The following is a 51,153-nucleotide window of genomic DNA, read 5'->3' on the forward strand; positions in this document are numbered from 1 at the left end:
CTTCAGCATGATCGATATACCAGTCCACCAAGACGTAGAGCAGTGCGATCGTCACAAGTTGAGTGACGGACACCAGCGCGGCTGTCATTGTTGAGAGGGCCGGTCTAGACACCTGTCGACCTCGCGAAACGATATCCTATACCTCGCACTGCGACGATGTAGCCCTCCTGGCCACCATTCGCCAGCTTTCGCCTCAGATTGCCAATATGCGTATCAACGGTTCGATCCAGGGCATCACTTTCGGGCATACAGGCGTCCAACAACGATGCTCTTTCGAACGTCTTGAAAGGAGATCGGACAAAACAGACCAGAAGGCGAAACTCTGTTGCCGTCAGCGGCAGTTCAAGCCGACCTGTCTCCGTTGATACAATCGCGATGTGGGAATCCAGCTGGACTTCGATCTGGTCGTGCCGGATAACCTCGCTGGCGGCAACGCCTCTGGTCCGCTTCAGGACGGCCCCCACACGCGCCACGACTTCCTGTGGGTTGAACGGTTTCGTGACGTAGTCGTCAGCCCCGAGCTTCAGCCCGAGCAATTTGTCGGTACTGTCATCCATCGCCGACAAGAATATCACCGGCACGGTGGAGCTCCCTCGAACCTTCGTCAGAAGATCGAAGCCGTCGATATCCGGCAGGCCGATGTCGAGCAGTATCAGGTCCGGCTGCAATCTCTGTACATGGGCGAGAGCCGCAAGGCCTGTCGATGCTTTGGTCGTCCTGTAGCCAGCTCGTGCGAGATATTTTTCCAAGAGGGAGGCTATCTCCTCGTCGTCCTCGACCACCAGCACGAGAGATGAAATCATAGTCAAACCCACTGACCTTGACATGCCCTTCTCCGGGTCTCGGTCAAATCTTGACAATCCGGCGAGAGAACGTGGTCCTCAACGAGGATCCACCGATGAACGTAACTGATCTCAACCACGCTCAAAAAGCAATTTCGAAAACCGTGGGGGACGAGGCGCGCCATTTGCTTGCACCGGCGCTTATACTTTTGGGCCTTGTGTCCCTGATCTTTGCAGCGGTGCCAGAACTTGACCTCATTGTAAGTCGTTTTTTCTGGGAGCCCGCCGCCGGCTTCGAATTCAAGGAAGACAGTTTCCTCATTGCATTTCGTGACACCAACAGGTTTCTGCCCTGGGTCGTGATAGGCACCGCGGTTGCGCTGTTAATTCCCAGTCCATTCCTCAGGCACCTGAAATATCCACCTGCACCGCACAAACTGCTATTTGCGATCACGTTCCTTGCAGCGGGTCCGGGGCTCGGCGTCCACCTGATCAAGATGCTGGTTGGCAGAGCGCGTCCAAGAGCACTTGAGGAATTTGGCGGCAGTGCGTTCTTTACGCCTCCGTGGCAGCTCACCGACCAATGCGTCAGGAATTGTTCCTTCATCTCGGGAGAGGCGGCAAGTGCCTTTGCACTGCTCACACTTGTTGTGTTTATCAGGCCCAAATACTCGACACTTTATCTCGGTGCGGTTGGCATTGTCGCGGCCGCCTTCTCGTTCAACAGAGTGGTGTTTGGAGCCCACTTCATGTCGGATGTGATGATCGCCTGGAATCTGATGTTCGTTTTGGCAGTGCTGCTCTGGCAATGGTTCTCTCGAAGCGCACCTCAGATCGACGCACTGTTCACCAGACATTCCCGCCGAACGTAAGTCCTGTCCGAGATCCCTTCGGAGAGTGCGGCTTGAAGCTTGCCGAAGCATGCTGCGTCCGCCGTCGATACCCGGGAGCCACGACCTGCTCGTCTCCATCCGCGAGAAGGACAACGAGCCGCTCTTCGTCTTCAACCTGACCCTCGAGCCACAGGATTTCGCCTTGCCGGCGAGGATGAGATCCTGCCTGCCGATTGCGATGCCGGGGTCGAAGTCACGGTGGAGGAGGGGGTGAGGGAGGACCCGGCACGGCGGAGGTGTCCGGTATCGGCCCAATGGGACCTTTTTTTGCCAAGCGCGCGATGAGAGAGGGCTCCAGGTCGGTATACTGGTCGATATCTAGGCTATCCAACGTGCGTAATTGATATCAGATATCCATCGTGTATCTAGTGTCTCATCATGATGAGCAATGTGATGAAGCTGTCGGGAAGAACGAGCGGCACCCGATGCGCACAGAGATAGTTGAAAGGTAATAGGATGACGATGATGAGACTTCTGGCCAGCGCCCTGTTCGTTCTGTCAGTTTCCGGACCTGCCAGTGCCGGTGGGCCTGCCAGTGCCGGTGCGAGCAATGTTGTGCTGGTGCATGGTGGGACAACGGACGGCTCGGGATGGAAGGATGTCTTTCATATTCTGCGGGCGAAAGGGTTGGCAGTCACTGTTGTGGCATTGCCCCATACCAGCCTCGAAGATGATATTGCGGCGACGAGACTGGCTGTCGACGTCCAAAGCGGCCCAACCGTTCTGGTTGGCCACAGTTACGGTGGCGCCGTTATCACCGAGGCTGGCGTCGCACCCAACGTCAAGGCATTGGTCTACGTCGCGGCCCTTCAACCCGATAAGGGCGAAAGTCTGGCTGAGATCAGCAGCCGGTTTCCCATGGGCATCGATTCGAAAATGCTCGATGATGAGAGGTTCGTTCCCAGTCCAGCGAGCTATCACGAGATGATCGGCGCGGACCTTCCGCGCGACGTCACCGATTTCATGGCTGCATCGGCCAAGCCGATGCGGGTGGATACATTCCAGATGCGGTTCCAGCATGCAGCATGGCATGACAAGCCTTCGTTCGGCATCGTGACGACCGAAGACAAGGTGCTCTCACCCGACTTTCTGCGGTGGATGTATCAGCGCACAGACACGAAGGTGACGGAAGTGAAGTCGAGTCACATGGTCTACATGTCTCACCCAGAGGAGACGGCGGATGTCATTCTTGAGGCAGTCCGCTCGGTAAAGTGACGATAGGCGAACGACGGTATGGAACGGCTTCGATTTAAAGTCGGCCTGCCATCGAGTGCGCGTTGCTGTACCCGACCGACTTGAGATCGGGTACAGCTTTTCGAGAGACCTTTAGACCTGCCGCAAGCCGCCGTCGACGCACAGTTCAGCACCGGCGATGTAGCTTGCGTCGTCGCTCAACAAGAACAAGGCGGCCGCAGCCACTTCTGAAGGCCGTGCCATCCGACCCATCGGAATCGGCGCGACCATCGCCGCGCGCGTGTCTTCCGCGACAGCAGCCATCATGTCCGTATCCGTGGGACCGGGTGCAACGACGTTGACCCGAATACCTTTGGGTGCAAGTTCTGCCGTCCAGGTTCTGGCATAGGATCGAACGGCCGCCTTGGTTGCGCAGTAGGTTCCGTAAGCCGGGTAGCCCGCGTTTCCGCCTATGGACCCGACGAGGACGACCGAACCGCCTTCCGTCATTGCAGGGAGAGCAGCCTGGAGGCCGAACACCATTCCTCGGACGTTGACGTCGAAGTGGCGGTCGAAATGCTCCGGCGTTATCTCGGCGATCTGCGAAGGTTCCGAAAGACCTGCATTCAGAACGAGCGCGTCGATACGACCGTATGCTCTGCGCACCGTCTCGACAGCCTCCACCATGTCTTCCGGAGAGCTTGCGTCAGCGGTGATGCCGACCGCGCCATTGCCGATGCCTTTGGCCGCCTGTTCAGCATCTTCACCGCGACGACTGGTGATGAAGACATTTGCCCCTTCGGCAGAAAGCCGCTCTGCAATCGCCAAGCCGATCCCCTTCGCGCCGCCCACGACCAAAGCCACTTTGTTATTCATGCGAGCCATCGTAAATCCTTTCACTGAATGGTCTCGCCATGATATAACCTGGATACCTGATATCAATTACGCACCTGGAATAGCCTAGATATGGACCAGTATACTGACCTGGAAGCCCTTTCTCATCGCGCGCTTTGCAACATGGCGCAGGTTCGACCGGTGCTCGACAAGATCGCTGACAAATGGACGATCCTGATACTGACCGTGATCTGTCCGAAACCTGCGCGGTTCAACGAACTGAAGCGGCGTCTCGACGGGATCACGCACAAGGCTCTGGCCGATGCCCTGAAGAGGCTTGAGCGGAACGGCCTTGTAACGAGAACCGTCCTCCCAACGCAGCCGATCGGCGTGGAATATGCGATCACTCCACTCGGTCATTCCCTGCGGGAGCCTTTTGAAGCATTGTGCTTGTGGGCAGCGGCCAACGGCGACAAGGTCGAGGCAGCGGCGCTGCGCTATGACAACACGGACAATCGTCGCTGACAGCGTCCCTGTGTCTCCTCCTGGCGCTTCTGCGCCATAACAGCAGTCGGCCCAAAGCCGCCATCGATCGCTTGATGACGCCTCATTTGGACTTGTAACTCCCGGGAGAAGGGAAGCTCAGGAGCTTGAAAAGTGCAGCCTTTGACAATTCGTGTGGCGCGGCCAACTGATGACCTGGAGGCTTTGCGCAAGTTCTACTGCGATGGCCTTGGCATGGATTTGCTTTACGCGTTCTCGGGACATGATGGCTTCGATGGCATCATGGTGGGGCAGCCCGGGGTGCCGTATCATTTCGAGTTCACGAAGAAGATTGGGCCCGCAGTCGGTCGCGCTCCGACCGAAGAGAACCTGATTGTCTTCTTCCTTCCTGATCAGGCTGAATGGAATACATCCGTCGCGCGCATGGTGGCTTCTGGTTTCTCACCCGTACCGTCCTTCAACCCCTATTGGGAGCGGAATGGAAAAACCTTCGAAGACCCGGACGGTTACAGGGTCGTGTTACAGAACGCCGCGTGGCAGGACTGATGGCCGCTCTTGGCGCTTCCGCGCCCTGACGGCAGTCGGACCGAGGCGGACAACCTAGTTTTAGGTCAACCTTCAGGATTGGAGACACTGTGGCTGGTCGTCATGGTCGCCAAATGTGTCGGGCTAGTTCCCGTCTGTCTTCTGAACATGGCAATAAACGCCGACGCGCTGCTGTAGCCCAGTTCGTTCGCGATCGATTGAACCGATTTACCATCTTCGATGAGCGAAAGTGAAGCGACCAGCTTCAGCCTCTGGCGCCATTCGTTGAACGATATTCCAAGCTGTCCCTGAAACCGCCTCGACAAGGTTTTTTCCGTAGTGCCGAGAGACCGCGCCCATTCTGCGAGGGACTTCCGATCGCTTGCATTTGCCTGGAGTGCATTGATGACGGGACGGAGCAGTTCATCGTCCGATATGGGTAGAAAGCTCTCCCGCCTTGGAGCCTTGAGCAACTGGTCGACCAGAACGAAGGCAAGCCGCCGGTCGGGATCAGTCTCGGGTACCGTAATCCCACGATCGGCGAAGTCGGCGAGGATAGCCTTGATCAAAGGGCTGAGCGCGAGCGTGCAGGGTCTTTCCGGCATATTGGTGCAAAGGGCGCGGTCGATGTAGATCGACACGAATTTAACGTTCTCGCGAGTATGGCATGCGTGCAAGGCATCGGCAGGAATCCACGTGGCATAGTGTGGCGGACAGAGAAATCGCCTGCCCTCCACTTTCGCTTCAACCACGCCCTTCACGGCGTAACCCACCTTGCACCAAGGCTGTCGTCTTTCTTTAAAGACAGATCCGGCCTTGTAGTTTTCCGTCCTGAATGAGAGGGGCGACGGCGTCTCTCCGGGCGGGATTTCAGTTTTCATGAACCGTCCTATCGCAATTGTTGAATGTCCTTTTATCGCTATATATCGATGTTCAGACATTTGGTAGCAAAAGCCTTCTCAGCAAAGGAGGCTTCTTGTGCCTATCAAATATCTCCTATTCGCTCTGCTCGCGGTGTTAATCTGGGTTGGAAACACGATCGTCAGCAAGCTCGCAGCAGGCGCGATTGCGCCAGGCGCCATCGCCTTCGAGCGCTGGTTTATTGCCCTGGTCATCTTGTCGCCGATCGTTGGGCGCGACTTTTGGCGTCACCGCAGAACAGTTGCGGCCTACTTCCGAAACTTATCGTTCTGGGCCTGCTCGGCATGGCCGCATGTCAGGGGCTCGGCTATTATGCGGCTGCGTTCACCTCGGCAACCAACATAGCGATCATGCTGTCGCTTGTTCCACTGCTGACCCTGATCCTGAGCATCGTCTTCCTGGGCGACAGACCATCCAGCCTTGCGATGCTTGGCGGCCTTGTTTCCCTTTTCGGAATCTTCGTTGTGCTGGGTCAGGGCGATCCATCGCGCCTCCTATCGCAAGGCGTGGGCCGTGGAGATGCGATCATGCTGATCGCGGTGCTCGCCTATGCCGGTTATGGGATTCTTCTCAAGCGCTGGGCTGTTCCGTTGGCAATCTGGACGTCCATCTACGTCCAGATCTGCGTGGCGGTGGTGCTACTCATCCCAGCCTACCTAATGTCAGCACCATCGACTTTTAACATGTCTAACACGGCCATGGTCCTTTATGCGGCGATTCCTGGCTCCATTCTTGCCCCATTCGTATGGATGTCAGCGGTCAAGCATCTGGGGGCAGCGCGGACGGCAATCTTCATGAACCTGATCCCGATCTTGACCGCCATCTTCGCCGCTGTCTTTCTCGGAGAGACCTTGCATGTCTACCATCTCGTTGGCGGTGGCATGACCATCGTGGGGATCATCTTCGTCCAACGGAAAGCGACGAGGACGCAGTTGGGCGTGAAGGCATTGGCTGAATAGAGGCCAACCAAGTCTTTCGATGGAGACACGCGGTATCTTTTCGGCACAAGCGCATGTCTCCTTTTGGCGCCAAGCCGCCGCAGGACGATGCGATCCTGCTGTTGCATTTATCTCAGGTTGGCAAAGGCATTGTTGACCTGGATGCCTGTCCATCCCATCTAACGCCGATGCCGAAAGCCGCGAAGACCGAGATCGAACTCTTGAGGACATGGACGCTGTCGGCTGCGGCCACGCTCGGCTCGTTCGTGCGGGCCAAGGGGATTTTGCAGGAAATCCAGGCAAGGCTTCCGGCAACCGTCAAGAAGTCGGTCGTTCTCGAAGGGAACGACCTGACGCTTGCGATGCCGGTCAGCGAGAAGGCTGCGTTCACCGCCTCGGTCGCCGTTATCAACAAGGTGATGGCGGAGGTCGAGACGCTGCCCGTCATCCCCCGCGAGATCCAGGATATCCTGACGATCAAGACGAGCGAGCGCCACCGATGGCTCGCGGACGGACGGCTGCCGAGCGCGGGGACCCGGACGGTCCGGTTGAACGGTCGCGCCCGCCGGATCACTTTCCATGTCTTCGATCCGAAAGTGGTGGAAGACCTTCTGGATCGGGGCGCCGTCGACGAATGGCGGGAGCAGGACGCCGAGGCGAAAGCGGAGAAACGGCGAGAGGCGGCCTACAAGGCGAAACTGACGCGGTCGCTGAAGAAGGCCCAGAAGGTTTCGAAAAAGCCCGCCCGTGACCCCGAGGATCCGGCTGTCACGCTACGCGGCTGGGAAGACTTCGATATGGACGGGCTTCTCCGGTAGGAGATGCGCCTTCGGCTCGCGATCCCGGTCTCGGGACGTGGCAACGATGGATACCAGGGCTCTTCCACGCGTTAAGCAGGCGTCGGGTCTGAGGTCGATGGTCAGTCGGGCGAGAAGCATTTGTCAGAACAGGGAAATTGGAAATGAGTGTCGCCTTCGTGAAGGAAGAGAGTGCGGAAACGGCTGCAGAAACCCTGCTGCCCGACCGTCCCGTCTCCCCCCATCCCAATCTGGTGACGGAGGCGGGGCTGGAGGCACTGAAGAGGCAGCTGGAGGAGGCTCGCGAGGCGCATCAGGCTTCCAACGCCATCGAGGACGTGAACGAACGACGGCGGCAGGCGGCAGGGCCTCTGCGCGATCTGCGCTATTTCACGGAACGGGTCCGCACGGCCCAGGTTGTGCCTGCCCCGGCGGGTGCGGAGATGGTTGCCTTTGGAAGCACCGTGACGTTTTCACGCGAGGACGGGAGGGTGCAGACCTACCGGATTGTCGGCGAGGATGAAGCCGATCCCAAGGCCGGCACCATTTCCTATGTGTCTCCCGTTGCAAGACAGCTTTCGGGAAAGCGCGTGGGAGACGTGGTGTCGGTCGGAGGTCAGGAACTGGAGCTGGTTTCCATCTCCTGTGACGCGCCACGCCGGTAATCTACCCCTTTTTGGCGAAGCGGAAGACGCCCGTCGGCCTGAGCGGACAGGCTTTCAAGGCGCCTCTTCAACCCGGCGAACCAGAAGCAGGGAGCCGATCGACACGGCGCCGAACAGGGCAAGCGTCGGACCGAGCCCCAGGGCGCTGCCGAGCTGGCCTGCCACCGGTGGGGCAATGACGCTGCCTGCGGCATAGAGCATGAGGACGGCCGTGAAGCTTTCGGCGGGAATGTTGGGAAAGAGGCGCTGGCTCCAGAAGGAGTAGATCGCGCTGAGGCACATCACGCAGATCCCCTGCAGGGCGGCGGAAGCAAGGGTGCCCGCCCAGCTGCCCGGCAGGAAAGCCAGAAGCAGCAAAGAGGCAGCCGACCCGGAGAACAGGACCAGGAGCACCATCCGCAGGCCACGCCTTTCGACGACATCGCCCGTGAAGAGACCGAGGCAGCCCGCCAGGCCGAAGGCGATGAACAGCACGGGACCGATCAGCTCGGAAGGGACGCCGGGGAGGCCGCCGGACTGGCTGATGTGTTCGATCCAGTAGGAGAGATAGGTGCCGTTCGTGGCGCCGAAGGAGAGAGCGAGGCCGTAGAGGGGAACGGCCTCACGGCGGCGAAGCCCCGAAAACTCCTTTCGGATGTCTATGCGGCGTCCATACTCGAAGCCATCCTGCTTCGACAGGAGCAGCATCGGAAGGACCACGGCGATGGGCGCGATGGCGGCGAACGCCGCCCAGGCGATCCGCCACGACAATCCCCCGGCAGCTATGCCCATCGCCAGGACCCGGCGGCGATGATCCCGAAGGTCGTTCCGGTGCTGACGATCGACAGGACGCGCCTGCGATACTGCTCCGGTACCGCCTGCTGCGTCATGCTGTTGAAAGGCGTCCAGGCAAAGCCGGCACTTGCAGAGGCGCAGGCGACCCCGAGGCTCAACACGGCCATTCCAGGAGCGAGCGCGGTGAGAGCAAAGCCGGCGACCGCAAAGCCCCCTCCGATCAAAAGTGGCAAGCGCGGGCCGAAGCGGGGCGTCAGCGAGCCGGTGACGAACAGGGCCAGAAGAAAGGCTGCGAAGCCCAGGCCCGCGATGGCGCCTGCCGTGCCGGCGCTGAAGGCGAATTCCTCCTTCAACTGAGGAAGAAACATGCCGTATGCCATGCGTCCAGGGCCGAAGGTGATGGCCGTGGCGACAAAGCCCACAATCGCAATCCGGTTTCGCTCGATCACACCATGCTCCATGAACGCGTCAGATACGAGCCTGAATGGCTGCGAAAGGATCGCGTTCCCTGCAGCAAGCGAGAAGGCACCCCCGGCCGTTTGCTTCGACAGCGGCGTCAGGTTACATTTCCCAGACCCGAGGAGACGGGTGTGGAGGAGACATCGATGAGACGTGCGTGGCCTGCGGAACTGCGATCGCTACTGGATGATGCCGAGGAGGTGATGCTGGATGTTCCGGTGTCGGAGCGGGCGGGCCGAGGCCACCCGGAAGAGACCCATCGGCCCGCCTTGCGGGTGCGCGTGACGCAGGAGGACTACCAGCGCATCTGGCCGCTGGCCGAGGCCCGCTACCGGCTGGACGGCAAATACGCAGGCAAGGCGGTGACCCTGATCACCAACAATCCCCATTACCACGCCTGGCATCCGGCCGATGGTGGCACGGTGGAAGCCACGTCCGACAGCGGTGCGCGCTATACGATCAAATATGTCGTGGTGCATCTTCTTCTCGACGACGTGCGCGAGGAAGCGACGGCCGGGTAAAGCCGGCTTCCAATTGCCGAGAGGAGCAGCCGGGCGGCCATGGCGGGAACACATAACAATGTCCTGCCGCGGACGGCCCGCCTGGAACGCTGGCGCGTGCGGTGCCGGTTGGCGCTCGCGGGCTTCTACGGCCTCGCGGGCGTCCTGCACCTGGCCGTGCCCGAACCGTTTCTCGGCATCACCCCATCCTGGGTGCCGGAGCCCGAGGCGGTTATTGCCCTGACAGGCGTCAGCGAGATCGCCGGCGCCATCGGTCTGCTGGTTCCCGCCGTTCGCAGCTACGCGGCTGTCGGCCTGGCGCTCTATGCCGTCGGCGTCTTTCCCGCCAACATCAAGCACGCCATCGACGCGCTAGGCGCTACCTCGGTCTCTCCGTGGCAGTGGCTCTACCATGGCCTGCGCCTGCCGCTGCAGCCGATCCTCGCCTGGCTGCCGCTGTTTGCCGCCGGACTGGTGTGGAAGGCGGAGAGGGGAAAGGCCCCTCCGCAAAAGTCGCCGTAATCCGTTGGGAGAAAGCCTGCGACGCGAGGCAGCGCCTCCGCTTCCCCCTCAGGCCTCGACATAGCGTCCCGGCTCCTGCTTGAGCCTTGTCACGTCCTGGATGGGCGGGGCGCCGAAGAGGCGGCGGTATTCGCGGCTGAACTGCGAGGGGCTGTCATAGCCGACGTGCTGGGCAGCGGTTGCGGCGTCATAGGCGTTGGCGAGGATCAGGCGGCGGGCCTCCTGCAGGCGCAGCTGCTTCTGGTACTGCAGCGGGCTCATCGCCGTCACGTCGCGAAAATGCTGGTGCAGCGAGGAGGGGCTCATGCGCGCCTCCGCCGCAAGCTGCTCGATCGAGAAGGGTGCGGCGTAGTGCTGGCGGATCCAGGCGATCGCGCGGTTGACCTGCTGCAGCCGGCTGTCGGGCATCAGCATGCGGCGCACCTTGTGGGCCTGCGGCCCGCGCAGCAGGCGGTACATCAGCTCGCGCTCGGCCAGCGGCGCCAGATAGGCGATGTCGTCGGGGCTGTCGAGGAGGCGCAGCAGGCGCAGCGCCGACTCGAGGAACTGCGGCGAGGTCTCGGCGAGGCAGATCGCCTTCGAGCAGATGCCGGCGGGCTCGGCTGCCGGCGGTGCGACTTCCATGATCATCGTGCCGAGCGCCGGCAGGTCGAGGTCGAGGCGGATGCAGAGATAGGGTTTGTCTGGGCTCGCCTCGATGATCTGGCTGCTCACCGGCAGGTCGACGGAGACCACCAGATGCCGGGCCGGGCCATAGACATAGATCTCGTCGGCCAGCATCACCTGCTTGGAGCCCTGCACGATGATGCAGAGGGCCGGGTGCTGCAAGGTCTGGAGCGGCTGCGTGGTCGTGGAGAAACGGATCAGCGACAGGCGCGGGATATCCGTGTCGAAGATCCCGTCGTCCCTGGTGTTTTGTGCAACGATGGCGGCGAGCTCATCGAGCTGCGGCAGAGCCGTTGGGGTGGCGAGCATCTGAATCTCCGAAATTTTCGGGGTATGTGACGTAGGTCTTGTACGCGCGTGCCGGCTTCAGGGAAAGCGTAATCTTGATGTTCTGGAGGATCGTGCAATCACTTCGGAGCTTCGGTCTACCGCCTGTTGCTGTTGATCGCCCATATACCGTCTCGTCCGAACGAGCCAACCCGGACAGAAATGGAGATGGTGATGGACAATTTCCAGCGTTTACTCGAAAGCCCCTTCCGCTGGCTCGCCAGCCTGCCTCTGCGGATGGCCAGGCGGTTTGCCGGTGACCTCTGCGGCGCCCTCGCCAAGCGGCGCCAGCAGGCGCTGCGCCGGAAGTACATGAATGGCTGAGCGGGCCGGTTCCAAGCACATCGCGCTGGTCGCCATCACGGCGGCCTTCGTTTTCATCGTCGCGGTCACGGCCTTTGCCGGCGAGCAACAGCAGGAGATCTCCATGAGCAACCACCCCTATGTCGGCCTCTGGATCACCAAGGACGAGCACATCCGCCACGAGCTTCTGGCCAACGGCCGCTATATCGAGGCGCGCGGCAACCGGGAGCGGGCCTATACGGGCGAGTACCGCGTGAACGGCAACCACATCGACTACAAGGACGACACAGGTTTCCTCGCCGATGGCGAGTTCCGCAAGGACGTGCTTTATCACGCGGGGATGGAGTTGGTGCGGGGGTGAGTTGGGGCGGATTGATACCCCCCCAGGGGATGTATTATCTTCAGCTTCAATGAAGCGCGTTGTGCTTGACACGAATGTTTTGGCGGCTGGCTTCCGGAGCCGTGAAGGTGCGTCCTTCGCGGTTCTTCAAATCGTGGCGAGCCGTCAGATCATGCCAATCGTCACCGTCGCTCTGTATCTCGAGTATGAGGCTGTGCTCAAGCGCGAGGAACAAGCTGCTGTTCATGGTATGACATCAACCGAAGTGGACAGAGCGTTGGCGGGTTTTCTGACCTTGGCGGAGATGATCGACGTTCGTTACCGTTGGCGGCCAAAGCTGTCCGATCCGAAGGACGAGCTTGTCTTTGAAGCGGCTGTAAACGGGCGAGCCGATGCTCTGGTGACGCATAACGTTCGAGACTTTGCGCAGGCGAAGGACGAGTTTGGACTTCGCGTGATGAGGCCGAAGGAGTTGTTGGAGGAACTGAGGACATGAGCAGCAATACCTATCCCTTGAAGCTTCCTGCTTCCATCAAGGCTGCCGCTACCCGACTGGCCAAGGAGGACGGCGTGTCGCTCAATCAGTGGATCGCCTCAGCCGTTGCCCAGAAAGTCGGTGCGGTCGAAACCGCTGCCGAATTTCTCGGCAAGCGGACAGCGAATGCCACGCCAGACGACTTCAGCAAGGCACTGGAGAGCGTCCCCGGCAATCCGCCCATGAACGGCGACGAATTGCCCGAAGGTTGGACCAAGCCCCAGGGCGACAAGGCGTAGCCATTCACCCGATCAACTCGAACCTGTCCACATCCACCATGCCCCTGTCCGAAATCTTCAGGTGGGGGATGACCGGCAACGGCAGGAACGCGACCTGGAGGAAGGGTTCTTCCAGCGTGGTGCCCAGCGCATAGGCGCATTGGCGCAGGTCGTGCAGCGTGTCGCGCACCACCTCGTAGGGTTCCAGGCTCATCAGGCCGGCGACCGGCAGGGCGATCTCGCCCGTCACCTTGCTATCCTCGACGACGACGAAGCCGCCCTTGATCTCGCCGAGGCGGTTGGCGGCGAGCGCCATGTCGTCCTCCGAGACGCCCACGACGCAGATGTTGTGGCTGTCGTGGCCGACGGTGGAGGCGATGGCGCCCTTCTTCAGCCCAAAACCCTGGACGAAGCCGTTGGCGTGGTTGCCGTTCTTGCCGTGGCGCTCGATGACGGCGACCTTGATGATGTCGCGGTCGAGATCGACGCCGGCTTGGTTGCCGGCGGCCGGCAGGCGAAAGCGGCGGTGCTCGGTGATGATCTTGCCGGGGATGACGCCCATCACCGGCGTTTCGTTCTCGCTGAAGGGCACGCCGAAGTGCATGGCCTGGACGGGACGCGCCTTGACGCTGTCGAGCCCGACCGGGGCGACCGGCCGGCGGGTGGCAAAGAGTTCGTCGGTGACGCGGCGGCCGGCGGAGAAGACGATCTCGGCCTTGCAGCTTTCGAGACTGTCGAGGACGACGAGGTCGGCGCGCCAGCCGGGGGCGACGAGGCCGCGATCGCGCAGGCCAAAGGCGCGGGCGGCGGAGATGGAGGCGGCCCGGTAGATCGCCAGCGGCTCGACGCCATGGGCGATCGCGGTGCGGATCATGTAGTCGAGGTGGCCCTGTTCGGCGATGTCGAGCGGGTTGCGGTCGTCGGTGCAGAGCGCCAGGAAGGGTGACAGGCGCTCGGTGATGATCGGCATCAGGGCGTGGAGATCCTTGGAGACGGAGCCTTCGCGCACCAGGATATGCATGCCCTTGCGGATCTTCTCCATGGCTTCGTCCGCCGTCGTGCATTCGTGCTCGGTGCGGATGCCCGCCGACAGGTAGCCGTTCAGGTCGTTGCCGCGCAGCAGCGGCGCGTGGCCATCGATGTGGTCACCCCAGAAGGCGTCGAGCTTGGCAAGGCAGCCCGGATCCTTGTGGATGACGCCCGGGAAATTCATGAATTCGGCCAGACCGATGACCTTCGGGTGGCTGCGGAAGGGCAGGAGCTTTTCGATCGGCAGATCGGCGCCGGCGGTTTCCAGATGGGTCGCCGGCACGCAGGAGGAGAGCTGGACGCGGATGTCCATGATCGTCTGCTCAGCCGAATCGAGGAAGAAGCGGATGCCCTCTTCGCCCAGCACATTGGCGATCTCGTGCGGATCGCAGATGGCGGTGGTGACGCCGTAGGGGAGGACGCAGCGGTCGAATTCATGCGGCGTGACCAGCGAGCTTTCGATGTGCAGGTGGGTATCGATGAAGCCGGGGACGATGATCCTGCCGGTCACATCGATCTCGGCGTCGCCCACATAGCTGCCGCCAGTGCCGACGATGCGGTCGCCGCAGATGGCGATGTCGGAGGCGACGAGCTCGCCGGTGACGAGGTCGAAGAAGCGTGCGCCCTTCAAGACGATGTCGGCCGGGATGCGGCCGGTGCCCTGGTCGATCAGCCGTTCAAGGCGGTTGCTCATCATCGATCTCCGAATCCATTGCTTCGGGAAACTCTATCCCGACGAGCAGAGAAGGGGAAACCCTTGTGCCTGCTGCCGTTTGGGGAAGGCGCTACGAGGGCGAGCGCTAGATGCCTTTTTCGATCAGGAAGCGGGCGACGGTTTCAAGCGCCGTTGACCAGGCCGGCTCCTTGTCGACGAGGATGTGATTGCGGCTGTCGATCGGCACGAAATGGGCATCGGGAATGCCCGAGGCCAGTGCGCGGCCGAGCTCCAGCGGGATGCGCTGGTCGTGCCTGCTGTGAAGAACAATCGTCGGTGCCCGGACTTCGGCCAGCCGATGGCGGACGTCGATGTAGCCGAAGGCATCCTGGAATCGGGCGGCGTTCCTAGGCGACGTCGTCTGGCGCTGGAATTCGTCGAACCAGTCGAGGTCTTCGGCGCTGGCATCGGGCATGAAGGTCTTGGAAAAGATGTGGCGATAGGCGGGATTGTCGGTGCCCCAGCCGAGCTCCGTCAGCGTCAGCACCGCTTCGCGCCGAGCCTGTTCCTCGGCACTGGCGGTATGACGCCAGCCGGCGGCATAGCCGCTGACCAGGATCAGGCCGCTCACCCTTTCGGGATGGCGCACAGCATATTCGATCGACACGGCGGCGCCCTGGGAAATGCCGAGCAGCGGGAAGCGTTCGAGCTTCAACTTGTCCGCCACCACCTCCAGATCCTCGACGAAGGCGTCGAAGCCCAGGTCGTTCACCTCCCAGTCGGAAAGGCCGCAGCCGCGCTCGTCATAGCGAATGAAGGTGCGCTGCTGGGCAATGGCGGCAAAGCTGCGGCCCCAGATCGGGCTCGACCAATCGAACTCGAGATGGTTGAGCCAGTTGGCGGCCTTCAGCAGCGGCGGCCCGGTGCCGATCGTCGCATAGGCGATCTTGGTGCCATCGGGAATGTCGCAAAAGCCGATGCGCTGGTTGCGAAGCGCCCGGCTTCTGGCGGTGATGCGCGGTGGCCTCTGCTGTCGCTCAGGTGAGGCTTGCGGACTGGCGACAACGGCTGCCGCGACCCGCGCGGCCTCGGCTGCGGATCGTTCGAAGGCTCCGGCGTTTTCCGGGTCGACCTCGCGCCAGAGCCGTAGCCATTTCTGTGCGGCGGCCGAGGTCGCATGGGGGAGTTTTGCCAGCCGCTTCAGCACCTCGGCGCGTGCGGCCTCGGCATCCTCGCGTTCGGCGACGAGCCAAGCGTCGAACCGGTCGTCGCCGGCGCCGTCGAGCCCGTCGAGCAGGACAAGCGAAAGTTCCTGCGCCATCGCTTCCAGCCGCATCGATTCAACCGGTTCGGCATCCGGTCGCAATGCGGCGTGGATGTCGCGAATATCCACCTGCGTCCCTTCGAGGTCGAAGTGAACCCGCTCGCGGTCGGCGACAATACGGGAGCGGTCCGGCGTATCGACGATCTTTCGAAGCTTGGTCAGTGCCCAGCGCAGGGCAGCCTTTGGATCATCCGGCACATCCCACAGCAGTTCGCACAGCCGCTCCCGGCGATGTGGTCGTCCGGTTGCAACAAGAAACGACAACAGCGCGCGCGCTTTCCTGGATGCCGGAAGTTCAACTTCGCGATCTCCAAGTGTGACGCGTAACTCGCCAAGCAGCGATATCCGGACTTCTTCCGGCATTAATTAGCCCACTCTGATGTATTGAAATGACGATTCAACGAACTCCGCTATCAATACCACCTGGGTGACAACGGTGACAACAACGGTAGCCGAAGACATGGGCGTCACTCGAAACAATGCATCGTGGCAATCGGGCAGCTCAGACTGAGCTCCGACTGAAATTCGCTGCGGTCTGCCGATGGAGCATGACCATGAACCTACACGCATCGACACCCGCGCAAACCCCGCTCGTGGTCGATCCATTCCAGCTGATGGACGATCCGCATGCGCGATTTGCAGCACTGCGCGAAGATCATCCGGTCATTAAGCTGGGCGAGGGCCATTTCATGGCGCTCAGGGCCTCGGATGTGCTCTCGTTGCTGAACGATCCACGCACCGTGCAGATTGAAGGTGCGGATTATGTGCACCTGACCCGTATTCCCGAGGGCTTCACGTCGAGGCTGATGAAAGACACGATGCTGTTCAGCAACGGCGAGGCGCATCGTGCCAAGCGTAGCCTGTTTGCGCGTTCGTTCGCATTCGCCAGCATGCGCTCGGCACAGCCCAAAATTCGTGCGGTTGCGGATGCCATGGTCGCACGACTGCCGCGCGGTGAAACCGTCGACATCTCGGAGCAGATGGCGGCGCGCCTGCCAGCCCTCATGATCGCCTCGATCCTCGGCCTTCCGGAATCGGAAGTCGATACCTTCGTTCTTCATGCCAACAATCTGGCCCGTGCCGTCTCGCCAATCTATCCGCTGGCGGATCATGAGCGTATCGAGGCTGCGGCTGAAGGGCTCTATCACTATATCGAGGAACACCTTCGTCGCCGCCTGGCACGCCCTCAGCAGGATCTCCTTTCCGCCTTGGCCTCGAGCTGGAAGGTCGATCCGATGATCCCCTTCGAGAACCTGGTGCATCAGGTGATGACGATCGTCATCGGCGGCACGGATACGGCAAGGGTGGCCTTTCCGACGCTGGTTGCGCTTCTGGCCCAGCATCCGCAGCAATGGGCCGCACTTCGTGCCAATCCGGATCTTGCAGCCGGCGCCGTCGCGGAAGCACTTCGCTACGAGCCGGCAGTGGCGTCGGTGCCGCGCTTCACCCTCGGGCCGGTCGGAGTGGGCGGCATTGCCGTGCCACCGGGGGTCATGCTGCGTGTCAGCATCATGTCGGCGATGCGCGATCCAGAGCTTTATGCCGATCCGGATGTCTTCAATATCGAGCGCACAGATCATCCCCGCCTGCACACCGCTTTCGGTCTCGGGCCGCATCGCTGCATCGGCGAAATGCTGGCCCGGCTCGAACTGCAGGAAGCGCTGAGTGCGCTCTCGGCCGCTTTCTCCAGCATCGCGCTGGAGGAAAAACCACGGATGACCGGCTTCGGCGGCATCCGGCAGATCACGCCGGTGCGCGTGACTCTGCATTAACGAGGAAACGAACGACACGAAGCACCGCCAAGACCGCCGCTCCGGTGGCGGATGGATGCGAAAAGCTTCGGCGATCAGGTGAAGGAAACACAACCATGCATGTCAATTTCAAGAGGCTCCGCGACACCCTCATCATCGAGATTGCCGGCGCCGTCGATCGCTTTGCCGCCGGTCGGCTCCATGATGCCGTCAATGCGGCGATCCGTTCCGACTGCACGCACCTGTTGGTTGATCTTTCGGGTGCAACGTCGTTGACGCGCGCGGGGATCCGCGGGCTGGTCGTCGGTGCGCGACTGATGCGAAACCGGCACAGCGAGTTTCTCGTCAACGTCCCGGATCCGGTGATGCGAAGCGTGCTCGAGGCAACCGGGTTTGCTGATCTTCAGCGCGCGGTTCAGAGGGGCACGGCAGGCTCTGCCGTGTCGCTGCAGCACAAGGCTGCGTAACGACGGGGTTCGTTCGAACCTGCGCTTCGAAGGGCTGGCGGTTCAGCAGGACGCCGTGCTCCAGCGCCGCTTCAGACTGCCGGAAGGTTCCTCCAGTCCTTCCGGCAGTCAAACACCTCCCGTCGCACGAGATCCGCCGCTGTCGCAGACGCCTCGAAGAGAGCGTCATCGACGCTGGCCGGTGAGGATCATCGTGCCGAAAAGTCGATTCAATGATCCACAAGGACCACACCGATGACGATGAGACCCATCACTGCGGAGGGCAGCTTCCGCGAGGCGCAGCATCTCCATCGCTTCGCCAGCCGCACGGCTTCCTTCCCTTACCGGGTACTCCTGGCGCTTGCCCGGTACATCCGAACCCGACGCGACTATGCGGCGCTGGGCGAAATGCCGGATTATCTCCTGGCGGATATCGGGCTGACACGCCTGGAGATCAGCCGTGTTCAGAAACGGCATCGTGGCCAGGCATGGCGGATCGCGCGCGATCTGGTCATGCCTCCGGCGCGATCTTGAACCACGAGGCCAAGTCGGCGGACCTGGCCAGTGCCTCCGGCGTCTCGTTGCCAGCTGTCTCGTGTCAGCGATGAGCCGCCGGAGGCCGGATCCACCGGAGGTCACCTGCGACGAAACAGGCTCGGCAGGCCGCGAATTGGGCATAGGATGATGACGACTGTTCGGCTAAAGTGGCGTCATGAGTCCATCCTGGAAAGATCCCGTCGTCATCTCCATCGGAGAGCCGCCTGCCGAAACCGCCATCGTCACGCTGCAGGCTGCCGCCTGGGCGCTGATCGACGACTGGCCGATCGAGGAGGGGCCTGCCCTCGACCTTGCCGTGACCGCCTGTACCGGCGTGATCGAGGGGAAGCGCAAGCCGGAGGAAGCGCGCCAGGCCTTCGTGGCCGCGGCGACCGAAGCAGGCATTCTCATCCGCGCTTAAGCCCGTGGACGGTGATGTGATCGAAAAGGATCGCATCATCGCTGGACAGATCGGGACACGCTCCTATTTCCGGCCGGATGAAACGCGCGATCATCACAGGCGGTGCCGGCCTCATCGGCACAGGGTTGTGCTCGGCTCTTGCGGAGCAGGGTTACGAGGTGGCGTCCTTCGACGTCGAGCAGGGACCGGAAGGTGTCCGCCAGATCCACTGCGACGTGGGCGACGAGACATCCGTGACCGGCGCCTTCGAGGAGCTCGGCTGGGACAGCCTCGACCTCCTCGTCAACAATGCCGGGATTGCCGGGCCGTCCAACGGGCCGATTTCCGAGCTTTCGCTGACCGACTGGCGGCGCGTCACCGACAGCCATCTGACCAGTGCCTTCCTGATGACCCGGTCGGCGGTGCCGCTGATGGGCGAGGGCGCCTCGATTGTCAACATGGCCTCGACGCGGGCCTTCATGTCGGAACCGGAAACGGAATCCTATGCCGCCTCCAAGGGCGGGCTGGTGGCGCTGACGCATGCGCTAGCGGTCAGCCTCGGGCCGAAGATCCGGGTGAATGCGATCGCGCCGGGCTGGATTTCCGGCGAGGAGGACCTGCGGCCCGTCGATCACGAGCAGCATCCGGCCGGGCGCGTCGGGCGGCCGCGCGACGTGGCCGAGGCCATGCTTTATCTCGCTTCCGCCGGCTTCATGACGGGCCAGGTGCTGACGCTTGACGGCGGCATGAGCCGCAAGATGATCTACGCGGAATAAACGGGCTTTCGGACTGCTCGTCAGGTTTCCGTGCGGACAGCCTCGGTGAAGGTGCGGATCTGGTGATTGAAGGCCGAGAATTCGGCCTTCGTCATGCCGGATCGCTCCATCAGCGAGTCACCGAGACATTTGCTCTCGCGGATCAGCGCCCGGCCCGCCTCTGTCAAAGACACATGGACCTGTCGTTCGTCGACCGTGCCGCGCATTCGCTGGACGAGGCCCGCCTGCTCCAGGCGCTTGACCGGCGGGGTGATGGTGCTCGATTCCAGCGACAGCCGTTCGGCGATGGCGCCAATGGTGATCCCGTCGTTCTCTCCCAGGGCGGATAGAACGAGATACTGCGGATAGGTGATGCCCATGCGGTCGAGCATCGGCTTGTAGAGCCGGTTGATGGCGATATGCGCCGTGTAGAGCGAGAAGCAGAGCTGGTCATCCAGTGGGTAGACGGCGTTATCGGGCATGCCTTGTTCTTTCAGTTTCAGCCTGGAAGCGGTGTCAGCGTCTCCATAGCACAAAAAAGATATCGCGATAAATAAAACTCTGGACAAAGTCTGCGCCACCCGCTAGTTTTTAGTTATCGCGATAAGGAATTTCGCGATAAACAACAGCCGGAACGTCATCAGGTCGACATCCCGGAGACAGACACTTCGCGATGCTCCGGGATGGGGCACCGCGCATCGCAGCGACATCTCACTCTTTCAAAGGGACACGCACATGAGCAGCAATTTCATCACCACCCAGGACGGCACGCAGATCTTCTACAAGGACTGGGGCTCGAAGGACGCCCAGCCGATCGTTTTCCATCACGGCTGGCCGCTGAGCGCCGACGACTGGGACGCGCAGATGATCTTCTTCCTCGGCCAGGGCTACCGCATCATCGCCCATGACCGCCGCGGCCATGGTCGCTCCAGCCAGACCGACACCGGCAACGAGATGGACACCTATGCCGCCGATGTCGCGGCCCTGGCTGCCCACCTCGACCTGAAGAACGCCATCCATGTGGGGCATTCGACCGGTGGCGGCGAAGTTGCGCGCTATGTGGCGCAGTACGGCCATGAGGGCCGTGTCGCCAAGGCCGTGCTGATCGGTGCCGTGCCGCCGATCATGGTCAAGACCGAGGCGAACCCGGGCGGTCTGCCGCTCGAGGTGTTCGACGGCTTCCGTTCGGCACTGGCGGCCAACCGGGCGCAGTTCTTCCTCGATATTCCGACCGGTCCGTTCTTCGGCTTCAACCGCGAGGGCGCTGAAGTCTCGGAAGGGGCAATCCGCAACTGGTGGCGGCAGGGCATGATGGGCGGCGCCAAGGCGCATTACGACTGCATCAAGGCCTTCTCGGAAACCGATTTCACCGAGGACCTGAAGGCGATCGAGGTGCCGGTGCTGGTCATGCATGGCGACGATGACCAGATCGTGCCGATTGCCGACTCCGCGCATCTGGCGATCAAGCTCCTGAAGAATGGTACGCTCAAGGTGTACGAAGGGCTGCCGCACGGCATGGCGACGACCCATGCGGAGATCATCAACGCCGATCTGCTGGCCTTCTTCCAGGCCTGAGCGCCTTGCATCATGATGAGGAGGAGGCGGCTACGGCCGCCTTTTCCGCGTCCAGGCGCCAAGGCGGGCGCCCTCAGGACCTGCCGACCGTGGCGGTTCAGCCCAGAAGCTCGCGCGCGGCGGCCTTCCCGAGTTCCGCCAGACGCCGGTAGTGCGCGTCCCTGACGCTGTGCCGGCGCCAGAAGAAGCCGATGGTGCGCACGCCGGGCCAGCCTTCTATGCGCAGGAGATGGACATCCTGATCGCCTCGAAATTCGGAGCGCACATAGAGTTCCGGAAAGAGCGACAGGCCCATGTCGATGGACACCATCTGGCGCAGCGCGTCGAGGCTGGTGCCTTCGTAATCATCAACGAGATGGGCTCCTGAGACCCGGGCGAGATCGCGCACGGTGTCCAGGAGGCGATGGCCGCGGCCGAGCGTCAGCAGTTGTTCACCCGCAAGAGAGGCAAGGTCAACCGTGTCGCGGCCGGCCAGCCGGTGCCTGCGCGACACGCCGAGAAAGATGCGCTCTTCGCAGATTGCCGAGAACTCGCAGGTGTCGCCAGCGGCGGGCGCCGGACCGAGGCCGCAGTGGATGCTGCCATCCGCCACCTGCTCCTCGAGCAAGAGGGGACGCTCCTCGCGGATATGCAGCCTGAGACCGGGATAGGCGGCGTGCAGCCGGGGCAGGAGGCGGGGCAGGAAATAGGGGCCGAAGGTTGGGACGGCTCCCAGGCGTATGAGGCCGCCAAGCGCGCCCTGGCTCACGGAGGCCACGGCAACCATGCCGTCCAACGTATCCAGCACCGTCCGGGCCGAAGCGATCATCTCCAGTCCGGCAGGCGTCGGCGCCACCAGACCGGGCGTGCGGTCGATCAGCGCGCAGCCGAGACGCTGTTCGAGGAGTGCGATCTGAACCGAGAGCGTGGGCTGCGAGACATGGCAGCGTTTTGCCGCTTCGCCGAAGTGGCCGGTCTCGCCAAGCATGACGAGGTATTCGAGCTGTCTCACGGTGGGTCTGTAAGGCATTTGATAGTTTTAAACTATGGCGTTGATGCAATCAATGAATTTGATCAATTGCGGAAGTTTTTGCATTCTGAGGTCGTCAAAGAGGAGAACCAAATGAACCGACTGTTGAAGGCCCTGAAGGCAAGGCATGCGATCGTGGAGGCACGGGTGGTGGAGGAACAGCGCCGTCCGAAGCCTGATCATGTCAGCGTCAGAGCACTGAAGACGATCAAGCTTCAGCTCCGTGACCAGATCGCTTCGCTCGAGCGCATGCTCGCCGAGAACACGGCGCCGGTGACCGACCGTCTGCGACACAAGCGCCGTAACGCCACGTCCTGACCTCAGTCCCACCCGTGTCCGACCGCCAGCCGGGATCTGCCCCGGCTGGCGGTCTCGCCGCGCAGTCATGTTCGCGACCGGCCCGAAGTCGGCTTCCGCCTATGGCGCCCGGTGCCTGTCGTCCTGATCACCCAGCCTCCTGAACAACTGATGCACGCGCTGCTGTCCCGGACGCGGCGCTGCGCGACCTCGTACGAGATCATCCATGGACTTCTATCTGTCGCTCGCATCACAGAACCTTCTGTCGGCGCCTGTCCTCTTCTTCGCGCTCGGCTTCCTCGCCACACTTGCGGGCGGCCAGATCGCGCTTCCCGGAGGCGTCGGCAAGATGATGGCGCTCTACCTGATGCTGTCCATCGGCTTCAAGGGCGGGGCGTCTGTCGGCGCCCACGGGCTGACGGCGGAAGTTGCCATGGCGCTTGCCATCGGCGTCCTCCTGTCTGCCGCCATGCCGCTGCTCGGCCACGCGCTGCTCGGCGCGATGACAAGGCTCGGACCGCGGGACCGGGCAGCCATCGCCGCCCACTACGGCTCGATCTCCATCGTTACCTTCGTTGCGGGCAGTGATGCGCTGATCCGGCTCGGGATCGGCTTCGACGGCGGCATGGTGGCGGTGGCGGCCGCGATGGAGGCCCCCGCCATCCTGGCTGCCCTGTGGCTCCTCCTGCGCCATCCGGCGCCCGACGCCGATCCGGCACTGGCGGAGCATCGCCAGAAAACGGCGCTTCGTGACGTCGTTCTCAACGTCACCATCGTGATCCTGCTGGGCGCGTTCGCCATCGGCGCCATGACCGGACAACAGGGGCTGCAGGAGCTTTCGGGCTTCGTCATCGATCCCTTCCGTGGCGTGCTCTGCCTCTTCCTGCTCGACCTCGGGGCAATAGCCGGCGGCGGTATCCGCAGGGACTGGCGGCTGCTTTCGCCGGGCCTTCTCGGCTTTGCGCTGGTCATGCCGCTGATCGGCGCCGCGCTTGCGCTCGTGCCGGCCCTTGCCGTGGGGCTGTCGGTCGGCAATACGGCGCTGCTTGTCACGCTCGCCGCCAGCGCCTCCTACATCGCGGTTCCCGCCGCGATGCGGATCGCCGTGCCCGACGCGCGGCCGGAACTCTATCTCGGCCTGTCGCTCGGACTGACCTTCCCGTTCAACCTGATCGCCGGCCTGCCGATCTACGTGTATCTCGCCGGTCTTGGTGGCTAGAACCGCAAAGAAAAGGGCGCTCCCGAGGGACCGCCCGCAATGCCTGCGCCGTGCAAGGCTCAGATGTTGCTCTTCAGGATCTCGCGCAGCTTGCCGAAGATCTCGTCGATGTGGTGCTTTTCGACGATCAGCGGTGGCGACATGGCGATGATGTCGCCGGTGGTGCGGATCAGCAGGCCGTCGTCATAGGCTTTCAGGAAGGCGGAGAAGGCACGCTTGGTCGGCTCGCCGGCGATCGGGTCGAGTTCGATGGCGCCGATCAGGCCGATGTTGCGGATGTCGATGACGTTCGGCAGGTCCTTCAGCGAGTGCAGGGCATCCTCCCAGTAGGAGGCCATCTCGCCGGCGCGGGTCAGCAGGCCCTCTTCCTTGTAGGTGTCGAGGGTGGCAAGCGCCGCGGCCGCGGCGATCGGGTTGCCGGAATAGGTATAGCCGTGGAAGAACTCGATCATGTGCTCCGGGCCGCTCATGAAGGCGTCGTGGATCTCGGAGGTCACGAAGACGGCACCCATGGGGATGACACCGTTGGTGAGGCCCTTGGCGGTGACCATGATGTCCGGCTTGACGTCGAAATACTGGGCGGCGAAGGGCGCACCGATGCGGCCGAAGCCGGTGATGACCTCGTCGAAGATCAGGAGGATGCCGTGCTTCGTGCAGATGTCGCGGAGCTTCTGCAGGTAGCCCTTCGGCGGGATCAGGACGCCGGTGGAGCCGGCGACGGGTTCGACGATGACGGCGGCGACCGTCGAGGCGTCGTGCAGGGTGACGATCCGCTCCAGTTCGGTGGCCAGATCGCCGCCATGCTCGGGCTCGCCGCGGGTAAACGCGTTCTGCGCGGGCAGGTGGGTATGCGGCATGTGGTCGACGCCGGTCAGCAGGGTGCCGAACATCTTGCGGTTGGAGACGATGCCGCCGACGGAAATGCCGCCGAAGTTGACGCCGTGGTAGCCGCGTTCGCGGCCGATCAGGCGGAAGCGGGAGCCGTTGCCCTTCACCCGGTGATAGGCGAGGGCCACCTTCAGGGCCGTCTCGACCGATTCGGAGCCCGAGTTGGTGTAGAGCACGTGGTTCATGCCGTCGGGCGCCAGATCCACCAGACGGTTGGCAAGTTCGAAGGCCTTTGGGTGGCCAAGCTGGAAGGCGGGGGCGTAATCCAGTTCGCCGGCCTGTTCGCGGATCGCCTCGGTGATCTTCGGACGGCAGTGGCCGGCATTGACGCACCACAGGCCGGCCGTGGCGTCGAGCACCTGGCGGCCGTCGTGGGTGGTGTAGTGCATGTCCTTGGCGCCGACGAAGAGGCGCGGTTCCTGCTTGAACTGGCGGTTGGCCGTGAACGGCATCCAGAAGGCGCGCAGATCGTTGGGCGTGCTGTTGAGGCGATTGGACATGAAATTCTCCCCGTCCGGTCATTGCCGGCATTTTGACTGTTCGGTCAAATTATCAGGGGCGGCCCGCGCGTCAACTGCACTGCAGAGCAGAGACCGCATCTGTCGCGGGACATGCCGGCGCGACCGTTCCCATGACGACACCCAGGGGTGCCAGGAACGGCGTCAGCCCGCGGATGTCAGCGCTAACATCAGGCAGCAGCGACGGAGGCGCGGACGGGCTCGCAGTAGATTTCCTCAAGCGAGTCGAGGACCTTCAGAACGGCAGGCGAGGCGCAGGAGTAATAGATCGTCTGCGCATCGCGCCGGGTCTTGACCAGCTTCTGCGCGCGCAGTTTCGACAAATGCTGCGACAAGGCCGACTGGCTGAGACCGACGCGTCCTGCCAGGACTCCTACCGCCATTTCCGTTTTCACGAGGCAGCAAAGGATCATGAGGCGCTTCGGATTTGCCATTGCAGACAGCAAGCCAGCAGCGGCAAGCGAGTGCTCGGAAAGCGGCATCGTATCCATGGTGGTTAGTATCCCCTTGAAGCGGCAGCGCTTCATTAAACCCAACTTTTAAAGTCAAAGATTAGCAAGCACCGGATATATTTGTATATCCCTAAATTTCGGGTGGCGGTATCCACTGAGCATTTCCGACGCAAGCGGCGGAAATGCTGCGAAAAGCATCACTTGCGAACATTGCGGCGGTCTTGAACTCGTGGCGGATTCGTCGCTTGCCGCAGATCAGATCATAGCTCCAGGGATCGACGTCTGCAAATCTCCAGCCGCTTTTCGTGGCATGGTAGAGCCTTTCTGCAACTGCCGATGTCGTTTCCGCCGCCAGACGCAACTCCTGCTGCAGGTCTCGTCATGCGGATGCGTCGACTGATTCGTCCGACAGGAGATCGTGGCAGGTGAGCGCATAGGCGCGGCCGAAGCCGGCATTCAGTGCGGCGGACTGCGGAACCAGGCGGAAAAAGCGGAAATCGGGAAAGTCGACGTAAAGCGCCGCCTTCGGATGGAAATCGAGGAAACGTGTGCGCAGACGGTCATGTGCTTCGCCCGGTCGCTCGACGACGTTTGCCAGGCACTGAACCGTGATGCGGGGGTGGGCGAGCGGATCGCCCTTGCCCGGCTCTCCGGCCAACAGCGAGCAGCGCGGATCGGCAAGCAATCCCTTGGTGTGGCCCGAGAGTGCCGAGGCGAGAATCACCGGGACGCCGTCCAGATCCGTTGCCGTCAGTGCCCGGCTGGCAGAGGGAAAGCCGGTCGCGGGATCGAGGACCGCCAGCGCCATATAGCGGGCGTCACGCATCAGGGTCCGGGCGAGGCGGCGAGCCTCCTCGTCCGTCTCCCGCAGGAGCTGCGGCTTGTCCTGCGCCTTCTCGGTCATGGCTTGCCGGCGTGCTGCCGGTGGCGCGTCAGGCCGGCAATGATGTCATCGGCGCTGATGGTGCCGATGACGGTGCCGTTGTCGACGATCCCGATCGTGCCCGGCTGGCGCGCCAGCGCATCGAGGATGTCGATGAGTGGCGTGTTCCTGTTGGCCGTCGCCGAGACGCCGGAGGCGGGCCCGCCGGTCGCCACGCCGTTGCGCATCACGTCCGCCGCCGTCAGCATGGCAATGGGGTTCATGTTCTGGACGAAGTCGGAGACGTACTGGTCTGCGGGATTGCGGACGATCTCCTGCGGCGTGCCGCACTGGATGATCCGGCCGCCCTCCATGATGGCGATGCGATTGCCGATGCGGAATGCCTCGTCGAGGTCGTGACTGACGAAGAGGATCGTCTTCTTCAGCCGGCTCTGGAATTCCATCAGCTCGTCCTGAAGACGCGTGCGGATCAGCGGATCGAGGGCGGAGAAGGGCTCGTCCATCAAGAGGATGGGGGCGCCTGTGGCAAAGGCACGGGCGAGGCCGACGCGCTGCTGCATGCCGCCGGAGAGCTCGCCGACCTTGCGGTCGGCCCACTGGTCGAGGCTGACCAGCTCGAGCTGTTCGGAAACCCGTGCCTTGCGCTCGGCCTCCGGCACGCCGGCGAGCTCGAGGCCGAAGCCGACGTTCTCGGCGACGGTGCGCCATGGCAGCAAGCCAAACTGCTGGAAGACCATCGACACGGTGTGCATGCGCAGATCGCGCAGCGTCTTGCGGCTGGCCTTGTAGGGATCGATCGGTCCGTCGGCGGTCATCACGGTGACATTGCCGCGGGCGACCGGCGCCAGGCCGTTCACCGCCCGCAGCAGCGTCGACTTGCCGGATCCGGAGAGGCCCATCAGGACGAGGATCTCGCCCTCGCGGACCTTCAGGGAGGCATCGGCAACGCCGACGACGATGCCCGTCTCGGCGCTGATCTCGTCGCGGCTCTTGCCCTGATCGACGAGGCCCAGCACTTCCGCATGTTTTTCGCCGAAGACGATATCGATATTTTCGAAGACGACTGCGTCCGTCATGTGCCGTCTCCCGAGGCTGGGCGGAACATCCGGTCAAGGATGATTGCGAGAATGACGATGCAGAGACCCGCTTCGAAACCGCGGGCGATGTTGACGGTGTTGAGCGCCCGCACCACCGGCACGCCGAGGCCATTGGCGCCGACCAGCGCGGCAATGACGACCATCGACAGGGACAGCATGATCGTCTGCGTCATGCCGGCCATGATCTGCGGCATCGCATAGGGAAGCTCCACCTTGCGCAGGATCTGCCCGGGGGTTGCCCCGAAGGCGACGGCGGCTTCCGTCAGCGCCTCGGGCGTCGAGACGATGCCGAGCCGGGTCAGGCGGATCGGCGAGGGGATGGCGAAGATGACCGTGGCGATCAGGCCGGGGACCATGCCGAGGCCGAAGAGGATCAGCGCCGGGATGAGATAGACGAACGTGGGGATCGTCTGCATCAGGTCGAGCGCCGGCCGCATAATCTCGTAGAGCCAGGGGCGGCGGGCAGCGGCAATGCCGAGCGGTATGCCGACCACCATGCTGACGGCCGTTGCCGCGAGCACGAGCGCCAGCGTTTCCGTCGTCTCCTCCCAATAGCCCTGGTTGATGATCAGCAGCAGCCCGAGTGCGGTGAAGGTGGCGATGCTGAACGAGCGCCGGAACCACCAGGACAGCGCTGTCATCACCGCGACGATGATGAGCGGATGGGGTGTCTGGAGAACATACAGAAGGGCGTCGATGACGGAGGAAAGAACGGTCGAAAGCCAGTCGAAAAACCAGGCGCCGTTGTCGGTGAGCCAGTCCACGAAAGACTTGGCCGAGGGTCCCATGGGGATCTTGTTATCTGTCAGCCAATCCACTTGCGGCATTCCCGGTTGGATGGTGAGGGAGGCCGGAGCCGTGAGGCTCCAGCCAAGGGCGGATTGGCCTTAGAGGCCGAGTTCGGACTTGACGGCTGCCATGGCATCGCCGCCGTCCCTGGTCGTGACGCCTTCGAGCCAGGGGCCGATGGCATCGGGGTTGGCTTTCAGCCATTTGGTCGCGGCGGCTTCCGCCTCCATGCTGTCGTTGAGGATGCTGCCCATGATCTCGTTTTCCATCGGCAGCGAGAACTCCAGGTTCTTCACAAAGGTTCCGACATTGGGGCATTCCTCGGTGTAGCCGGCGCGGACGTTGGTATAGACCTCGGCGCCGCCGTAGTTTGCGCCGAAGACCTCGTCGCCGCCGGACAGATAGGTGAGGTCGAAGCTGGCATTCATCGGATGCGGCGCCCAGCCGAGGAAGACGATCGGATCACCGGAGCGGTCGGCGCGGGCGACCTGCGCCAGCATGCCCTGCTCGGAGGATTCCACCACATCGAAATCCTTGAGGCCGAAGGTGTCGTTGGCGACCATGTCGAGGATCAGGCGGTTGCCGTCGTTGCCGGGCTCGATGCCGTAGATCTGGCCATCCAGTTCTTCGGCGTGCTCGGCAATATCCTTGAAATCGGTGATGCCGAGTTCGGCGCCCTTGGCGTTGGTGGCGAGCGTGTATTTGGCGCCGGTCAGGTTCGGACCGTAGGATTCGACCGACTTGTCCTCGCGGTAGGGCGCCAGATCGGCTTCCATGGTCGGCATCCAGTTGCCGAGGAAGACGTCGATGTCCTTGTTCTTGAGCGAGCTGTAGGTCACCGGAACGGAGAGGACCTTGACGTCGGTCTCGTAGCCCATGGCCTTCAAGAGGACGGAGGCGGTTGCAGTGGTCGCCGTGATGTCGGTCCAGCCGACATCGGAGAAGCGGACGGGGCTGCAGGATTCCGGATCGGCTGCCGAGGCGATCTGTCCGAGTGCCAGAAACGAGATGGTTCCGGCCAGCAGGATCTTGAACGGTTTGGTCATTGGCATCATGGCGCTCCCTGTTCTTATGTTCCCGGTCATTATCAATATATGCGGAGGAGAGGCAAGCTTGCCCGAGGGCGGCAGATCGTGTCGGCTTTGCAACGGGGGCCGCCCGATGCACCTTCTGCGGTGTTTTTCTGTGGTTTCAGGTTCCTGTGGACTTTTCCTCAGACGCCGTCGGCAGCAGAACGGCGGCATGGCCAAGCTTTACTTCAACTACGCGACCATGAACGCGGGAAAATCGACGCTGCTGCTGCAGGCGTCCTACAATTACCATGAGCGCGGCATGCGCACGGTGATCCTGACCGCCGCGCTCGACAGCCGCGCCGGCGTCGGGCGGGTGGCGTCCCGGATCGGTCTTGGCGCGGATGCCATCCCCTTCCGCGAGAGCGACGACCTGCATGCGCTCGTCACCGACCTGCACCGCGACGAGCCGGTGGCCTGCGTCTTCATCGACGAGGCGCAGTTCCTGGCGCCGGAGCAGGTGTGGCAGCTGGCGCGTCTCGCCGACCGCTGCGGCATCCCGGTGATGGCCTACGGGTTGCGTACCGACTTCCAGGGCAAGCTGTTTCCCGGCTCGCAGGAGCTGCTGGCGATTGCCGACGAGCTGCGGGAAGTGCGCACCATCTGCTTCTGCGGTCGCAAGGCGACGATGGTGGCGCGCCTCGACGAGGAGGGCAAGGTCGTGCTGGAGGGCGCGCAGGTGGATGTCGGCGGCAACGAGAAATACGTCTCCTTCTGCCGTCGCCACTGGGAGGACAAAATCCGCTGCATCTGAGCCGGACTTGATTTCGGTCAAAGATGGTGCGGCCGGATGCGCCTATTCCCTTGCCGCGACGCCTCCCAAGGCTCGCGTCAGGAGATATAGACATGTTCAAGACTGCAAAGACCGCTTTCATTCTCGCGACAGGCCTCGCATTGTTCTCATTGCCCGCCTTCGGCGCCGAGATCGAGGTGAAGATGCTGAACAAAGGCAGCGACGGCCAGGCCATGGTCTTCGAGCCGGCGGCGGTCAGGGCCGCGCCCGGCGACGTGATCCGGTTCATGCCCGTCGACAAGGGCCATAATGCCGCCGCCGTGAAGGGGTTGATCCCCGAAGGCACGGAAGAATTCACCGGCAAGATCAACCAGGAGCTCACCGTCACCGTCGAAGAAGAGGGTGCCTATGTGATCAAGTGCACGCCGCACTTCGGCATGGGGATGATTGCGCTGGTGGTCGTCGGCGAGGGGACGCCGGCCAATCTCGATGCGGTGAAGAACGCCAAGATGCCGAAGAAGCCCAAGGAACGGCTCGACGCTGCGGTGGCGCAACTCGGCCTCTAGAACCGACCGAACCGAGTTTCGAGGTCGCCGTGGTAAATTCCTGCGGCGGCCTTATGTTCATGGCGTTGGAATCGGCTTCGGGGATCGCGATGGGCAGGGGAAAAGGCATTGAAGGCGAGCTTGTGGCCCTCACCGGTGCGCTGGAGGCGCTCGACCAGCAGATCGAGCAGGCGGCTCAGGACGTTGCCAGCGCTGCACGCGACAAGACCGGCTTAAGTGCGCCGGCGAAATCCCGGTTCAATACGATCCCGCAGGCATGGACGGCCGCCCGGCAGACGCTGGTGAGCCTCGTTGTGGCGGTGGCGGACCGCAATGACGAAGCCGTGGCGCCGCTGGAGGACAAGCCGCAACCGACGAGATCCGAACGGCTTCGTGCTGCGTTCGCTCAGGTGCTCTCGATGCGCTGGTCGCAGAGGGCCGGGCCGAAGGCGCGATCGCTGGATGAAGCGCTGACCCTGGCCGACCGTCTCTATGGGCTGCTGCTGGCGCGGCGAGAGCGTATCGTGGGCGTGCGCCATGCGGCGGAGTCCGATCTCGTGGAGCTGACCGGCCACCGGGCACAACTGGCCGAAAACCTGATTGCCGCGGCGGAGCGGGAGGAGCGCGAAACGAGCGCCGTTTCGCTGCAGGTCGAGGACAGCCTGCAGGCGGTTCAGGACCTTGCGGCGGACTTCAACCGGCAGGTGCGCGATCTGAATGCGCTGGTCAACAAGCTGACGCTGGAGGCCGAGCGTGCCATCGTGCTTTCCTCCGTCCTCGCGGACGAAGGGGCGATGCCCGGCTCCTCGCCGGGCCTCGACAAGGTCCGCCTTGCGCATCTGCGACCGCTGATCGAACTCCAGGAGAACGACATGCTGTCGAGCATCGAGATCGAGCGGCGCAGGGGAGGGATCGACGCCCGCTTCCGTGCCGCTTTCGAAAGTGCCGGCGACGGAGCGGCAAGCGGCGAACAGACGATTTCGGCTACCCCGGAGGTGCAGCATGCTTGACCCCATCGTGCATTTCTTCCAGCGCATCTTCAGCGCGATCGGTCGCGGCTTTGGCCTGCTGGTGGCATGGCTGGTGTGGCCCTTCCTCGCCGCTCATGGCTGGTATGCGGGGCGCAGCTGGATCATCAAGGCGCCGCTGGCGGCGATCTTCGTGCTGTTCGTCGGCCTTTACGGGTACTTCTTTTGGCAGACGCAGGTCTGGACCGCGTTCGATCCCGATTTCGTGGAGGAGTATCGCTGGTCTGAGCGGACGACTGCCGCCGGACAGCAGATCCTCGCTCCGGCGCCGGCATCTGCCGATGCTGCCGGTACAGAGACCTCGACGACCGCGACCCCGGCCGGTCAATGCCAGTCATCGGCCATCGTCGACGTGATCGCCGACCTGACCGACGTCAACGTCAACCAGAACGCGTGGATTTCCTCCATGCTGCTCTACCGGCTCGGGCTGTTCGGGATCGACTGGGACCACACGCCCTTCCTCGACAACAAGGCGTCGTTCCAGCGGGGCGTGAACCAGGCGGTGCGCCGGACCTCGGTCGAACTGGTCGACACGCTGGCGCGCATGCGCGGGACGTCGGGCATCAACAGCGAGCTGCAGGACGCTCGCAACAACCTGCAGTTCGACGAATACTCCTGGTATTTCGGGCTGAGCCCGTTCGGCCCGAAGACGCCGACGCCGAGCTATTACCGGACCGCCATCGAAGGCTTCCGGGCCTTCAATACGGAGCTCGCCGCCTGCAACGCGACCTTCGACACGCGGGCCGACAATCTCGTGCAGTTCGTCGACCGGATTGCCAACGACCTCGGCAGCACGTCGGCGATCCTGCGCGAGCGGTCGGAGAACTTCAATTCGGGCTGGTTCGATACGCGGGCCGACGACCGGTTCTGGTTCGCCTATGGCCAGCTCTACGGCTATTACGCCGTCCTGTCGGCGGCCGGAGCGGACTTCTCGCAGGTCATCCGGGAGCGCAACCTCGGGCCGCTCTGGACCGAGACGCTGACGCAGTTCCGCTCGTCGCTGCGCATCCAGCCGGCGATCATCTCCAACGGCCGCGAGGACGGCTGGATCATGCCGACGCATCTGGCGACGATGGGTTTCTATATCCTGCGGGTGCGCTCCAACCTCGTGGAGGTGCGGTCCGTTCTCGACCGCTGAGGCAGGCGGGGGCCCTTGCTCTTTGTTTGACGCCTTCAGAACGCAAAACCGGTACCCACTTCTGCGGGAATTTCTCTAGTTGATCAGGCCGAGGCGGATCGCCTTGGCCACCAGCTGAGTGCGGTTGACGCAGTCCATCTTCTTGATGGCGTTGGTCATATGGGCGTTGACGGTGTGGTCCGAGAGCGACAGGATCCGGCCGATCTCCACGGAGGTCTTTCCCTGGGCCGTCCAGCGGACGACCTCGAGCTCGCGGGCCGAGAGGGGGCCCGGCAGGGTGAAACGCTCGGCGCGGCGCAGCTTCTCGAAGACGTCGAAGGCGTGCAGGGCGATCATGCCGAGCTCGTTGAGTTCCGACTGCCCGACCGGCGGACGCTCCCCATCAAATTGCAGCAGGAAGCGCTCTCCCTCCAGCGAGTGGAGCGGCATGACGGCGGACGTCTTCATGCCGAAGCGGTTCAACAGCTGAGCCAGGTCTTTCGGGAAGGACTCCCGGTGCAGCATTTCAGCCGATTCCAGGGTCCAGGTGCGCGGCAGCATCGATGAAATCAGCAAGGGCATGACCGGAGACACCGACAGAAAGCGGCTCTGGTCGAACTCCTGGACGAACTGGGAGGGCAAGGTGGTCTGGATCAGCAATCGTGCCAGCAGGTCTTCAGGCCTCGTTGGCATCATCAGCAGAGTGACGAAGGAAAAGTCGAAGGCGTGTGCGGTCTGCTCCAGCGCAGCCAAAACGTCTGCCTGAGAGTTGGCAGTCGAAATAGTTCTGCTGAGGATCGTTTGCCTCTCCGGCTTTTCCATTCCTGTCGCTGACAAATCTGCTCGCTTGCGGCTTCCCGGGGTGTTGCCGCACCACCGCGCATGAGCGGTCCCAGGGCGATTTACGACAAACTGTCAGCTTCACTTAGCTGGGTCCGGCTGGCATGGCAATTTCTACTTAGTGCTGAAAGGGGGGCTTAAGGCTCACGACTTCGATTGAGTCTTAACAGCGCGTAAAGCGCTTCGCTAAAAGATGAGTTTAATTGTCATGATATTTAAGTTGACAAAAGGAATCATGTTTTTTAGATGGCGGAACAAGGGCAAGCCTGCCTGCCGCCACCGCTGAATCATCCGCCGACCGCTTCCCAGGCGGCGTGCCTTCGCACGCCGACGATGGCGCTCGACCATTCGAGAAAGGAACACCATGACCTCCCGGACCACACGAAACCTGCTCATGACCTGCACGGCAATCGTGGCACTCTCGGCTGTGCAGAGCAGGGCGCAGGAACCTGCGGCGGCCGAAGCGACCGTGCTGGAAACGATCGTGGTGAAGGGCAAACGCGTGGCGGTGCCCGCGGGCGGGGTGGCGGACACGCCGCTTGCCTCGCAGACGACGGCGGAGGAGATCGAAGCCAACCAGATCACCAGCCTGGAGGATCTGGGCCGCAGCCTCGAGCCGGGCGTCTCGTTCAACCGCAACACCCGCAGCGTCAATATCCGCGGTCTGGAGCAGAACCGCGTGGTGACGACGATCGACGGCATCCCGATCCCCTATCTTCAGGACGGCGCGCGTGAGGCAGACGGCGGTGCTGACAGCTTCTCCTTCAGTTCGCTCTCCACCATCGACATCGTGCGCGGCGCGGATTCCAGCCGCGCCGGTTCCGGTGCGCTGGGCGGCGCCGTGGTGCTGCGGACGCTGGAGCCGGAGGACCTGATCGGCGAGGGCCGCGACTGGGGCGGGGTCGCCAAGTCCACCTACGACAGCGAGGACAGGAGCTTCGGCGGCTCAGCGGCGGTGGCCAAGCGCATCGAGAACACGTCGGTGCTGTTCCAGGGCGGCTATCGCCGGGGACACGAACGCGACAACCAGGGCGAGGTGGGCGGCTATTCGACGACGCGCAGCGAGCCCAATCCGGCTGACTTCAACGAGTACAACCTGCTGTTCAAGCTGCGGCAGTATACGGACAGCGGCCATGTGTTCGGCTTCACCGGCGAGCGCTTCGAGCGGGACGAGGATATCGACAATCGGACCGGGCAGAGCCTGACCAGCACGTACCGGCCGGGGAACCTGGACGGGAGCGAAGACATCAGGCGCGACCGGCTGTCGCTCGACTACCGCTTCGATGCCGTTGGCGATGACGCCTGGATCGATCGGGCGAATGCCGTGTTCTACTGGCAGAACGTGCTGCGCGAGAGCGGCGCCGAGGGTAATCGCGCGACCTCGCCTGCGGGCGCCTATTCCCGCAACAATACGTTCGAGGAGCGCAGCATTGGCTTTGCCGGCAATGCCGAGACCTCGTTCGTGACGGGCGACCTCTCCCATCAGATGACAGGCGGCCTCAACATCGCCTTCTCGAAGGCTTCGCAATATTCGGGGGGTAACGATACGTGCCCGGGCGGAGCTTATCCCACCAATCCGCGGCTTCCCTTCTACAGCTGCAACTTCCTGCACACCAACCAGTCCGACATGCCGGATGTGGACGGCAAGACGCTCGGCGTCTTCATCGAGGACAAGATCGGCCTGCGGGACGGGCCGTTCTTCCTGACGCCGGGGCTGCGCTACGACTGGTACGACTACGACCCGAAGGCCACCGATGCCTATACCGGTGGCGCGAACTACACCGGCATGCCGGCCGGCCAGTCGGAAGGACAGTTCTCTCCGAAACTGCGCGCCTCCTATGAGCCCGACCCGGGCGTGGAGCTCTATGCGCAATGGGCAATGGGGTTCCGGGCGCCTGACGTCAGCGAGCTCTATCTGAACTACGGGGCACCCGGCACCTATCTCAGAGTCGGCAACCCGAACCTCGAGCCGGAAACGAGCAATGGCTTCGAGATCGGCGCGAACCTCGGGGACGACGACGTCGGCGGTCATCTCGGCGCCTTCTACAATCGCTACCGCAACTTCATCGACAGCGAGAGCCGCGTCGATCCCACCGGCACCTATCCGATGGGCATCACGGAGTACTTCAACCGCAACAAGGTCCGGATCTACGGCCTGGAGCTTTCGGGCCACAAGCGCTTCAACAACGGCATGCGGGTCTATGGCGCGCTTTCGCTGGCGGATGGTGAGGATCTGGATTCGGGAGAGAGCATCCGTTCGGTGCCGCCGTTGAAGGTGGTCCTCGGCACCGGCTATGCCACGGAAACCTGGGGCGCCGACCTCGTCTTTACCGCCGCCAAGGGCGTCGAGAACGATGCGGACGCCAATACGATCGATGCACCCGGCTACGGCATCTTCGACCTGACCGGCTGGTGGGAGCCGGAGCAGACCCAGGGCCTGACCATCCGCGCCGGCATCTACAACATCTTCGACAAGACCTACTATGACGCCGTCAATCTGGCGACGATCACGACACCGCAGCCCGACGCCTATTACTCCGAGCCGGGCCGGACGTTCAAGGTTTCGCTGACGCAGCGGTTCTAGGGCGGCCCGCATCACGGAAAGGAAGGGCGGTGCGATCGGTCGCGCCGCCCTTTTGCGTTACCGGCCTCAGACTTCGGAGATCGTCAGCCGCACGCTGCCGCGGTTGTTGTCATAGGCCTGCCAGGCGTCGTTGGCGAAGCAGTAGAGATAGCCGGATCCGTCCGGCTTTAGGGTCACGCCCTCGCCGATCTTGAACACCTCGTGCGGCAGGCGCTCGATCTTCTGGTCCTCGTCGGTGCGCGGCGGCGGCACGTTGTTGGCGATCAGGCCGACGAGGCAGAACCAGTCCATCTTCTCCTCGCGCCGCGTCCACCAGAAATCGAGCTGCTTGTTGCCGGTGAGTTTCTTCCACAGCGTCTCGACACCGCCCCAGGCCGACGAGGCGATATGGGCGATTTCTGCCGCCTGGAACTTGCCGTCCTTCGCACCGCCCGGGCCGCACTTGATGGAGGCGTCGGTCCATTCTCCGGTGGCCTTGAAGCGGTAGGTCTTGCCCTCCTGCAGATAGACGCCCGTGTCGTTCCATCGCTCGCGGGCGAAGATGTCGATGGTCGCCGGCAGCGTCTTTTCCGGCCGGTATCGGCCCTGCGCGAGCGGCGGGTTGCGGTGCCGGTCGACTGCCGAGGCATGGACGTCGGGGGAGGGCGGATCAGACACCCGAGGGGCCGCCCGCGGTCGGGTTTTCAGGGCCTTGAAGAGGCCGGTGACGGAATCGTGCAGGAGGCCGCGCGGGTTCGGATCGAGCTGGTTGATGGCGCCCTCGGCGAAGCGAAGCCCGAGGTCCTGGGCCTCCTGCATCATCCAATAGAGCGCGCCGTCGGAGAGACCGCTCTGGCTATAGCCGCCGCCGACATCGCCATGGGCGCCGGGGAACCAGACCTGCTTCAGGGAGCCCTTCCAGCCTTTCGGCTTTTCCCACAGCGTCGGCAGAAAGCTTTGCCGGAACTCGTCGAGTGCGACCGCATGACGGGCGTTCTGGACAGCCGGTCCGAGTTGGGTGTCGTGAAAGCGGTGCTTCTCCGGATTGTCCAGGAGGTTCAGGAGCGCCAGATCGTCGGGGATGCCGAGAGCACCGACCGTGTCCCAGACGCCGATGAAGTGCACCGGCGTCATCTTCGCCGGATGCGCGCCGTCGGCGGTGTTGTGGAAGCGGCGTCCCTTGCTGTCGACGAAGGGGCTCGGATCATCGGCACGATAGGCATCGAAGATCTGCCCGATCTCGTCCCAGACCTTGTTCTCCGCAATCTTCGAGCCCGGCAGGTCCAGAAGGCCGCATTTGGAGATCATGCCGCCGAGGCTGCGCACCGTATAGGCGCCGCGGCTGAAGCCGAACAGCCAGATCGCGTCGCCCTCGCGATAGTTGCGGGCGAGCCAATGGTAGCCGCTCATGATGTTGCGATCGAGGCCCTTGCCGGTGCCGCCACCCAGCGCCCGGTCGATCCAGCTGCCGTCCGTGCCGACGCCGGGGTGGTAGTAGAACTTCTGTTCCGCACCGGTGTCGTCCGTCAGGGCGAGCGCGTTGTAGAGCTTGACGACGTTCGTCGGGCTGGGCAGCCCGTCCTCCACCGCGTCGGGTGTATTCCAGGTGCCATCGCAGCAGACAATGAGATTCATGATGTCCTCCCCAGCGTCACGGACAGTATCTACATGCTTAGGTAAATTTCAAGATTAAATACACCTAAAGGTAGAGTTGGCTTCTTTTTTGGCCGGCATAATCCGGGCGCCCGGGCGGCAGCGACTTGTTTCCCGGCGTCCCCTGTGGCCAATTCACCACGCGAAAATGCCAAGGGGATGACGAGATGGCGGCGGTGAAGTCCGATATCGAAATTGCGCGCATGGCGCAGAAGAAGCCGATCATGGAGGTGGGGGCTGCTCTGGGCATTCCGGCCGAGCAGCTTGCGCCCTATGGCCACGACAAGGCGAAGGTCAGCGCCGACTTCATCCACGGGCTTTCCGACCGGCCGGACGGCAGGCTGATCCTGGTGACCGCCATCAACCCGACGCCCGCCGGCGAAGGCAAGACGACCACCACCGTCGGTCTCGGCGACGGGCTGAACCGCATCGGCAAAAAGGCGGTCATCTGCGTGCGCGAGCCGTCGCTCGGTCCCTGTTTCGGCATGAAGGGCGGTGCGGCCGGCGGCGGCCATGCGCAGGTCATCCCGATGGAGGACATCAACCTCCACTTCACCGGCGACTTCCATGCCATCACCTCGGCGCACAACCTGCTGGCGGCGATGATCGACAACCACCTCTACTGGGGCAATGCGCTCGACATCGACGTGCGGCGCATCACCTGGCGCCGCGCCATGGACATGAACGACCGGGCGCTGCGGCAGATGGTCGGCGCGCTCGGCGGCGTCGCCAACGGTTTCCCGCGCGAATGCGGCTTCGACATCACGGTCGCCTCAGAGGTGATGGCCATTCTCTGCCTGGCGGAGGATTTCGGGGACCTGGAACAGCGGCTGGGCGGCATCATCGTCGCCTATCGCCGCGACAAGACGCCGGTGTTTGCCCGCGACCTGAAGGCGGACGGGGCGATGGCCGTGCTACTGAAGGATGCCATGCAGCCGAACCTGGTGCAGACGCTGGAAAACAACCCGGCCTTCGTGCATGGCGGTCCCTTCGCCAACATCGCCCACGGCTGCAATTCGGTGATCGCCACCAAGGCGGCGCTGAAGCTTGGTGATTATGTGGTAACGGAAGCCGGCTTCGGGGCCGATCTCGGGGCGGAAAAATTCTTCGACATCAAGTGCCGCAAGGCCGGGTTGAAGCCTGCGGCGGCGGTGATCGTCGCCACCGTCCGGGCGCTGAAGATGAACGGCGGCGTCGCCAAGGAGGATCTCGGCGCGGAAGACGTCGCGGCGCTGACGCGCGGCTGCGCCAACCTCGGCCGCCACATCGCCAATGTGCGCCGCTTCGGCGTGCCGGTGGTGGTGGCGATCAACCACTTCACGACCGATACTGATGCCGAGGTGGCGGCCGTGCAGGACTATGTCTCCCGCCACGGCGCCGACGCCATCCTCTGCCGCCACTGGGCGGAAGGGTCTGCCGGCATCACGGAACTCGCCGAGCGGGTGGTGGAGCTTGCCGACGGCGGCCAGGCGGATTTCAAGCCGCTTTATCTCGACGCCATGCCGCTGATGGAGAAGATCGAGACGGTGACCGCCAAGATCTATCACGCGGGCGAGGTGACGGCCGACAAGGCGGTGCGCGACCAGCTCGCCGCCTGGGAGGCGCAGGGCTACGGCGAACTGCCGGTCTGCATCGCCAAGACGCAGTATTCCTTCTCCACCGACCCGACGCTGCGCGGCGCGCCGGAGGGCCATGTGGTGCATGTACGCGAAGTCCGCCTCTCCGCCGGCGCCGGCTTCGTCGTCGCCATCACCGGCGAGATCATGACCATGCCCGGCCTGCCGAGCTCGCCTTCGGCGGAACGGATTTTCCTCAACGATGACGGGCATATAGAGGGGTTGTTCTGAGGGAGTCATTCAAGCTGACGTGATGGCAGTATGCTCCCCAATGCGGTCATTGGCGGCCGATGCCAATGTACATCGTTGTACCTTCTGTTCCAGAAGCGGATGAGCGATAAGCTGCTGTTGTCGCAAAACGATGGGTCATCCGCAGAGGGGTTGCTTCAGAGAGTTGTGGTAGGCAGCGGTCACTTCCCGTGCCGCTGCATGCCCATGTTCAACTCCTCCAATGTGGTGGGTAAGCAGCGTCGTAGCCGCGCATTGTTTCCATCCGCGACAGCCACGCGCCCAATGCCGGCAGACGCGCACCGAGGTCTTCGAGACTGAGAGCCATTTCGATTGCTTCCGGACGCGCTGCGACCCGAGGGAGCATCTGTATGTTCGGCAACGCGATGATGTCCGTTGCAGTGAGATCATCACCCGCCAGATAATGCGCGACTGCTAGCGCCCGCTCCATCCAGCCAAGCGCATCATACGCCCGAGAAGCGGACGCGCGCATGGCGTCTGGATCGTCTTTCGCATTACCGCGCAATAGCGGGCGGACAATCTCCAAGGCAAACAGATCGCGCATGTAGTTCTCGAACTCGCTTACGCGTTGCCAGATCCGGCCGTGCTCCTGCGCCGTCTGGCCGAAAAGCGGTACGGCGGGATGGGCGCGATCCAGGAAGGCGATGATCGCCACGGATTCGTAAATCGTACCGTGACCCGTCTTCAACACCGGCACCTTGCCACGCGGATTGAGCTCAAGAAATGCGGGCGAGCGATCCGCCAACTGGGCCGAGTCCATACGGCGGGAGATATATGGCACGCCCTTGTATCCAAGCGCCAATTGCACCCGCCAGGCGTAGGGGCTGCCGCTGACCCAGAAGAGTTCGTAATCCATCGTCGATCTTTCTCCGTTCACAGCGTCACGCCGACGCTCGCCAGGAAGCTGTCGATGCGGTGGTCGACCTCGGCCTTCGTCTGCGCCCATTCCGGCACCGACTGGAGAAGATTGTCGTGCCAGGCCATGAGGTTCGGGTAGTCCCGAAGGGGCGGCCTGGAACGATCGATCTGCGAGAAGGGACCGGCGACATCGAAATCAGCAAGGGTCAGAGCTTGGCCGACCATGAACTTGCGGCCTTCCAGATGCTTGTCGAGCACCTTCGCGGCGGCCCGCATCTTACCCTCCGCGAACGCGACAACGGCCTCGTCCTGTGGTAATCCCATGACTGTCTTCCCGACCCGCTCGTCGAACAGGGTGGTTGCGAAGATGCGCCATTGCTCGCCGGACCAGAACATCCACTGAAGCACCTCGAGGCGCTCTTTCTCCGTCGTTCCGAGCAGCGGCGAGTTTACCTTGCCGGCCAGATACAGGTTGATCGCGGCCGCCTCGTACAGAATGAAGTCGCCGTCTTCTAGGACCGGCGTCAAACCGTGGGGATTGAGGCGCGATTTGAACGCTTCGGTCTGGCTTTCGCCCTTGAACAGATCGACGTTCACCCGTTCGATCTCGATACCCATGATCTTGGCGGCAGTGGTCACGCGACGCAGGCTACCCGAGCCGGCATCGCCGAAAATCTTGATGGTCATTTGATGTGCTCCTTTGCATGGTCGATCGGAGCGGCCGGCCTTGTCTTCGACAAGGCGGCAAAGCCGATCATGAGAATGTGTGCGGGTTCAGCCCTTGGAGCCGACACGCAGGTGGTCGAGGATCGGCAACAGGTCGGATGGTTCGGGACGCCGGGTATAGTCGGGATTGACTTCCGCATAGGCGATGACGCCATCCGTCCCGATCACGTACCGAGCCGGCATCGGCAACACCCAGGCCGGATCGTCGTTGATCCTCGGCAGATCGTTGCCGAACTGCCGGTAGACCTCGATCAGATCGTCCGGCAGGCGAAAGCGCAGTCCGAAGGCGGCGGCGACGGTCGTGCCGACGTCGCTCAGGATGGGAAAACCGAGCTTGTTGTCGCGTTGCGACTTGCGGCTGTTCGCCGGCATCTGGGGCGAGATCGCGACGAGGCTCGCACCCCGCGCTTCGATCTCCGGTCTGAGGTCCTCGAGCGCCTGGAGATCATAGTTGCAATAGGGGCACCACACACCGCGGTAGAAGGTTGTGATCAGCGGTCCCCGCGCCAGGATAGCCTGTGAACTCACGCTGTTGCCATCGGCATCCATCAGCGTGAAACCGGGTGCGATGTCACCCGCCTTGAGGGCCCTATCGGCCTGCCCGCTCTCGACCAGTGACTGGGTCGCGCGCTCCATCGTGTCGAGCTGGTCACGGGTCGGCACCAGCGGGAAGCGTCCATTCTCGAAGTCCGCACGCATCGCGTCGAGCCTGTCTTGAAGCCTCATTGTCATTCTCCGTTTCGCTGTGGCGTCGTCGTGAGTTAACAGTTAGGCTATCCGGAGAAATTGGGGTATCCATCCAACATGCAGAACATATATCCGAATTTCGAATGAGTGATCGCTGGCAGGAAATGGCCGTTTTCATCCGCGTGGCTGAAGGCGGTAGTCTTTCGCGGGCGGCGCGCGAACTGGAAGTCTCGCAGCCCTCGATCTCGCGTATCCTCGGTAATCTGGAGGCGCGGCTGGGTACGACCTTGCTGCTGAGAACCACCCGCAGCATTTCGCTGACGGAAGCCGGCAGCTTGTATCTGGAGCGGGCGAAGTACCTGCTCGCAGAGATGGAGGAGGCTGAACAGGCTACCCGTGGCGTGGACTCGCTGCACGGCGTCATTCGCCTCGCCATGCCGGTGCTCTATGGGGTGCGCGAGGTCATTCCGGCGCTGGCGACCTTCCTCGCCCGACATCCGGATCTGCGGGTCGAGATGATCATGAGCGATGCCCGCCAGAACCTGGTGACAGATGGGGTCGATGTCGCCATTCGCCTCGGTGTCGGACCGCTGGAAGACTCCACTTTCGGCGCCCGAAGGCTTGCGCTGGTCGAGCGACTGGTGGTCGCGGCCCCATCCTATCTCGCAACACATGGCGCGCCCGCCAATCCGTCCGAACTGACACGACATCATTGTATCGTGCAGCATGGCCTGTTCGGTCGCGAGAGCTGGCGCTTCACCCACGACCAGACCGTCACCTCCGTCGATGTCCCGGCAAAACTTTGGATCAACTCCGCACCGGGCATTCTGGCGGCCGCCGTAGCAGGGCTCGGCATAGCACTCGCGACCCGCATCATGGTCAAGGAAGAATTGCGCATGGGACAGCTGACCCAGTTGCTGGATGGCTACCGTCTCGATCCGGCCGAAGTCTATGCCATTTTCCCGGCAGGGCCCAGGCCGTCGGCGAAAGTTCGGGCGATAGTTGAACACCTTGCAGCTTCGCTCGGCGCCCGGGCCTGATCAACGCTGCGGAGGGCTTGGGTCGAAACCCTGTTTTTCCAAGACAGCGAACATCTGTAATTGCCAAGGGTGATCGCAGATGCCGCCCATCGGTTTCGGATGAGCAGCGGATCAACCAGCACGCGCTTCGGAGTGAGATATAACGTCCTGGGCTTGTTATGATTTTCTTTTCTCGACGCGCTTGCTCCTCTGCCTTCTGATCAGATGGCGACCAGACACAGAGCCCGATGTACAGCCCGCAATTGGCGCGTTGGTCGACGGGGGCTTATCTCTCCCTCCAGGGCGGACTGCCTTTGATAAGCCCCGCTCTAGGGGCCATCGCAGATTTGACGATGTCCCCTATTGGCGCAAAACAGACGCTTCACCCTTGCGCTCATTACCGGCAATACCGGTACCCACCGTTCCGCTCCAGCACATCGAGATGCAGGTGATCCATGTGGGTGGGATCGCTGCCGGGGGAGAGGACGGTGGTGAAGTGGAGGCAGGCGCCGGCTGAGGCGGTGCGCTGGAAGGCGCCTTCCATGGTGCCGTCCTCGGTGCGCGGCTTCATCGTCACCTCCGATCCGTCGTCGAGCCGGAAGGCGGCGATGTCGATGGCGTTGCCCTTGGCGTGTTCGGACGTCTTGCCGGTCGAGGCGCTGTTGCGCAGCCGGCAGGCGTAGGTGGAGCCTGTGGTCAGCCCGGTGATGCGGCGTGCAGGCATGGCGATCCGGAGCGCCGGCTGGACCGTGTCCTTCAGCCAGTGGCCGAGCGCGCGGGCGGTTTCGCAGCGCATCTGGGCGCCGCCCGTATCGATGCCTGGCAGGGCTTCCGCCACCTCGATCGGCTGGTCGATGCCGCAGCCGTCGCCCTCATCGATGCGTGCCGCCGTTTCGAACTTCGTGCCGAGCGTGGCGAGATCGGCCAGGCAGGCCTTCAGGGCTGCCTGATCCTCCTTCTCGACCGGTGGCGGGGGCGGTGGCGGCGGTTCCTTCGGCTCCTCCGGCTTTTTGTCTTCCGCTTTCATCTCGTCCGGCTGGCTGGGGCCGGGCTTTGGCGTCGCCGGGGTTTCGCCCGCCGGCTTCTCGGCGGCGGCGGGCTCCGGTGTCTCGGCCTCGGGTTTCGGCTCCGGTGTCGGGATCTCGGAGACCGGTTCCGTGGCCGGGTTTGGCTGCGGGTCCTCGGCGGCGGGCGCTGCGGCCTCGGCGTCCTCCTTCTCAGTTGCCGGAGAGGCGGCGTCATCGTCGTCCTCCGGGGCGGTTGCCGGTGGGGGCGGGGCATCCGAGGTGGCCGCTTCGCCGGGCTTCGGCTTCGGCACAGGCCCGTCGCTGGGCAAATCGGAGGCGCCGATCATGATCGGCAAGCCGAGCAGAAGAAGAAGGAGGGAACGCTGCATCGAGGGCTGCTCCGTTGGATGTCCGGGACCGGACAACGCGGCGGGAGGGGTTTTGGTCGCATCGCCATCGCAGAGGAAATCCACTTGCGGAGACGCAAGGTCCGGGTTATCTCTTCGCCCATGATCAATTCGATGAACATCGGTAACTGGTGGTGGGCACGCTGACGCGGCCTTGACCAGTCATGTCCATTCGACAAGACCCCAAAGCCGCCCGAGAACCGAGGCGGCTTTTTTGTTGTTCGCCGCAGGGTCCCGGGCGACAGATTTCGGAGAGCAGGAAATGGTGACGATCATTCGGGACGACGGTTCGGAAACCTACGAGACGAAGGGCGGCATCGCCGTCAGCCGCGCGCGGCGTCCCACCCCTTATGCGGATGCGGTGGGCAGCTATGTCGACAAGCTCGACGAGCGGCGCGGCGCCGTGTTTTCCTCCAACTACGAATATCCGGGCCGCTATACCCGCTGGGACACGGCCGTCGTCGATCCGCCGCTCGGGATTTCTTCGCATGGCCGCAGCGTCTGGATCGAGGCCTTCAACGGGCGCGGCGAAGTGCTGCTCGGCTTCATCGTGGAGAAGCTGAAGGGTGTCGACGAGCTGACGCTCGGCGCGCTCACCGATCGCCGCCTCGACCTTACCATCAACGAGCCCTCGCGGGTCTATACCGAGGAAGAGCGGTCGAAGATGCCGACGGTGTTCACCGTGCTGCGCGCCGTGGTCGACCTCTTCCATTCCGAGGCGGATTCGGCGATCGGCCTGTTTGGCGCCTTCGGCTATGATCTCGCCTTCCAGTTCGATTCCATCAAGCTGTCGATGCAGCGGCCGGAGGACCAGCGCGACATGGTGCTGTTCCTTCCCGACGAGATCCTGGTCGTCGACCACCATGCGGCGAAGGCCTGGATCGACCGCTATGATTTTGCCAAGGACGGGGTGACGACCGAGGGCAAGGATCAGGAGATTGCGCCGGAGCCGTTCCAGCGTACCACCGTGACGCCGCCGAAGGGCGATCATCGTCCGGGTGAATATGCCGAGCTGGTGACGAAGGCGAAGGAAAGCTTCCGCCGCGGCGACCTGTTCGAGGTGGTGCCGGGCCAGAAGTTCCTGGAGCGCTGCGACAGCAAGCCGTCGGAGATCTCCAACCGGCTGAAGGCGATCAATCCGTCGCCCTATTCCTTCTTCATCAATCTCGGCCACCAGGAATATCTGGTCGGAGCGTCGCCGGAAATGTTCGTGCGGGTCTCGGGCCGGCGCATCGAGACCTGCCCGATCTCCGGCACCATCAAGCGCGGCGAGGATCCGATCGCCGACTCTGAGCAGATCCTCAAGCTTCTCAATTCCAAGAAGGACGAGAGCGAGCTGACGATGTGCTCCGACGTCGACCGCAACGACAAGTCCAGGGTCTGCGAGCCGGGGTCGGTCAAGGTCATCGGCCGGCGGCAGATCGAGATGTATTCGCGGCTCATCCACACGGTGGACCATATCGAGGGGCGGCTTCGCGAAGACATGGACACCTTCGACGGTTTCCTCAGCCACGCCTGGGCCGTCACCGTCACCGGCGCGCCAAAACTCTGGGCGATGCGCTTCATCGAGAACCACGAGAAGAGCCCGCGTGCCTGGTACGGCGGGGCGATCGGCATGGTTGGCTTCAACGGCGACATGAACACCGGCCTGACGCTGCGCACGATCCGCATCAAGGACGGCATCGCCGAGGTGCGGGCGGGGGCGACGCTGCTCAACGACAGCGATCCGGCCGAGGAAGAGGCGGAGACGGAACTGAAGGCCTCCGCCATGCTGTCGGCGATCCGCGACGCGCGCGCCGGCAATACGACGAAGGTGGTGCGGGACGTCGCCCCCGTCGGCAAGGGCGTGCGCATCCTGCTCGTCGACCATGAGGACAGTTTCGTTCACACGCTTGCCAATTATTTCCGGCAGACAGGGGCGGAGGTCTCGACCGTACGCACGCCGGTGCCGGAGGAAATCTTTGACCGCATCGATCCGGATCTCGTGGTGCTGTCGCCGGGACCCGGCAATCCGAAGGATTTCGACTGCAAGGCGACGATCAAGGCGGCGCGGGCCAAGGGGCTGCCGATCTTCGGCGTCTGCCTCGGGCTGCAGGCGCTCGCCGAAGCCTATGGCGGCGAACTGCGGCATCTGGCGGTTCCCATGCACGGCAAGCCGTCGCGCATCCGGGTGCTGGAACCGGGCGTCGTCTTCTCGGGCCTCGCGCGCGAGGTGACGGTCGGCCGCTACCACTCGATCTTTGCCGACCCGCGGTCGCTGCATCCCGACTTCACCATCACCGCGGAAAGCGAGGACGGCACGATCATGGGCATCGAGCACGTCAAGGAGCCGATCGCAGCGGTACAATTCCACCCGGAATCGATCATGACGCTCGGCCACGATGCCGGCATGCGGATGATCGAGAACGTGGTGGCGAACCTCGCCCGGCGCCGGAAGGTGGAGGCGGCGTGAGCTCCACCTTACGGGCGGCAACCTTTTGTCTATCTTCCTGTTAGGGGCGTGGAAACACGAACCGAACGGGAAGAGACATGAGCAGAAAAGCGCTGATCTGGATGGTGGTTGGTTTGGTCGTGGTCGTCATGGCACTGACCATGTGGCCGGAGACGGATGAAAACCTGCGGGCCCCGCCGGTCGCGGGCGACCAGCAGACCAATCCTGCTGAGCCTGCGGAATAGCGGGCACAACCATCGTCTTCCGTATCATGTGGTGATACATCCGTTGACATTTTCTGGTATCGAGTTATGATACCAGAAAGGGGATGTGAGGGTGATCTGCAGTTACCGCGACGCTCGGACCCAATCCATAGCGGCTGGCACCGTCAAGAAGGGTTTTCCTCCCGATCTCGTGCGCCGGGCGCAGCTGTTGCTGACAGTACTGGATGCAGCAAGTTCGCTGGAAGACCTGCGGTCGCCGCCGGGAAATCGCCTGGAGCGGCTTTCCGGCGACCGAGACGGCCAATATTCGGTCCGGATCAACAAGCAGTGGCGTATCTGTTTCGTCTGGACCAAAGCGGGCGCGGAGCAGGTCGAGATCACGGACTACCACTAGCGGATCGTGGCGATGAGGAGATGGAGATGAGTGTCAGCAACCTTCCGGCGATTCACCCAGGAGAGATCCTGAGGGATCTTTATCTCCTGCCGATGGACATGTCGCCGTATGGGCTTGCCAAGAAGCTCCATGTGCCGCGCACCCGCATCGAGCGGATCGTTGCGGAGAAGACGGCAATCACGCCCGATACCGCGCTGCGGCTTGCCCGATTTTTCAGGACGACGCCCGAGTTCTGGATGAACCTCCAGAACAGCTTCGACCTGAAGCAGGAGGCTGAGGCGCTGAAGGGCGAGCTGGAGAAGATTTCGCAGTACGAGCACGCCGCATAGCGGCAGTCCCGATCGTGGATGAGCCACTTGACGCTTTGACAAATAGCTCCGGCTGAGCCATACCGCCGACCATACGAAACCGTCCGGGCCTGGCCCGGGCGGTTTCGCCGTTCTGGGGCGTTGCTCCTGCAATTCGTTCGCAAAGGCATGACCCGTCATGGTGGGCACGAGAACCGATCCGATCGTCGAAAGGCTGGCCTTCTGGGGCATTCCGCTCGCCCTCGGGGTGATGGGGCTGAAGATGCTCGCCTGGTGGGTTACCGGTTCGGTGGCGCTCTTGTCGGACGGGCTGGAATCCACCGTCAACGTGGTGGCGGCCTTCATCGCCTATTTCGTCATCCGCTATGCGCAGCGTCCCGCCGACGAGGACCATCAATTCGGGCATCACAAGGCCGAATACATGTCGGCGGTGGTCGAGGGCGCGCTGATCATCGTCGCCGCACTCCTGATCGTGCAGGAGGCCTGGGGGGCGCTGTTTTCCCCGACGCTGCCCGAGGCGCCGGTGCTGGGCCTTGCGATCAACGCGCTTGCCGGGGTGATCAATGCCGTCTGGGCGACAGCGCTGATCCGGGTCGGCGCGAAGCACCGCTCGCCGGCGCTCTCTGCCGACGGGCATCACATCATGTCCGACGTGGTGACCTCCGCCGGGGTCTTCGTCGGCCTGATCCTCGCCATCCTGACCGGATACGCGATCCTCGATCCGGTCATGGCCATCCTGGTGGCGCTCAACATCCTCTACCAGGGCTACAAGGTGATCTCGCACTCGCTGGGCGGGCTGATGGACCGGGCGGTGACGCCGGAGGAGGAGGAGACCATCCGGGCGGCGATCGCCACCCATTCGGCCGGATCGCTCGGGGTGCACGATCTGCGCACCCGGCGTGCCGGATCGGCGGCCTTCATCGATTTCCATCTGGTGGTGCCGTCGGACATGGCGGTTGCCAGGGCGCATGAGATCTGCGACCGCCTCGAGGATGCCATCAAGCAGGCCATACCGGGCGCCAGCCTTGCCATTCACGTGGAGCCGGAAAGCGAGCAGGCGCACGGCATAAGAGTCAAACTGGAAGGAACAGACCCATGAGCATGACCGATACCTCGAGCCTTTCGCAGCTCGGGCAGGCGGTGGAGACGCCGCAGAACCCCGAAGCCGCGGTTCTGGAGAAAGTGCCGAACGGCAACCAGGGTACAGATTATGTGGTGCGGTTCACGGCGCCGGAGTTCACCTCGCTCTGCCCGATGACGGGGCAGCCGGATTTCGCGCATATCGTCATCGACTACATCCCGGACGGCTTTCTGGTGGAATCGAAGTCGCTGAAGCTCTTCCTGCATTCGTTCCGCAACCACGGCGCCTTCCACGAGGACTGCTCTGTCTATATCGCCAAGCGGATCGTTGACCTGCTTGCGCCGAAATGGCTCAGGATCGGCGCCTACTGGTATCCGCGCGGCGGCATTCCGATCGACGTGTTCTGGCAGACCGGTGCGGTGCCGGAAGGCGTCTGGCTGCCGGATCAGGGCGTGCCGACATACCGCGGGCGCGGCTAACCACATCTACGAAAAAGGGCGCCCCGCAAGGCGCCCTTTTTTCCTGATTTCCTGGATCGAGCCGCTCAGCCGAAGGCGAGCGAGAGGCCGGCAAGCGCCGTCAGCGCCCCGATGATCCGGGTGGCGACCGGTGCGAAACGACCGATGCCGAGGCCGAGGACCACGCCGGCCGCGTGCAGCAGGGCGGTTGCGAGGACGAAGCCGATGCCGAACTGCAGGGCGCCGGCGCTGCCCAGCTCGCCGCCATGGGCGTGGCCGTGGAAGAGGGCGAAGATGCCGACGACGGCGGCCGATGCGGCAACGGGCAGCCTTGCCGCCATGGCCACCAGCAGGCCGAGCGCCACGACGGAGGCGAGGATGGCCGGCTCCACGAAGGGCAGACCCATGCCGGCGACGGCGGCCGCATAGCCGAGCGCCATGGTGCCGAGGAAGGCTGCCGGCACGGCCCAGAGCGCCGAACGGCGGCCGGCGTCCGAGGCGATCTGGCTGGCCCAGAGGCCGACGGCGACCATGGCGAGGATGTGGTCAGCGCCGAAGAGCGGATGCGAGACGCCGGCCATGAAGGAGCCGTGGGCCTGCGGGTCAAGATGGGCAAGCGCGGGTGCGGCAGTGGCCGCGGACATGATGGCGGCAAGCGAAAGTCGTCTGAACATGGAATCCCCTCTAATGTCTCCAACCGCCGAAGCGTCGGTCCGTTCGTATCCGGCGACGATAAGCAGCTGGGATTTTCCTGTCCATGGCCAAAGCCTGTGGCGGTACCGTTTCCACTACGTCGAACGACTTAGAGGACAGGCGGCATGGGGAGGCTGCGACGGCGCCCGCACCGGGAAGAAGTTCTTCACCACGCCACGGCGAGACGGAGCTAACTCGCTTTCGCGCATTGTTTTACGCTGGCGAACGCATTATGTCCGTGGAGACACATTCCATGCTGGAGATGCTGATGCACGACGAAAACGACGACGACGACAAGGTCAAGGAATTGCCGCTCGGCAAGGAAACGGAAGCGAACCTCTTCAAGTCGCGTTCGATCTTCATCTATGGCCCGATCAACCAGGAGCTGGCGCAGAAGGTCTGCACGCAGCTCGTGGCGCTGTCGGCTGCTAGCGATGACGACATCCGCATCTACGTCAACTCGCCCGGCGGTCACGTGGAATCGGGTGACTCGATCCACGACATGATCAGGTTCATCAAGCCGAAGGTCTGGATGATCGGCACAGGCTGGGTCGCCTCGGCCGGCGCGCTCATCTATGTCTCGGTTCCGAAGGAACGCCGCATCTGCCTGCCGAACACGCGCTTCCTGCTGCACCAACCGTCCGGCGGCACGCGCGGCATGGCGTCCGATATCGAGATCCAGGCGCGCGAGATCATCAAGATGAACGAGCGGCTGATCAAGATCTTCTCCAAGGCCACCGGCCAGACGGAAGAGAAGATCGCCAAGGACATCGACCGTGACTACTGGCTGTCGGCGGAAGACGGCGTGGCCTACGGCCTCGCGTCCCGCGTGATCACCAACCAGTCCGAGATCCAGTAGGCTTCTCCGACTGTCGTCCCAGAACAAGAGCCCTGCCGGCAGACGTCGGCGGGGCTCTTGTCATAGGGGGCAGGGGGCACTCCCGCCGTCTGCGGTGGGGGCGACCTGTTTCGCTGGCCCTAATTGGTGGATTGTCGGCTTTTCGGACGGGTGTTTTACCCCTATCAGATCCAGCGGTAGCTCTGATCGCTCTGTTCGAGGGCGGCGATCTCTTCCGGCTATCGGACTGCAGTGCGCGGCTTCCACGCACGACGATGTGACGCCATCAAAGCAGGACAGATGACCGA

General features: G+C 63.0%; 58 protein-coding genes. 35 read left to right on the top strand and 23 right to left on the bottom strand.

Annotated features, from left to right (window positions below):
* Positions 1-104: 104 nt before the first annotated feature.
* Positions 105-827, bottom strand: coding sequence for a response regulator transcription factor (locus EO99_RS0123005; protein WP_235776911.1), 723 nt, complete (start codon positions 825-827; stop codon positions 105-107).
* A gap of 71 nt (positions 828-898) precedes the next feature.
* Here EO99_RS0123005 and EO99_RS0123010 point away from each other — a divergent pair, with 71 nt between their 5' ends.
* A complete protein-coding gene (locus EO99_RS0123010; protein ID WP_051680039.1) occupies positions 899-1,654 on the top strand; it encodes a phosphatase PAP2 family protein in 756 nt (251 codons plus the stop codon).
* Positions 1,655-2,140: 486 nt separating this feature from the next.
* The gene (locus EO99_RS0123020) at positions 2,141-2,890 is read left to right on the top strand and encodes an alpha/beta hydrolase (RefSeq protein WP_156034982.1); all 750 of its coding nucleotides are present in this window, start codon (positions 2,141-2,143) and stop codon (positions 2,888-2,890) included.
* Positions 2,891-3,001: 111 nt separating this feature from the next.
* Here EO99_RS0123020 and EO99_RS0123025 read toward each other — a convergent pair whose 3' ends face one another.
* Positions 3,002-3,733, bottom strand: a complete 732-nt coding sequence (locus EO99_RS0123025) for an SDR family NAD(P)-dependent oxidoreductase (protein WP_029620916.1) — start codon at positions 3,731-3,733, stop codon at positions 3,002-3,004.
* Positions 3,734-3,814: 81 nt separating this feature from the next.
* Here EO99_RS0123025 and EO99_RS0123030 point away from each other — a divergent pair, with 81 nt between their 5' ends.
* Both EO99_RS0123030 and EO99_RS0123035 read left to right on the top strand, forming a co-directional pair.
* Positions 3,815-4,207, top strand: coding sequence for a winged helix-turn-helix transcriptional regulator (locus tag EO99_RS0123030; protein WP_029620917.1), 393 nt, complete (start codon positions 3,815-3,817; stop codon positions 4,205-4,207).
* Between the two features lie 132 nt (positions 4,208-4,339).
* Positions 4,340-4,732: a VOC family protein gene (locus EO99_RS0123035; protein ID WP_029620918.1), complete on the top strand. Its 393-nt coding sequence runs from the start codon at positions 4,340-4,342 to the stop codon at positions 4,730-4,732.
* A gap of 65 nt (positions 4,733-4,797) precedes the next feature.
* On the opposite strand, the gene EO99_RS0123040 is transcribed toward EO99_RS0123035, so the two are convergent.
* Positions 4,798-5,592 carry an AraC family transcriptional regulator gene (locus tag EO99_RS0123040; protein ID WP_051680040.1) on the bottom strand — a complete coding sequence of 265 codons (795 nt, stop codon included), beginning with the start codon at positions 5,590-5,592 and terminating at the stop codon, positions 4,798-4,800.
* A gap of 24 nt (positions 5,593-5,616) precedes the next feature.
* Here EO99_RS0123040 and EO99_RS26050 point away from each other — a divergent pair, with 24 nt between their 5' ends.
* The 3 genes from EO99_RS26050 (at position 5,617) to greA (ending at position 8,032) form a co-directional block, all read left to right on the top strand.
* On the top strand, positions 5,617-6,591 hold the full coding sequence (locus EO99_RS26050) for a DMT family transporter (RefSeq protein WP_210165100.1): 975 nt from the start codon (positions 5,617-5,619) through the stop codon (positions 6,589-6,591).
* Positions 6,592-6,758: 167 nt separating this feature from the next.
* Complete coding sequence (locus tag EO99_RS0123050) at positions 6,759-7,388, top strand: hypothetical protein (protein WP_029620920.1); 630 nt, start codon at positions 6,759-6,761, stop codon at positions 7,386-7,388.
* A 143-nt stretch (positions 7,389-7,531) separates the two neighbouring features.
* Positions 7,532-8,032 (top strand): transcription elongation factor GreA, encoded by a 501-nt coding sequence (gene greA / locus EO99_RS0123055; RefSeq protein WP_029620921.1) that lies wholly within the window; start codon positions 7,532-7,534, stop codon positions 8,030-8,032.
* A 54-nt stretch (positions 8,033-8,086) separates the two neighbouring features.
* Here greA and EO99_RS0123060 read toward each other — a convergent pair whose 3' ends face one another.
* Together EO99_RS0123060 and EO99_RS0123065 are read right to left on the bottom strand one after the other, a co-directional pair.
* Complete coding sequence (locus EO99_RS0123060; RefSeq protein ID WP_029620922.1) at positions 8,087-8,803, bottom strand: MFS transporter; 717 nt, start codon at positions 8,801-8,803, stop codon at positions 8,087-8,089.
* Entirely contained in the window at positions 8,794-9,255 is a 462-nt protein-coding gene (locus tag EO99_RS0123065; protein WP_162179335.1) for an MFS transporter, read from the bottom strand. Before EO99_RS0123065 ends, EO99_RS0123060 begins: the two co-directional genes overlap by 10 nt.
* A 156-nt stretch (positions 9,256-9,411) precedes the next feature.
* Here EO99_RS0123065 and EO99_RS0123070 point away from each other — a divergent pair, with 156 nt between their 5' ends.
* Both EO99_RS0123070 and EO99_RS0123075 read left to right on the top strand, forming a co-directional pair.
* Positions 9,412-9,786: a hypothetical protein gene (locus tag EO99_RS0123070; protein ID WP_029620924.1), complete on the top strand. Its 375-nt coding sequence runs from the start codon at positions 9,412-9,414 to the stop codon at positions 9,784-9,786.
* A 39-nt stretch (positions 9,787-9,825) separates the two neighbouring features.
* Positions 9,826-10,287 (top strand): DoxX family protein, encoded by a 462-nt coding sequence (locus tag EO99_RS0123075; RefSeq protein WP_029620925.1) that lies wholly within the window; start codon positions 9,826-9,828, stop codon positions 10,285-10,287.
* A 48-nt stretch (positions 10,288-10,335) separates the two neighbouring features.
* Here the strand turns inward: EO99_RS0123075 and EO99_RS0123080 are convergent, their stop codons facing one another.
* Positions 10,336-11,262 carry an AraC family transcriptional regulator gene (locus EO99_RS0123080; RefSeq protein ID WP_037112773.1) on the bottom strand — a complete coding sequence of 309 codons (927 nt, stop codon included), beginning with the start codon at positions 11,260-11,262 and terminating at the stop codon, positions 10,336-10,338.
* Positions 11,263-11,454: 192 nt separating this feature from the next.
* Between EO99_RS0123080 and EO99_RS27710 the strand changes: the two genes are divergently transcribed.
* From EO99_RS27710 to EO99_RS0123100, 4 genes are all read left to right on the top strand, one after another.
* On the top strand, positions 11,455-11,604 hold the full coding sequence (locus EO99_RS27710) for a hypothetical protein (RefSeq protein WP_156034984.1): 150 nt from the start codon (positions 11,455-11,457) through the stop codon (positions 11,602-11,604).
* Positions 11,597-11,944: an Atu4866 domain-containing protein gene (locus EO99_RS0123090; protein WP_029620927.1), complete on the top strand. Its 348-nt coding sequence runs from the start codon at positions 11,597-11,599 to the stop codon at positions 11,942-11,944. The genes EO99_RS27710 and EO99_RS0123090 overlap by 8 nt, the downstream gene beginning before the upstream one ends.
* A gap of 61 nt (positions 11,945-12,005) precedes the next feature.
* Positions 12,006-12,419, top strand: coding sequence for a putative toxin-antitoxin system toxin component, PIN family (locus tag EO99_RS0123095; RefSeq protein ID WP_235776912.1), 414 nt, complete (start codon positions 12,006-12,008; stop codon positions 12,417-12,419).
* Positions 12,416-12,697, top strand: coding sequence for a type II toxin-antitoxin system HicB family antitoxin (locus EO99_RS0123100; protein WP_029620929.1), 282 nt, complete (start codon positions 12,416-12,418; stop codon positions 12,695-12,697). The genes EO99_RS0123095 and EO99_RS0123100 overlap by 4 nt, the downstream gene beginning before the upstream one ends.
* A 4-nt stretch (positions 12,698-12,701) precedes the next feature.
* Here the strand turns inward: EO99_RS0123100 and ade are convergent, their stop codons facing one another.
* Both ade and EO99_RS0123110 read right to left on the bottom strand, forming a co-directional pair.
* Positions 12,702-14,399, bottom strand: coding sequence for an adenine deaminase (gene ade / locus EO99_RS0123105; protein ID WP_029620930.1), 1,698 nt, complete (start codon positions 14,397-14,399; stop codon positions 12,702-12,704).
* A 106-nt stretch (positions 14,400-14,505) separates the two neighbouring features.
* Positions 14,506-15,948: an alpha/beta hydrolase gene (locus EO99_RS0123110; protein ID WP_235776913.1), complete on the bottom strand. Its 1,443-nt coding sequence runs from the start codon at positions 15,946-15,948 to the stop codon at positions 14,506-14,508.
* Between the two features lie 290 nt (positions 15,949-16,238).
* Between EO99_RS0123110 and EO99_RS0123115 the strand changes: the two genes are divergently transcribed.
* From EO99_RS0123115 to EO99_RS0123135, 5 genes are all read left to right on the top strand, one after another.
* Complete coding sequence (locus EO99_RS0123115) at positions 16,239-17,456, top strand: cytochrome P450 (RefSeq protein WP_162179336.1); 1,218 nt, start codon at positions 16,239-16,241, stop codon at positions 17,454-17,456.
* A gap of 95 nt (positions 17,457-17,551) precedes the next feature.
* Positions 17,552-17,902 carry an STAS domain-containing protein gene (locus EO99_RS0123120; RefSeq protein ID WP_029620933.1) on the top strand — a complete coding sequence of 117 codons (351 nt, stop codon included), beginning with the start codon at positions 17,552-17,554 and terminating at the stop codon, positions 17,900-17,902.
* 234 nt (positions 17,903-18,136) lie between these two features.
* Positions 18,137-18,415: a DUF1127 domain-containing protein gene (locus EO99_RS0123125; protein ID WP_029620934.1), complete on the top strand. Its 279-nt coding sequence runs from the start codon at positions 18,137-18,139 to the stop codon at positions 18,413-18,415.
* A gap of 178 nt (positions 18,416-18,593) precedes the next feature.
* Positions 18,594-18,839, top strand: a complete 246-nt coding sequence (locus EO99_RS0123130; RefSeq protein WP_029620935.1) for a DUF982 domain-containing protein — start codon at positions 18,594-18,596, stop codon at positions 18,837-18,839.
* Positions 18,840-18,916: 77 nt separating this feature from the next.
* Positions 18,917-19,594, top strand: coding sequence for an SDR family oxidoreductase (locus EO99_RS0123135; protein WP_029620936.1), 678 nt, complete (start codon positions 18,917-18,919; stop codon positions 19,592-19,594).
* A 20-nt stretch (positions 19,595-19,614) separates the two neighbouring features.
* On the opposite strand, the gene EO99_RS0123140 is transcribed toward EO99_RS0123135, so the two are convergent.
* Entirely contained in the window at positions 19,615-20,055 is a 441-nt protein-coding gene (locus EO99_RS0123140) for a MarR family winged helix-turn-helix transcriptional regulator (protein ID WP_029620937.1), read from the bottom strand.
* Positions 20,056-20,308: 253 nt separating this feature from the next.
* On the opposite strand from EO99_RS0123140, the gene EO99_RS0123145 reads away from it, so the two are divergent.
* The gene (locus EO99_RS0123145; protein WP_029620938.1) at positions 20,309-21,148 is read left to right on the top strand and encodes an alpha/beta fold hydrolase; all 840 of its coding nucleotides are present in this window, start codon (positions 20,309-20,311) and stop codon (positions 21,146-21,148) included.
* 97 nt (positions 21,149-21,245) lie between these two features.
* Here the strand turns inward: EO99_RS0123145 and EO99_RS0123150 are convergent, their stop codons facing one another.
* On the bottom strand, positions 21,246-22,139 hold the full coding sequence (locus EO99_RS0123150; RefSeq protein WP_235776914.1) for a hydrogen peroxide-inducible genes activator: 894 nt from the start codon (positions 22,137-22,139) through the stop codon (positions 21,246-21,248).
* A gap of 111 nt (positions 22,140-22,250) precedes the next feature.
* Between EO99_RS0123150 and EO99_RS27890 the strand changes: the two genes are divergently transcribed.
* Both EO99_RS27890 and EO99_RS0123160 read left to right on the top strand, forming a co-directional pair.
* Positions 22,251-22,475, top strand: a complete 225-nt coding sequence (locus EO99_RS27890) for a YdcH family protein (RefSeq protein ID WP_037112779.1) — start codon at positions 22,251-22,253, stop codon at positions 22,473-22,475.
* A 205-nt stretch (positions 22,476-22,680) separates the two neighbouring features.
* On the top strand, positions 22,681-23,673 hold the full coding sequence (locus tag EO99_RS0123160) for a sodium-dependent bicarbonate transport family permease (RefSeq protein ID WP_029620940.1): 993 nt from the start codon (positions 22,681-22,683) through the stop codon (positions 23,671-23,673).
* Positions 23,674-23,732: 59 nt separating this feature from the next.
* Here EO99_RS0123160 and EO99_RS0123165 read toward each other — a convergent pair whose 3' ends face one another.
* The 6 genes from EO99_RS0123165 to EO99_RS0123190 all read right to left on the bottom strand — a co-directional run bounded on the left by EO99_RS0123165 (position 23,733) and on the right by EO99_RS0123190 (position 29,352).
* Positions 23,733-25,061, bottom strand: coding sequence for an aspartate aminotransferase family protein (locus EO99_RS0123165; RefSeq protein WP_029620941.1), 1,329 nt, complete (start codon positions 25,059-25,061; stop codon positions 23,733-23,735).
* 188 nt (positions 25,062-25,249) lie between these two features.
* The gene (locus tag EO99_RS0123170) at positions 25,250-25,570 is read right to left on the bottom strand and encodes an ArsR/SmtB family transcription factor (RefSeq protein WP_029620942.1); all 321 of its coding nucleotides are present in this window, start codon (positions 25,568-25,570) and stop codon (positions 25,250-25,252) included.
* 340 nt (positions 25,571-25,910) lie between these two features.
* Positions 25,911-26,435 carry a HugZ family pyridoxamine 5'-phosphate oxidase gene (locus EO99_RS0123175; protein WP_029620943.1) on the bottom strand — a complete coding sequence of 175 codons (525 nt, stop codon included), beginning with the start codon at positions 26,433-26,435 and terminating at the stop codon, positions 25,911-25,913.
* Positions 26,432-27,490 (bottom strand): choline ABC transporter ATP-binding protein, encoded by a 1,059-nt coding sequence (gene choV, locus EO99_RS0123180; protein WP_029620944.1) that lies wholly within the window; start codon positions 27,488-27,490, stop codon positions 26,432-26,434. The genes EO99_RS0123175 and choV overlap by 4 nt, the downstream gene beginning before the upstream one ends.
* Entirely contained in the window at positions 27,487-28,329 is an 843-nt protein-coding gene (choW, locus tag EO99_RS0123185; protein WP_029620945.1) for a choline ABC transporter permease subunit, read from the bottom strand. The genes choV and choW overlap by 4 nt, the downstream gene beginning before the upstream one ends.
* 69 nt (positions 28,330-28,398) lie before the next feature.
* Positions 28,399-29,352, bottom strand: coding sequence for a choline ABC transporter substrate-binding protein (locus EO99_RS0123190; RefSeq protein WP_029620946.1), 954 nt, complete (start codon positions 29,350-29,352; stop codon positions 28,399-28,401).
* Between the two features lie 190 nt (positions 29,353-29,542).
* Between EO99_RS0123190 and EO99_RS0123195 the strand changes: the two genes are divergently transcribed.
* The 4 genes from EO99_RS0123195 (at position 29,543) to EO99_RS0123210 (ending at position 32,814) form a co-directional block, all read left to right on the top strand.
* Positions 29,543-30,124, top strand: coding sequence for a thymidine kinase (locus tag EO99_RS0123195; RefSeq protein WP_029620947.1), 582 nt, complete (start codon positions 29,543-29,545; stop codon positions 30,122-30,124).
* A 92-nt stretch (positions 30,125-30,216) separates the two neighbouring features.
* Positions 30,217-30,669, top strand: coding sequence for a pseudoazurin (locus EO99_RS0123200; protein WP_029620948.1), 453 nt, complete (start codon positions 30,217-30,219; stop codon positions 30,667-30,669).
* 89 nt (positions 30,670-30,758) lie between these two features.
* A complete protein-coding gene (locus EO99_RS0123205; RefSeq protein WP_162179337.1) occupies positions 30,759-31,658 on the top strand; it encodes a hypothetical protein in 900 nt (299 codons plus the stop codon).
* Positions 31,651-32,814 carry a DUF2333 family protein gene (locus EO99_RS0123210; RefSeq protein ID WP_029620950.1) on the top strand — a complete coding sequence of 388 codons (1,164 nt, stop codon included), beginning with the start codon at positions 31,651-31,653 and terminating at the stop codon, positions 32,812-32,814. The genes EO99_RS0123205 and EO99_RS0123210 overlap by 8 nt, the downstream gene beginning before the upstream one ends.
* Before the next feature lie 75 nt (positions 32,815-32,889).
* Here EO99_RS0123210 and EO99_RS0123215 read toward each other — a convergent pair whose 3' ends face one another.
* Positions 32,890-33,546, bottom strand: a complete 657-nt coding sequence (locus EO99_RS0123215; protein WP_051680042.1) for a helix-turn-helix transcriptional regulator — start codon at positions 33,544-33,546, stop codon at positions 32,890-32,892.
* A gap of 451 nt (positions 33,547-33,997) precedes the next feature.
* Here EO99_RS0123215 and EO99_RS0123220 point away from each other — a divergent pair, with 451 nt between their 5' ends.
* On the top strand, positions 33,998-36,217 hold the full coding sequence (locus EO99_RS0123220) for a TonB-dependent hemoglobin/transferrin/lactoferrin family receptor (RefSeq protein ID WP_029620952.1): 2,220 nt from the start codon (positions 33,998-34,000) through the stop codon (positions 36,215-36,217).
* A gap of 66 nt (positions 36,218-36,283) precedes the next feature.
* Here the strand turns inward: EO99_RS0123220 and EO99_RS0123225 are convergent, their stop codons facing one another.
* Positions 36,284-37,831, bottom strand: a complete 1,548-nt coding sequence (locus EO99_RS0123225) for a DUF2235 domain-containing protein (RefSeq protein WP_037112783.1) — start codon at positions 37,829-37,831, stop codon at positions 36,284-36,286.
* Between the two features lie 185 nt (positions 37,832-38,016).
* Here EO99_RS0123225 and EO99_RS0123230 point away from each other — a divergent pair, with 185 nt between their 5' ends.
* On the top strand, positions 38,017-39,696 hold the full coding sequence (locus EO99_RS0123230) for a formate--tetrahydrofolate ligase (RefSeq protein WP_029620954.1): 1,680 nt from the start codon (positions 38,017-38,019) through the stop codon (positions 39,694-39,696).
* A gap of 208 nt (positions 39,697-39,904) precedes the next feature.
* Here the strand turns inward: EO99_RS0123230 and EO99_RS0123235 are convergent, their stop codons facing one another.
* From EO99_RS0123235 to EO99_RS0123245, 3 genes are all read right to left on the bottom strand, one after another.
* On the bottom strand, positions 39,905-40,570 hold the full coding sequence (locus EO99_RS0123235; RefSeq protein ID WP_029620955.1) for a glutathione S-transferase family protein: 666 nt from the start codon (positions 40,568-40,570) through the stop codon (positions 39,905-39,907).
* 17 nt (positions 40,571-40,587) lie between these two features.
* Positions 40,588-41,259 (bottom strand): glutathione S-transferase family protein, encoded by a 672-nt coding sequence (locus EO99_RS0123240; RefSeq protein ID WP_029620956.1) that lies wholly within the window; start codon positions 41,257-41,259, stop codon positions 40,588-40,590.
* 87 nt (positions 41,260-41,346) lie between these two features.
* Complete coding sequence (locus tag EO99_RS0123245; RefSeq protein WP_029620957.1) at positions 41,347-42,024, bottom strand: peroxiredoxin-like family protein; 678 nt, start codon at positions 42,022-42,024, stop codon at positions 41,347-41,349.
* A 104-nt stretch (positions 42,025-42,128) separates the two neighbouring features.
* On the opposite strand from EO99_RS0123245, the gene EO99_RS0123250 reads away from it, so the two are divergent.
* Entirely contained in the window at positions 42,129-43,025 is an 897-nt protein-coding gene (locus EO99_RS0123250; RefSeq protein WP_029620958.1) for a LysR family transcriptional regulator, read from the top strand.
* 376 nt (positions 43,026-43,401) lie between these two features.
* On the opposite strand, the gene EO99_RS0123255 is transcribed toward EO99_RS0123250, so the two are convergent.
* Positions 43,402-44,400 (bottom strand): extensin-like domain-containing protein, encoded by a 999-nt coding sequence (locus EO99_RS0123255; protein WP_029620959.1) that lies wholly within the window; start codon positions 44,398-44,400, stop codon positions 43,402-43,404.
* Positions 44,401-44,680: 280 nt separating this feature from the next.
* On the opposite strand from EO99_RS0123255, the gene EO99_RS0123260 reads away from it, so the two are divergent.
* From EO99_RS0123260 to queF, 6 genes are all read left to right on the top strand, one after another.
* Positions 44,681-46,870, top strand: coding sequence for an anthranilate synthase (locus tag EO99_RS0123260; RefSeq protein WP_029620960.1), 2,190 nt, complete (start codon positions 44,681-44,683; stop codon positions 46,868-46,870).
* A 77-nt stretch (positions 46,871-46,947) separates the two neighbouring features.
* Positions 46,948-47,094, top strand: a complete 147-nt coding sequence (locus EO99_RS27715; RefSeq protein WP_156034987.1) for a hypothetical protein — start codon at positions 46,948-46,950, stop codon at positions 47,092-47,094.
* Between the two features lie 91 nt (positions 47,095-47,185).
* Entirely contained in the window at positions 47,186-47,467 is a 282-nt protein-coding gene (locus EO99_RS0123270; RefSeq protein ID WP_029620961.1) for a type II toxin-antitoxin system RelE/ParE family toxin, read from the top strand.
* 26 nt (positions 47,468-47,493) lie between these two features.
* Positions 47,494-47,796: a HigA family addiction module antitoxin gene (locus EO99_RS0123275; protein ID WP_029620962.1), complete on the top strand. Its 303-nt coding sequence runs from the start codon at positions 47,494-47,496 to the stop codon at positions 47,794-47,796.
* A 157-nt stretch (positions 47,797-47,953) separates the two neighbouring features.
* On the top strand, positions 47,954-48,874 hold the full coding sequence (locus EO99_RS0123280; RefSeq protein ID WP_029620963.1) for a cation diffusion facilitator family transporter: 921 nt from the start codon (positions 47,954-47,956) through the stop codon (positions 48,872-48,874).
* Positions 48,871-49,335 carry a preQ(1) synthase gene (queF, locus tag EO99_RS0123285; protein WP_029620964.1) on the top strand — a complete coding sequence of 155 codons (465 nt, stop codon included), beginning with the start codon at positions 48,871-48,873 and terminating at the stop codon, positions 49,333-49,335. Before EO99_RS0123280 ends, queF begins: the two co-directional genes overlap by 4 nt.
* Before the next feature lie 65 nt (positions 49,336-49,400).
* Here queF and EO99_RS0123290 read toward each other — a convergent pair whose 3' ends face one another.
* The gene (locus tag EO99_RS0123290; RefSeq protein WP_029620965.1) at positions 49,401-49,988 is read right to left on the bottom strand and encodes a HupE/UreJ family protein; all 588 of its coding nucleotides are present in this window, start codon (positions 49,986-49,988) and stop codon (positions 49,401-49,403) included.
* A gap of 287 nt (positions 49,989-50,275) precedes the next feature.
* Here EO99_RS0123290 and EO99_RS0123295 point away from each other — a divergent pair, with 287 nt between their 5' ends.
* Complete coding sequence (locus EO99_RS0123295; RefSeq protein WP_029620966.1) at positions 50,276-50,866, top strand: ATP-dependent Clp protease proteolytic subunit; 591 nt, start codon at positions 50,276-50,278, stop codon at positions 50,864-50,866.
* The last annotated feature ends 287 nt before the right edge of the window (positions 50,867-51,153 follow it).

The organism is Pseudorhizobium marinum, assembly GCF_000705355.1.
GTDB lineage: Bacteria > Pseudomonadota > Alphaproteobacteria > Rhizobiales > Rhizobiaceae > Neorhizobium > Neorhizobium pelagicum.

Coding starts and splice junctions, on each gene's coding strand:
- EO99_RS0123005 (WP_235776911.1), bottom strand. CDS start 827: ATGTCAAGGTCAGTGGGTTTGACTATGATTTCATCTCTCGTGCTGGTG.
- EO99_RS0123010 (WP_051680039.1), top strand. CDS start 899: ATGAACGTAACTGATCTCAACCACGCTCAAAAAGCAATTTCGAAAACC.
- EO99_RS0123020 (WP_156034982.1), top strand. CDS start 2,141: ATGAGACTTCTGGCCAGCGCCCTGTTCGTTCTGTCAGTTTCCGGACCT.
- EO99_RS0123025 (WP_029620916.1), bottom strand. CDS start 3,733: ATGGCTCGCATGAATAACAAAGTGGCTTTGGTCGTGGGCGGCGCGAAG.
- EO99_RS0123030 (WP_029620917.1), top strand. CDS start 3,815: ATGGACCAGTATACTGACCTGGAAGCCCTTTCTCATCGCGCGCTTTGC.
- EO99_RS0123040 (WP_051680040.1), bottom strand. CDS start 5,592: ATGAAAACTGAAATCCCGCCCGGAGAGACGCCGTCGCCCCTCTCATTC.
- EO99_RS26050 (WP_210165100.1), top strand. CDS start 5,617: ATGTCCTTTTATCGCTATATATCGATGTTCAGACATTTGGTAGCAAAA.
- EO99_RS0123050 (WP_029620920.1), top strand. CDS start 6,759: ATGCCGAAAGCCGCGAAGACCGAGATCGAACTCTTGAGGACATGGACG.
- greA (WP_029620921.1), top strand. CDS start 7,532: ATGAGTGTCGCCTTCGTGAAGGAAGAGAGTGCGGAAACGGCTGCAGAA.
- EO99_RS0123060 (WP_029620922.1), bottom strand. CDS start 8,803: ATGGGCATAGCTGCCGGGGGATTGTCGTGGCGGATCGCCTGGGCGGCG.
- EO99_RS0123070 (WP_029620924.1), top strand. CDS start 9,412: ATGAGACGTGCGTGGCCTGCGGAACTGCGATCGCTACTGGATGATGCC.
- EO99_RS0123075 (WP_029620925.1), top strand. CDS start 9,826: ATGGCGGGAACACATAACAATGTCCTGCCGCGGACGGCCCGCCTGGAA.
- EO99_RS0123080 (WP_037112773.1), bottom strand. CDS start 11,262: ATGCTCGCCACCCCAACGGCTCTGCCGCAGCTCGATGAGCTCGCCGCC.
- EO99_RS27710 (WP_156034984.1), top strand. CDS start 11,455: ATGGACAATTTCCAGCGTTTACTCGAAAGCCCCTTCCGCTGGCTCGCC.
- EO99_RS0123090 (WP_029620927.1), top strand. CDS start 11,597: ATGGCTGAGCGGGCCGGTTCCAAGCACATCGCGCTGGTCGCCATCACG.
- EO99_RS0123100 (WP_029620929.1), top strand. CDS start 12,416: ATGAGCAGCAATACCTATCCCTTGAAGCTTCCTGCTTCCATCAAGGCT.
- ade (WP_029620930.1), bottom strand. CDS start 14,399: ATGAGCAACCGCCTTGAACGGCTGATCGACCAGGGCACCGGCCGCATC.
- EO99_RS0123115 (WP_162179336.1), top strand. CDS start 16,239: ATGAACCTACACGCATCGACACCCGCGCAAACCCCGCTCGTGGTCGAT.
- EO99_RS0123120 (WP_029620933.1), top strand. CDS start 17,552: ATGCATGTCAATTTCAAGAGGCTCCGCGACACCCTCATCATCGAGATT.
- EO99_RS0123125 (WP_029620934.1), top strand. CDS start 18,137: ATGACGATGAGACCCATCACTGCGGAGGGCAGCTTCCGCGAGGCGCAG.
- EO99_RS0123130 (WP_029620935.1), top strand. CDS start 18,594: ATGAGTCCATCCTGGAAAGATCCCGTCGTCATCTCCATCGGAGAGCCG.
- EO99_RS0123135 (WP_029620936.1), top strand. CDS start 18,917: ATGAAACGCGCGATCATCACAGGCGGTGCCGGCCTCATCGGCACAGGG.
- EO99_RS0123140 (WP_029620937.1), bottom strand. CDS start 20,055: ATGCCCGATAACGCCGTCTACCCACTGGATGACCAGCTCTGCTTCTCG.
- EO99_RS0123145 (WP_029620938.1), top strand. CDS start 20,309: ATGAGCAGCAATTTCATCACCACCCAGGACGGCACGCAGATCTTCTAC.
- EO99_RS27890 (WP_037112779.1), top strand. CDS start 22,251: ATGAACCGACTGTTGAAGGCCCTGAAGGCAAGGCATGCGATCGTGGAG.
- EO99_RS0123160 (WP_029620940.1), top strand. CDS start 22,681: ATGGACTTCTATCTGTCGCTCGCATCACAGAACCTTCTGTCGGCGCCT.
- EO99_RS0123165 (WP_029620941.1), bottom strand. CDS start 25,061: ATGTCCAATCGCCTCAACAGCACGCCCAACGATCTGCGCGCCTTCTGG.
- EO99_RS0123170 (WP_029620942.1), bottom strand. CDS start 25,570: ATGGATACGATGCCGCTTTCCGAGCACTCGCTTGCCGCTGCTGGCTTG.
- EO99_RS0123175 (WP_029620943.1), bottom strand. CDS start 26,435: ATGACCGAGAAGGCGCAGGACAAGCCGCAGCTCCTGCGGGAGACGGAC.
- choV (WP_029620944.1), bottom strand. CDS start 27,490: ATGACGGACGCAGTCGTCTTCGAAAATATCGATATCGTCTTCGGCGAA.
- EO99_RS0123190 (WP_029620946.1), bottom strand. CDS start 29,352: ATGCCAATGACCAAACCGTTCAAGATCCTGCTGGCCGGAACCATCTCG.
- EO99_RS0123195 (WP_029620947.1), top strand. CDS start 29,543: ATGGCCAAGCTTTACTTCAACTACGCGACCATGAACGCGGGAAAATCG.
- EO99_RS0123200 (WP_029620948.1), top strand. CDS start 30,217: ATGTTCAAGACTGCAAAGACCGCTTTCATTCTCGCGACAGGCCTCGCA.
- EO99_RS0123205 (WP_162179337.1), top strand. CDS start 30,759: ATGGGCAGGGGAAAAGGCATTGAAGGCGAGCTTGTGGCCCTCACCGGT.
- EO99_RS0123210 (WP_029620950.1), top strand. CDS start 31,651: ATGCTTGACCCCATCGTGCATTTCTTCCAGCGCATCTTCAGCGCGATC.
- EO99_RS0123220 (WP_029620952.1), top strand. CDS start 33,998: ATGACCTCCCGGACCACACGAAACCTGCTCATGACCTGCACGGCAATC.
- EO99_RS0123225 (WP_037112783.1), bottom strand. CDS start 37,831: ATGAATCTCATTGTCTGCTGCGATGGCACCTGGAATACACCCGACGCG.
- EO99_RS0123230 (WP_029620954.1), top strand. CDS start 38,017: ATGGCGGCGGTGAAGTCCGATATCGAAATTGCGCGCATGGCGCAGAAG.
- EO99_RS0123235 (WP_029620955.1), bottom strand. CDS start 40,570: ATGGATTACGAACTCTTCTGGGTCAGCGGCAGCCCCTACGCCTGGCGG.
- EO99_RS0123240 (WP_029620956.1), bottom strand. CDS start 41,259: ATGACCATCAAGATTTTCGGCGATGCCGGCTCGGGTAGCCTGCGTCGC.
- EO99_RS0123245 (WP_029620957.1), bottom strand. CDS start 42,024: ATGAGGCTTCAAGACAGGCTCGACGCGATGCGTGCGGACTTCGAGAAT.
- EO99_RS0123250 (WP_029620958.1), top strand. CDS start 42,129: ATGAGTGATCGCTGGCAGGAAATGGCCGTTTTCATCCGCGTGGCTGAA.
- EO99_RS0123255 (WP_029620959.1), bottom strand. CDS start 44,400: ATGCAGCGTTCCCTCCTTCTTCTTCTGCTCGGCTTGCCGATCATGATC.
- EO99_RS0123260 (WP_029620960.1), top strand. CDS start 44,681: ATGGTGACGATCATTCGGGACGACGGTTCGGAAACCTACGAGACGAAG.
- EO99_RS27715 (WP_156034987.1), top strand. CDS start 46,948: ATGAGCAGAAAAGCGCTGATCTGGATGGTGGTTGGTTTGGTCGTGGTC.
- EO99_RS0123275 (WP_029620962.1), top strand. CDS start 47,494: ATGAGTGTCAGCAACCTTCCGGCGATTCACCCAGGAGAGATCCTGAGG.
- EO99_RS0123280 (WP_029620963.1), top strand. CDS start 47,954: ATGGTGGGCACGAGAACCGATCCGATCGTCGAAAGGCTGGCCTTCTGG.
- queF (WP_029620964.1), top strand. CDS start 48,871: ATGAGCATGACCGATACCTCGAGCCTTTCGCAGCTCGGGCAGGCGGTG.
- EO99_RS0123290 (WP_029620965.1), bottom strand. CDS start 49,988: ATGTTCAGACGACTTTCGCTTGCCGCCATCATGTCCGCGGCCACTGCC.
- EO99_RS0123295 (WP_029620966.1), top strand. CDS start 50,276: ATGCACGACGAAAACGACGACGACGACAAGGTCAAGGAATTGCCGCTC.